Below are 57671 nucleotides of genomic sequence, written 5' to 3' on the forward strand. Positions count from 1 at the left end.
GATAATGTTGAGATTTAACCTGGGAAGAAGTTATCTTGAAAAGATAAAAAAAATCAAACAGGTAATGGAGGCTGAAGAATCTTTGATACTTGACCATAAACAACAAACCTCTAATGACGATGTCATGAAAACAATATATGGTGTTTTGATCAGTTTTATCGTCAGCTGCATAGTGGGCTTTTATTTACTGGTATTTATAATCAGGGATATTTCAAATGAGAAAAAAATCAAAGCCAACCTTATTGAAATAAACGAAAACAAGAATAAATTTTTCTCCATTATTAGTCACGATCTAAAAGGACCTGTAAGCAATATTTTGAAACTGTCAGAGCTCTCAAGAGAAGCCAAGGACTACGAAGAAATAAGAAAAATCAATGAAATGATTGAAGAGTCAAGCAGGAAGGTAAATTCATTACTAAGCGATCTTCTTAACTGGGCCAGTCTGCAAATGAATTCTATTAAAATATCGCCCCAAAGTATCCAGCTCAACAAACTGGTAGATGAAAACATTAATATACTCAATGGAATTGCCGTAGATAAAAATATAAAACTTATTAATGAAACTGACCATACCATTTTAGTATGGGCAGACTATGAAATGCTAAAGACCGTTATTCGTAACCTCATTTCCAATGGAATTAAGTTTACCAACTCAAACGGATATGTCAAAGTGATTTCCAAACAACAAAATGGAAAAGTTGAAATTTACGTGTCTGACAATGGAATTGGAATGTCTCCTGAAGTAAAAAATAAATTGTTTCGAAAAGACATCACCTATTCGAAAACTGGTACAGCCAACGAAAAGGGATCAGGCATGGGACTTAAAATTTCAAAAGATTTTATTGAGAGGAACGGAGGAACCATTTCAGTTGAAAGTGAAGAAGGAAAAGGAACATCCTTCAAAATAGTTCTTAACACGAGGAATCGGGAATAACCATAATTGCGCTTATACGCATATTGCCCTCCTATATGCTTCATTACTTGAAGTAAATGATAATAAAAATATTTCCCCAATCGTGTCCAAAACTGGTAAAGTCAATTGTCATAATGTTGAAATCAATATTCAACTTCATTAAAAAAATTACAAACATGGAACAATACGCATTGATTATGAGACATGAGGATGGCAAAAAAGTTGCTTCCCCGGAACAAATTCAAATATGGATGCAACAAACGATGGATTGGATCGGCAGCATTTCAGCTCAGAACAAATTTGTAAGCGGTACCGGTCTTCCATTTGACAATGCACGTGTGATAACTGCAAGTGATAAAGGAAAGATTGTCACCAATGGTCCGTTCGGAGATATCAAGGAAACAATCGGAGGTATCATAGTAATTAAAGCAGCCTCAGTAGAAGAAGCTGTTGAATTTGCAAAAGGTAGTCCAGTATTGCAGGGAGAAGGCAATAGTATTGAGGTCCGAAAAATTGCAAAAGATGATGGTACACATTAAGCAATCGTTAAACCTTCAAGGCATTATTAAAATACATTTAATGTAATGAAGCAAAATGAATTGATACCACATTTATTCAGAACGGAGTTTAGTAAAATATGCTCCGTTCTCACCAGACTTTTGGGTATTGAACATTGCAATACTGCGGAAGACATAGCCAGCGAAACTTTCTTATCAGCTTTAGAGACATGGACATACAAAGGAGTACCAGAAAATCCTGTAGCCTGGCTTTATACGGTAGCTAAAAACAAAGCCAGAAATCATTTTACCAGAACCCTAGTCTTTTCCGACAAAATCATTCCGCTGTTATCAGGTAATTCTTCAACAACATTTGAATTAGATCTCTCCGAAAAAAATATTACAGACAGTCAATTGCAAATGCTGTTTGCAATCTGCCATCCTTCAATCCCAAAAGAAGCGCAGATAGCGCTTGCATTGCGCATACTTTGTGGATTTGGAATAGAAGAAATTGCCAATGCATTTTTAACCAACAAAGAAACTATTAATAAAAGATTATACAGAGCAAAAGAAAAATTAAAAACAGAAAAAGTCAAAATTGAATTTCCTTCGGAATCTGAAATCAATACAAGTCTGGACACTGTCTTAACAACATTATATCTGCTGTTTAATGAAGGTTATTATTCCGAAAGCAATGACAGTATAATCCGTGAGGATCTTTGCCAGGAAGCAATGCGACTTACATTACTGCTGATTGAAAACCAAACAACAGATCTTCCTTCCGTTAATGCCCTTTATTCACTTATGTGTTTTCATACTTCCAGATTTCCTGCTAGGATAAATAATGCCGATGAAATTATTTTATATCATGAACAGAATGAATCTTTATGGAATTACGAACTTATATCACAAGGAGCGTATTACCTCAACAGAGCTTCTTATGGAGATCAAATTTCACGCTATCACCTTGAAGCTAGTATTGCTTATTGGCATACTCAAAAGAAGGATACAAATGAAAAATGGGAAAACATATTACAACTTTATAATAGATTACTACAAATAGAATACACTCCTATCATTGCTCTTAATAGAATCTATGCATTTTCCAAAGTAAAAAGCAATGCTAAGGCAATCGAAGAAGCTGAAAAGCTGCAACTAACCGAAAATCATTTTTATTATATTCTTCTTGGTGAACTTTATAAAAAAGAAAATAAAGAGAAAGCAAAGGCCTGTCTGGATAAGGCCCTTAAGCTTGCAAAAACCAAGTCAGACAAGTTGTCTATAAAGAGGCTGCTTGATAGTCTTAAATAAAAACTTCCCCAATACAGGATATTTTAAAGTTAAAATATCAACCTTCTACAAAATTTTAAGATTTGCAGCAATTTCTTTTTAATTCACTTTTAGTTATCCTCTAAACTTCTAACTTGAATCACAAGCAGTCAATTATACTAACCACCTAAACTAGTAAGATTATGAATGCAATTTTTCACACTGACCAAATCTGGTCCATCGAAAATTTCCTAACCAAATCCGAATGTAATGATCTGATAGCACTAAGTGAAAACATCGGATACAAAGAAGCAGAGGTTAGCCTTCCTTCGGGTGCCAAAATGATCAAAAGTTTAAGAAACAATGAAAGAGTAATTCATTCTGACATGGGCCTTGCCTCTACCCTTTGGGACAGACTCATAGACTTTTGTCCGAAAGAAATTGACAACTCATACTCTATGGGATTAAATGAGCAGTTCAGATTTTATAAGTATGAACTTGATCAGAGATTTAAAAGACATATAGATGGGAGATTCAGAAGAAGCGATACGGAAGAAAGTCGGATCACTTTTATGATCTATTTAAATGAAGAGTATGAAGGGGGAGAAACAGCATTTGATGAAGTCACCATTTTCCCTAGAACCGGTATGGCATTGTGCTTTATTCATGAATTAAAGCATGAAGGATGCCCAGTGAAAAACGGTGTAAAATATGCTCTACGATCAGATGTAATGTATAAACAAATGGCTGAATCTTAAAACCTTTAAATCGTTAATCATTCAAAAAAATAGCCCCTAAAATCGGGGCTATTTTCATTTTTTCTAACAGGAATACAATATCTACTTGAACTTATAAAAACTACATATAAATACCAAGTCCTTAAAAACCAACTAAGTAGTTATTTACCTCACTAACCTTTTCTATAATTAACATCTTTGTCAAAAAAATATTTTAATGCCTAAAATATTTTACCGAAATTTCGTTTTGAATTCGTTTTGAATTCGTTTTAAATATTTAATTAACTTTAACTAATGAAAAATTTTTTACTTGAATTTTTATTTTTAGGAATGCTTTCTTCATGTGCTTTTCACTCAGGTAATGTATCTTCAGGTTCCATAGTTGATTGCCCTATGAAGACTATTGTAACAGGGAAAGCCTCTACCCGAAAATTTCTTGGCTTAGGAGGGCTAAATAAAACTGCATTGATAGTAGAAGCCAAGCAGGATCTTTATAGAAAAATAACTGATAAAAAGGATTTAAAGCTCACCAATTTCACAGTTGATTTTAAGACCACTTATATACTTTTTTACTCTTCAACCATAGCAACGGTATCTGCAGACCTTTTTGATTGTGGAGACACAGTGAATGTTGTATCTTATAATCCACCAATGATTGGAGGCTTGCTTTTGGGAGACAGCATTATTTATGAGTACAATGGCTTCCACAAAGGATTAGTAACAAAACATTTGAGTAAAGAAAGATGTGCAATTACTTTCCTATACAACAATGCTCGTCTTAAAAAGCAAAAGGTTAGTCAAGATGTTATTTATAAGATTACAGAGCATTCCTCCAACAGAAATTACTTCGGCTATGACATAGGAGAGCAGGCTTCTGTAGAGGTATTAAACCTTAAAACAAACACTAAAACTATTAAACCTTGCAGGATTATAGGATTAAATGAAAACAGACTTTTGATATCCTATAGCAAAGAAGACGGACTGGAAAGAGTTTTAAGTGTGGATAAGAGTCAAATAAGACAGTAGCTTTATCCGTAGAGACGCCATGCATGGCGTCTCTTTTGCAATAACAGATATCAAATAAATTTCAGGCTAATTAATTGACAAATAATTTTTTTTATCCAATTGAAAAATTATAAAAAACGAAAGGGTTGCTGAGATTGAACATAATGAGACGCCATGCATGGCATCTCTACAAATCAAAAACCTTTTCAATTTTCATCTCCTGATTAAACTCATAAACCCTTGGTACACCAGTAGCTAAAGTAACATTTGGAATCTCTTCAGGACTAATATTTTCCAGAAACATCATTAAGGCTCTAAGGCTGTTACCATGAGCAGAGATAAGTATATTTTTACCTGCTTTTAGTTTAGGTTCTATTTCTTTCTGATAATAGGGAACCACACGATTCCTTGTATCCTTGAGACTTTCCCCGTTAGGCGGAGCAACCTCATAACTCCTTCTCCATAGCTGAAACTGTTGTTCACCATATTTTATCTCTGTTTGTTTTTTATTCAATCCCTGCAGATCTCCATAATGTCGCTCATTCAATGCGGGAGAACCAAAGACTGGTATTCTTGTCTTATCGCACTCTCTTAGGATGATATTTAAGGTTTCTATTGCCCTTCTAAGCACAGAAGTATAGGCTATTTCAAAATTGTAGGACTTTAGCAATATACCTGCTTGCTTTGCCTCTTCCCTGCCCAGCTGTGTGAGGTCTACATCTGTAATTCCTGTAAACCTGTTTTCAAGATTCCAAACAGATTGCCCGTGTCGAACAATAATAAGTTGCGCCATAAGAATAAATAGATATAAGCTATTAACCGTTTTGTCTGAGAAAATTCAGACTTTTATCCATATCATTGACATGGGTTAATACATGCTTAAATATATCTCCTTTTTCTTTAATCCGCTCAAATATCGTTTTAATATTAAACTTCATAGGATCCAAACCTTTTTTCACTTCGCTCCACTCCAATGGGGTACTGACAGTTGCTCCTGGCTTAGGCCTCAGACAATAAGGCGCCGCAAGGGTTTGTCCCATCCTGTTCTGAAGATAATCCAGATAGACTTTGTTCTGCCTGTTTTTGGGCATACGTTCAAGACTTGTAAGTTGAGGGACAAGATTATTCGTAAGGATTGCAATCAGATATGCAAAGTCTTTTCCCTGATCATAAGTATACTGAGCTCCTAAAGGAATAAAAATATGAATTCCTTTTGAACCCGATGTCTTGCAAAATCCTTCTATCTTTCCTCTGTCAAGTACGTGCTTCACTGCCTGAGCAACTTCCACCACAATATCAAATGTGACTTCCACAGGATCGAGGTCTATCACAATATAATCAGGTTTCTCCGGAGTCTGGATCCTGCTACTCCAGGGATTGATCTCAATACATCCCAGATTTGCCATGTAAAGTAAAGTTGCTTTATCCTGGCATAACATATAGTTCAGTTCCTTTTCATTTGAATCTGAATATATCTTTACAGTTTCAACCCATTGAGGAATAGAATCAGGCATATCCTTCTGGAAGAAGCTTGGCTTGTCATAACCATTGGGATTTCTCCTCAGGCTTTCTGGTCTGTCTTTCAGGTAAGGTAATATAATGGGAGCAATATGATCGTAATATTCAATCAAATCTTGTTTTACATAGCCCTCTTCAGGCCAGAAGACTTTTTTAAGATTTGTAAACTTTAATGCTTGTCCGTCGATTTCAACTAATGCCTCTTTCTTCTTCTTATCCAGTGTTTCTTCACTGATCACGCTTTCATATGTTTCTCCCAAAAGTGTAGTAACGGCTTTTGCCTTCTTCTTCCTTTTTCCTTCCAGGGCTTTTTTTCTTGGCACTGCTTCACGCTGCCTTTCCTTAATAGGCGTCTCTTTAGGTGCATTGATAATAACCTCCGCCTCTTGCTTATTGGTTTCTATCTCTTTCACAACTTCTTCCGGAGACTTATCTTCTCTAAGTCCCATGAAGATAGGTATTCTCATCAGCCCCTCTGATGTCCATTCCTGAAATTTTATTTCACATACTATTTCAGGTTTCACCCAATGAATGGTACCCGGAAGCTTTGGAACATTTTTAAAAGGAGCCTTTTTAATTTCAATATTGGCTAATCTGTCATATATTTCTTGTAAGGCATTATCATCAAAGCCTCCTCCTGAATGCCCTATATAGACAAACTGGCCGTCCTCATATGCACCAAGAATCAAAGATCCCAGATGCTTGCGTGACCTTCTTGGCTCTGTAAAACCAGCAATAATAGCTTCCTGTCTTTGCGCTGTTTTAATCTTTACCCAGTCCCGACTTCTTTTATTCCGAAGATAAACACTGTCAGACTTCTTTCCGATAATACCCTCAACGCCTTGCTGTACGGCCTTTTCAAAGAAGGCAATACCTGCCTCTTTTATATGATCATTATATCTAATCATATTATTTTTTGGCAGAATCTGTTTTAATAGTTCTTTCCTTTTTAATAATGGCAAAGAAGTAAGATCATATCCGTTGAGGTAAAGAAGATCGAACACATAGTAAACAAGATTACCTTCACCTGTTCTCTTGTAATTCTGTATTAAGCCAAAATCAGCAATATTATTATTGTTGAGGACTACAATTTCCCCATCAAAAACAGCCTGCAGACCTAGCTTCTTCAGCTCAACAAGAACAGGTTTGAATAGCTGGTTAAATGAATTATTATTTCTGGAATAAAGTTGAACATCTGTATGATTGATTTCAGCAACTGCCCGATAACCATCCCACTTTATTTCAAAGATCCAGTTTTTATTATTAAAGGGTTCCTCCAGGAGTGTGGCCATCATTGGTTGAATTTGATGTGGCATAGGCTGTTCAATGGCATCACTTAGATCAAGAGTATCCTTCGTTGATCCAGAGATCCATACATCTCCCTCCTTTTCAGATTGCCTGGCAATTTCTTCCATAGACCTTCCTGAAAGTATAGACCTATCTTGTTCTTTCACATCTGCATCTGATGCGTATGCATCATTCTTTTTAATAAGCAGCCATTCATTTCCTTTTCCTCCAGGTCTGTATGTCTTTACCAGAGCGAACTCCCCATTAAGTTTCTCTCCAATAAGAATAAATTTCAGATTTCCTGCATGAAGCCCGGCTCTTAAAGCCTTTTCATTTTCTTGTCTGTTATCAGGATCTATCTCGGGAGCATAAAATTCTCCCCTATCCCATAGCATCACCGTACCTCCTCCATAGTTTCCTTTTGGAATGATGCCTTCAAAACCACCATATTCAATGGGATGGTCCTCCACCATCATGGCAAGTCGTTTGTCTTTATTATTAAGTGACGGACCTTTTGGAACAGCCCAACTTTTTAACACTCCATCTATCTCAAGCCGGAAGTCATAATGTAAATGAGATGCATCATGCTTTTGCACAACAAAACTGAGCCTGCCTTCCCTCTCCTTTTCATCACCCTGTGGTTCGGGAGTTTCCTCAAAGGCTCTTTTCTTCCTGTATTCCTGAAGTCCCATAGCCTTACTCCTTTTTAGTTTTCTTCTTTACAGCAGGTTTCTTTTCCGCTACCTTTTTCTTCTCAGGCTCTCTGTTTTCTGGGACTCTTTCTTTAGAAGCTGACAGGCTGGCCTTCAATGTTTCCATCAAATCTCTCACCTGCGTAGGTTCAGGAGCTTTTTCAGTTACCTCTATTTTTAAACCTTTGGCTTTAGCCTCAATGATATTTTTCAGTTCATCGATATAAGTATCCTTAAATTGCTCTGGCTGAAACTTCTCGGTTAGCTGATCAATTAACTTAAGTGCCATGGACTTTTCACCTTTACCTATTACATCTGCTGGAGGAAGTTTTAATTCCCTGTAATCTCTCAAATCCGCATAATACCTCAGCTGATTCAAAATGATCACATCTCCTACAGCTTTTAATGCACAGATATGTTCCCTGTTCCTAAGAACAAAACTTCCTATGCCCACTTTCTTTGATTCTCTTAGAGCTTCCCTTAATAAGGCATATGGTTTCTCAGCAAATTTATCAGGCTCCAGAAAATAGGGTTTTTCGTAATAAAGGGGATCTATTTCCTCTTCGCTTACAAATTCCTTTATCTCTATAGCTTTTGTCTTGCGGGCATTAGCCTGTTCAAAATCCTTATCTTCCAGAACTACGTATTTGCCCTTATCGATTTCGTACCCTTTGACAATCTCTTTAAAATCAACTTCTTCACCCGTAATGGTATTAATTTTCGCATACCGGATAGGCGCCAGATTCTTCTTGGCCAGCATATCCAAGTCCAGACTGCTTTCCCCTGAGGCACTATACAATTTGATCGGAATGTTTACCAAACCAAAACTGATTGCCCCTGACCACATTGATCTCATTTTTCTTCCTCCATTTCCCTTAAGAAATTAACTTAACATGAAAATATTTTGTTGAAAAGGGAAGTTTCTTCGTTAATAGTCAGGCAAAATCGGGATGAAGTATTTAAAAAATTATAAAAATCAAACAATCCCTCAAGGTAAAAATTCAAGTAATGAATTATTACGATTAACATGATTTTTCAATTGCTAATACTTAATTGGGGTTTAAGAAAAACATTATTTTTGCCTAATATTGAAGCGCGTGAAAAAAGAATTTAAAAGAATATTGATTATTCAGACTGCCTTTCTGGGCGATGTAATCCTTGCAACTCCTCTTGTAGAAAAACTGCACAGACACTACCCTCATGCCCAAATTGATTTCCTTGTAAAAAAGGGTAATGAAAGTCTTCTGAATAACAATCCTATCCTGAATGAGGTATTGGTTTTTGAGAAAAAAGACAAGCTCAAAAAACTGGCTAAAATCATTTCAAAGATTCGGTCTAATAAATATGATCTGCTTATTAATCTTCATCGTTTCGGATCCTCTGGCATCATAAGTTTTTTATCAGGTGCAAAATATAAAATCGGTTTTGACAAAAACCCATTTGCTTTCTGCTATGACAAAAAGATCACACATCAGATCGGAGACAACACGCATGAAGTAAGGCGCAATCTGAGTCTTATTGAAGACATCACAGACAGCAAACCTGAAAAACCAAGACTCTATTACAGCAAAGAAGATGAGCAAAAGGTACAAACTCTCAAAGGTAATCCATACCTCTGCATGGCACCGGCATCTGTCTGGTTTACCAAGCAATTTCCGGAAGACCAATGGGTGGAGCTCATAAACAAGATAAATTCAAAATACAAAATTTATCTACTCGGAGGTCCTGGTGATTCAGACCTTTGTAATTCTATTATAAGTAAGACTGAAAATAAAAAAATTGAAAGCCTTGCTGGAAAGTTTTCTCTGCTTCAGTCATGCGCGCTGATGAAAGATGCAGTCCTTAATTATGTTAATGATTCAGGACCTCTGCACCTTGCCAGCAGTGTAAATGCCAATGTATGTGCGATATTCTGTTCTACCGTACCATCATTTGGCTTCGGACCGTTAAGTGATTTTTCCAGAATTGTTCAGATGGAAAGCGAATTGCAATGTCGTCCCTGTAACTTGCATGGATACAAGGCTTGTCCTCAAGGGCATTTTAAATGTGCGAAGGATATTAGAGTGGAACAACTTTTGAAAGTGCTTTATGAAGTTGAAAGTTGAAAGTAATAAAAGCTATACTCAACTTTTATGAATACTCTCTTTGTGCCTCTGTGGCTCTCTGTGTAATTTATTTCAGTGAGTTACACAGGGGAAATTGAATAAAAGTATCCGAAACTTTGCTTTGCTTAATAAGCACCTGACTTAATAACAACATCAATTATCTCAGGCAATCTTTGCGGCTTTGAAACAACTCCGGAAGTGTCAGTAAGTGATTTCAGAAAAGAAACAATAGCTTTCTTCTCATACGCATTGAGATCAAGAGAATCAAATGGCAATGTTTGATTTTCGATAGCAATTCCCAAACCAGCTCCTCCTCCTTTGTGATAGAAGTCTACTACTTCCTCCAATGTATTGTAAATTCCATTGTGCATATAAGGCGCTGTTATTGCACTATTTCTAACTGTCGGTGTTTTAAAGGCATACATAAATTCCTTTACACCGGTGACATTAAATCTTCCCTTATCAGGATCAACCACTTTAGCTCCTACATAGGCAGGTACTCCTAGCACTTCAAATTCGGAATCATTATAGAATGGAGGTACGGCACCATTGAATACCGGAAAAAAATGACAACTTCCACAAAGCGCTTTACCTGCAAATAAATTATACCCATCAACAGCTTCTTTACTAAGCCTGGTGAGATCACCTTGAACATATTTATCAAATGCACTATTAAAAGTAACAAGAGTTTTTTCGTATTCTGAAATGGCTTTCTGAATATTATACGCAGTGATACCAGACTTATCTTCGAATGCTTTATCAAATAGCATTCTATATTCAACACTTTTATTAAGTTTGCTTATTGCTTCATCCAAAGTGCTGTGCATCTCATTTTTATTATGAACTACATCAAACACCTGCTGTTCCAGCTGATAAGCTCTTCCATCATAGAAGAAAGCTTTCTGGAAAGCAACATCCAATAGAGACGGAGTATTTCTGGTATTATCCCTAATCAATCCTGTCGTTACTGTTAAATTCCTTCCGTCAGTAAATCCCTTTTCCGGATTGTGACAAGTAGCACAAGACATGTTATTTCCGCCTGAAAGCCTTGGATCAAAAAACAATAATTTACCTAATGCAGCCTGCTTTGCATTAAACAAAGTATCATCATAATAAATGGAGAAATGCTGCAAATTAAAATTTTTCCTACTGAACAAAGAAATATTATTCAAGTTCAAAGCCTGCTTTCTTCTTGACCAGGAAAGATGAGCTGCATTGTGAAACTTAACAATATTCTCATTAAGAGGATTAATATATTTTACTATAAAACCCAGCCTGTCAAATGAATTGAAATCCGTATTAGCAATCAGTTGCTTACTAGCAGATTTAAACAAAGCCATACATCGCTGATACATTGGCAGCGTTGAAGGATCTCTTTCTGCATAAATATTAAAAAAAGTAAATGCTTTATTCACCCCTTCCAGACTCCACTCTGATTCTTTAATTCCATCAAGAGAAATTGTAGCATCATAGCCATTGAAGCTCATTGTGGCTAATCTAAAAAGTTGCAGCTGCATCATCTCAAGCAGCTGACCATCATTTAATTCCACATCTTTATAATAATCCTGAAGTGTACTTAACTGATCTTTTAAACTGCTAACCTGATCTTTAAGCAATTGAAACTGATTAACCTCTCCATCATAAATAATCTCTTCAATCTTCTGAAACCCCTGAGGATAAAAAACTTCACTACCCATATCTGCATCATACTTTGGCACCAGCGGACCATTTATATAGTATTTTGCTTCTTTAGGTGAAACATATTCGAGGATAAATTCAATATGTTTATAATGCTTTCTAGCACTTATAAAGTGTTTCTTTAATTTGCTTTGGTTAAAAGATTTTTCTTTCAAAATACTGGAAAGTTGCTCGTTGCATTTTGATATCTCTTCCAGTAAATAAGGTCTGTATCGTTCGGAGACTTCATTTGGAGATGTCTTATAAAGGCTCACTCCTGTAGAAGCTATAAAACATACTATTGAGAGAATAAATATCCAGAATCTCATGCCAGGGATCTTATAATGGAAAAAGGAACTGCCCTAAAAAGGCAGTTCCTAAAAGTTTTTTATTACGTAACTACTCTGAAATATGGTTCATTCTTACCATACTTTTTTGTTTGGATGTCCCAACTTTCAAAAGGTAAATACCTGATTTCAAACCTAATGTTTTTCCATAAATAACAAATGAATATTGGCCTTCAGCTCTCCATTCATTATCAACTGGTTTTGCAACCACAGTACCATCAAGAGCTAAAATCTCTACATTAAGATTTTCGCTTTCCTTTAACGAATAGGATACAGTTACTTCGCTACTGAATGGATTCGGATAAACATTTACACTAAAAGCAGAAGAATTGCTTTCTGTAATATCTGTTACGGAACCAGGGGTAGTAACGCTTACCTCGTCAGATTCAATTGTACAACCGTTAGAACCGGTAACTTTAACTTTATATACACCACCTTCTATTATAGGTAAAATCTGAGCAGTTGCGCCAGGTATCTCAACTCCGTTTTTATACCACTGATTTCCTGTAGCAGCACTTGAAGATAAGATTTCTGTTCCTGTTATAACAGGCTTTTGAGGAAGTGCATTGGTTATATTTTTCAGATAAACAGTATTAGAACAACCTAACTCTGACGTTCCTTTTACTGAAATCAATTCTGAACCTACGGCGGTAAACTTCTTGCTGAATGTAGCTTTTTCAGATGACTCTCCTTGAGAAACTTCATTTACAAAAAATTCATATTTAACAGCACCGGAAGCAGTAAATGTCACTTCATCATCAGGACATACTTTTAAAGAGCTGCTTTCAAGGACTACCTGAGGCATATTTACAAGTGCAAAAGGAGCTGAAGCTTCGCCTTCAACAAAAGGCTCTGAACCAACAAGACGTATTCTGTAAGCATAACCCTCTTCAACCAGTTCAGGAATCCATTCGTTAATAAAGCCACTTTCTGTACCACTGAAAGATCCTAAATTAATAGCATTAGTAAAGTCTCCTTGAGCATCACTTAACTGCCATACGAATTTATTATTTGCTGAAAACTTGCCATCTACCACATAAGTAAGATTGATTTCAGATCCTGCACAGTAGGCGGCAGCCATATCAACAAACTTAACAGTAGGAAGAACAACATTGATTTTAAATGTATCTGATATACACTGGAACACGTCAGTTACAACAATAGTATCGCTCTTTGAAGGAGTATATATAACCTTACTTCCTTTTTCTGATGTGGAATGTGACCATACATAATCACCTTTCCATGAAGCTTCAAGTTGTACAGATTCGCCAAGGGCAACATCAAAAGATTTTACTTTGCTTGCATCTTTAATGATTGTAAATTGATCACGAATTTGTCCGTCCGCGTTAATCCATTTGGCATCCAGACGAGAACCGTCGAACTCCAGAACCATAGAACCACCATTTGTAGCATTTGAGTAACCTCTCATTGCTTCATGTGGGAAGCTTGACTGTTGTCCGCCTAATTGACCCGCAGAACCTGATACGACATAAACAGTTCCATCCAATGTATGGAGAGAATCTTTAAGATAAGTACATGAATTTTCAGTACCATCGTAACGACCATTAGATTGGCTAAGATTGTGTACGTTTTCATCAAAAGTAGCTTCTTTGCCATAATGACCTTTCATCAGCTTGCTGCGCTCATAGTCGTGGCTATGTCCGCAAAGAATCAAGTCCACACCATAACGCTCAAGAATTCTGATAAAGTTTGTACGAATGCTAGCAAGCTCCCCTTCAGAATCTGAATTATGAGATCCCATTGTATATGGAGGGTGATGCCAGTAAGCAACTATCCATTTGCTCTTGTTTGCTTCAAGATCTTTCTTGATCCATTGAACCTGTGCACCAGTAGTATCATATAATCTGGTTGCCTGATCTTCTTTTCCGTATGAATCAAGAGAAAGGAAGTGGATATTACCATAGTCATATGAATAAAATGCTTCTGTATTTGAAGGAACTCCACCGGCTTCTCCATTTGTAGGAGTTTCGAAAATTTTATAATAAGGTATAGCATGATCTAACTGGCGGGCAGAACTACCATTATCATAATCATGGTTACCCGGCGCAGGCCATAGAGGAATATTTTTTGACGCATTACCATCATATATGGCAAAGAACTCATCTCTGAATTGATCATCAGAGCCATTGCTGTAAGCATTGTCTCCTAGTAACAGCCATCCGTTTGTCACATTATCACCTCTGTAAGAATAAAATTTATCTCTTACATTTTTCTGATTTGTAGAGTTGTTACCACAATCTCCCACAACCCAGAAAGAATATTTCCCTTCTGAGCCTTTAACTGGAGCTGTAAGAAAATAATTTTGTGCATCACCCTGCAATAAAGAATCTCCAAAACCAATTGAATAGTAATATTTAGTATAAGGAGTAAGTCCTGTAACAGTTGCCAAATGTTCGGTAGTGTCTTTTGAATCAGTAACTGCTTCATCAAGATTTGCGGGATCAAGCCCATATCTTACCACACTATTCACCTTCTTGTCAGTTCTCCAGCGTAATACTATCGAAGTAGAAGTTGATTTTTGAAGATAAGGACCTCTTGTCAGCTTTGTTCTAGAGACTACAGGATCTGTAGGAGTTGTAGGATCGGTTGGAGTTGTAGTTCCTGATTTTGTTTTACCTAAAATCTCCATATCCAGCACTATATCACTGCTGCTTCCACCACTTTGGTGAACTTCAACAGCTATGGTATTTGCACCAGCAACTATTTTACTCTGTGCCTTGGTCAATTTTCCAGTATGCACATTCTTACCATCATCTCCGCTGTTTGCAGTAGTGGTATAATTGACAGCTCCTGAAGGGATATTATAACGGTACACTTCAGAACCATTAATATAAACTACAAGTCCATCATCAAATTTATTATTTAAAATAAGTGTATCAATGAAGCTGATATCTGCAATATTAAGTGTAGTCCTGAAATAAGATGTGATGTATTTGTTAGCTTCATCCGGACCATAGCTTAATTCTGTAACTATAGGAGTTTTGCCATTTGTGCTATATCCGAGAGTTGCAGCGCCACTTTTCCATTGAGAATCATCAAAAGTAGATGCTGTCCAGGCAGTTCCCTGATCTGAACCATTGTCTAGGTATTTCCATACGGAACCGTATGGAAAAAGTGTAAACGGCGCAGCAGTTACACTTCCTGTAATTTCAACATCCAGGGTAATGTCACTGCTTCCGGCAGAACGCTGATGCACTTCAATAGCAATTGAATTGGAGCCTGCAACTATTTTACTTTCAGCCACAGAAAGTGTTTTTGTAAAGACTGTATTTCCATCATCTGCGCATTCTATAATTGAATATGACTTATAATCAATTCCTGAAGCTGCAACATTATCTCTGAAAATCTCTGATCCGTTGATGTAAACAATGATACCATCATCTCGTTTATAATTAATGTCAAATCCTGTAAACATTGATGGATCTTTTACATCAAATGTTGTTCTAAAGTAAGTGGTTGGATATTTATCACTTGAATTAGGGCCAAAACCAACAACAGTTTTGGTATCAGTTTCTCCATAACCAATTTCGGCGGGACCGCTTTTCCATTGAGAATCATCAAAATCTTTTGCATACCAGGAAGCTCCCTGATCACTGCCGTCGTCCAGATATTTCCAGACGGCTCCGAAAGGCATAAGGGTAGCCTTTTGGGCATAAGAATGCATGGTGAGCACCAGCATTAATAATGTGAGTATTTTTTTCATGTACTTTAAATTTTGACATAAAAAAATACTTTCAATATTAGCTGTCGATTATAACAAAGTTAAGAGTCTGTTAAGGTCCGCTCATGACAAGAGTTCAGTCATTCATTTAAACAAATTTTAAACACAAAAAAATATATTAACTCACTATATTTTAAAGCAATGACTGAGTAAAAAATTAGTTACATGATTTTAATTTATTTTATTAATTTTTAGTTAATGCTCAACTAACCCTACTCTGAAATATAATTAAGACGGACGATTTTACTTCTGTGTTCATTTTCCATTTTAAGTATATAAATGCCGGTTGGAATTTCTGATGCCTTTGCATTTAAGGTAAAAGTTTTTTTCCCAGGCGTGGAAGATCTTGCAATGACAATATTCTTCACAACTGTTCCGTCAAGATTGAACAACTCTATTCTGGTTGGGTCGGGACCATTATAAGAGACTGTTATTTCCTCATTAAAAGGATTAGGAAAGACTTTAACCTCTTCTTCAAAAGTAGGGGCGTGTACATCAGTAATTAATTCTATAGTTGCCTCCACTTGTATTTTAAAGGTATCTGCTATACACTGAAATTGGTCAGACACTACAACTACCTGGTCTTCTTCAGGGTAGAAACTGACATTTTGTTCCTTACTGCTATCATGAGACCAGACATAATCACCTTTCCAGGATGCGCTTAAAGAAACAGAATCACCGAGGCTGACTTTAATATTATTGATTCTTCCAGCGTCTTTTATAATTGTAAACCTGTCCCTGATCGCACCATCTGCATTAAGCCATTGAGCATCTAGCCGAGATCCTTCTATTTCCAAGATTAAAGATCCTCCGTTGGTTATATCATTAAATGCTTCCATTGCATTATGAGGATAAGCTACATGTGGATTTCCACCAACACACCCTGATGCTCCAGAAACAACATAAACAGTTCCATCAACTTTATGGAGAGAGTCCTTCAGATAGGTACATGAATTTGGCGAGCCATCATACCTTCCGCTTGAATGGCTCAGGTTATGAACATCCGGATCAAAAGTCGATTCCGCACCATAATGACCTTTGATAAGTTTGCTGCGTTCATAAGAATGGCTATGACCGCAAATAATGAGATCCACACCATATCGTTCAAGTATCCTAATAAAGTTACTTCTGATCAAAGCCAGTTCTGTTTCGGTATCAGAATTGTGATGTCCCATGGTGTATGGAGCATGATGCCAAAAAGCAACAATCCATTTACTCTTATTAGCTTCAAGGTCCCTTTTCACCCATTCTACCTGAGCACCTAAGGTATCATACAGTCTGGTGGCATTGTCCTCTTTACCATAGGAATCAAGAGAAAGAAAATGGATATTTCCATAATCAAAAGAGTAAAAAGCTTCTGTCCCGGAAGGTACTCCACCAGCTTCACCATTTGAAGGTGTATCAAATATATCATAGTAAGCAATTTTATGATCCGCTTGCCGCTCACTGTTCATGGCATAATCATGATTTCCAGGAGCCGGATATAAAGGTATATTTTTCAGTGCATCTCTTTCATATATTGAAAAAAAACCAGTTTTGTATTCATCATCAGAACCACTCCAATAAGCATTGTCTCCAAGCAAAAGCATTCCATTGGTAAGATTACTTCCTCTATATCTAAAAAACTGATCCCTGACCTTTATTTGATTTATTGAATTATTACCACAATCTCCTATCACCCAAAAGGAATACTTCCCTTGAGAATCTTTAACAGGAGGTGTCAGAAAATAATTCTGATCATTTCCTTGTAAAATACTATCTCCAAACCCAATTGAATAATAGTATTTTGTATAAGGCTTAAGATCAGAAAGTAACACTGTATGTTCTGTAGTTTCAAAAAGATCAATAGTGCTTTGGGTCAAATCAGTGGGAGACAGTCCATACTTAACAATACTATTAACTTTATTATTAGTTCTCCAGCGAAGTATCATGGAAGTTGGAGTAGGCTTTTGAAGGTAAGGTCCCCTTACCAAAGATGTTTTATCCTCATTAGCAATATCTATCTCATTTTTATTCCTTTCAGTGACATTAGCATACCCAGCAATATTGACGGCACTAAACAGAACTATCAGCATCAAATTAAAAAAAGCAACAGTACTCCGCTTCTTCCTGAAGTTCATATTAAAAAAATCAAATAGATTTAACCGTAAATAAATCATGAAGCCGTTGTACTTTTTTTTTAGAAAACGTGAGTGAGCACGTTCTATAAAAGCAAACGGTAAAACTAACGATATAGTTACTAAAACCTCTAAAACCCTTATCAATTAAGGGCTACAAAAACTATCAAGTATTTCAAAAAAAATATTAAATCTAAAAAAATTAAAAAAAACTATTTATTCCAAAAGAACGTATAATCACCTCTCTCAATAAAAGAGCATTCACAAAACATCCTCATATCCCTTATATTTTTCAAATACTGACTTTGCAAAAGGACATAAGGGGATAATTTTAATATGCTTTTCTCTTGCAAATGCCACAGCATGGTCAACCAATTGTTTCCCTATACCTTTTCCCTTAAGCTTATCAGAAACTTCCGTATGCTCTATGATGATTCTATCCTCACCTCTCCATCTGTAATACATAGTTGCTAATCTTTCATTTCCTTCATCAATGAAAAATATTCCTTCCTGATATGTTTCTGCATTTTGAATATTCATAACCTATTTTTTTAAAACTTTACGCTTGTTCATTAAGCTTTTTCCTAAAGCAGTAAATTTTCTTTCGTTTTATCAATCTCAAATTTAACAGTCCTTTTAACCTTATCATTAATATTCAGATGAAACATATTCACCTGTTCTTTAAAACTCTCCATCATAATGAAGTTATATATTTGAATTGAAGTAATTTTAGACAGGTCCACTTTTTCTGTTTCATAATAAATTATAATACCCATCTGATTCTTCTGCTCCGTCCTTACATACTTCAGGTTTGCCTTTGATGCATTAAACATCATTGAAAAATTCTTTTGAAAGAATTCATTAACAAACTTCTGTGTAATCTGATTCTTCTGATTAATAAAAACATCACCCCCTGAATAATGATAATTGTCATGAAGTGTGTTTTCAAAATCATCCTGAAAGACTCTGTGAGTGATTTCAAATACTTTCTTTACTGCGTCATACTTTACAGAAGTATAAGCCATCTTCAAGGGATGCGCAGAGGACACACCTGGCAGGAGATAAAAAACAAGGAGGTATAAAAAAATCTTCTTCATTTAAACAGAACGTCTATTATCATCATCAGAGAAAGTCCTGCACCGGCACCTGAAAAGAAGACTGTCCACTCCCTGTGCAATACATTAAAAACCCTTGTTGAAGTATATAAGAGGGCAAGAAACAGTATTACAATTGTTACCTGTCCAAGTTCAAGACCTGAATTAAATGCGAAGAGTTGCTTAATAATACTGGAATCCTCTCCCATCATAAATTTAAAATTATTAGCGAAACCCAAACCATGTATGAGTCCGAAGGATAATGCGATAAAGTAATTTACCACAACCGCTTTATCAAACGTTTTTTCCCCTGCTTCTTTTTTCTTCCTTACGATATTTGTCATCGCTGTAAAAAAGATTGTCATAGGAATTAAAACTTCTATCCAATCCGGAGGTAGCAGTATGTAATCAAGGGTCGACAGTGCCAATGTCAAAGAATGGCCGATGGTAAAAGCCGTAATGATCACCAATATTTTCCTCCACTCATTGAAGGTAAACAAAGCGCATAAAGTCATAACAAACAACAGATGATCATAGGCTTTAACATCTATGATATGATCCCAACCAAGTTTTATGTAGTCACAAAACTCAGCATCAAATATATGAGTATAAACATGTAGGTACATTAGTCGATCATTGGAACGTCCATCAATAAAATCTGAAGATCTTCAGAAGCTTCTATAGAGATCTTATCTGTATTCCATATACCGAGTCCGTCTCTTAGAGTAAGATCTATTCCATTTATCCTTGCTTTGCCTTTAATTATAAAGGCATATACGCCATTCCCTTTAAAAGCTAATGGATAAGTAACTTTGTGGTTCTTTTTAAACTTTCCTACAGAGAATACAGCATTCTGATATAGAAAAAGAGCATTAGTATCATTAGGAGAAACTACTTTTACCAAAGTATTAACAGGTTGATCTTTTAATACGCCATTTTTCTGCTGATACCTTGGTTGAACATTTTGCTGATTAGGGAATACCCAGATCTGCAGAAGTCTTAATGTGTCTGTTTTAGAGTAGTTATATTCAGAGTGAGTAATACCAGTTCCCGCTGACATTATCTGAACATCTCCTGCATTAATCAGGCCTCTGTTTTTCATATTGTCTTTATGTTCAACGGTCCCCGCTAAAGGAATTGTAATGATCTCCATATTATTATGAGGGTGTGTACCAAAACCCTTTCCACCATCTATCCTGTCATCATTCAATACTCTGAGAGCGCCAAAATTCATTCTATCAGGGTCATAATAGTCACTGAACGAAAATGTATGGTAACTAAGTAACCAGGCTATTTCAGAAGTTCCTCTTGTATTTGCCTTATGAAGAACATATTTAAACTGACCTTCTGGTTTTGTCTGGGCATTAGCACTTAAAACAAGTGTAGATAGCAAGCATATAATCAGATATTTCATATCAGCGGTGGTTAATCTGTAAACGATATAAAATTAGGAATTTATATACGGAAACAGATTGACCTGTATCAAGAAAAGAGAAGGGAATTTTTAAAATAAAAAATATAAAACAGAGCATTGACTAATGTGCTTGAAGATAGCTAAATACTTATAGCTTATGGGCGAGAGAAGTCCTTCTCCTTCAGAAAAGGATTATAGATGATATCTAAAATGCATAAAAATTTTTATGGTAGCGTTATAAAAATTGATTTCCTCCTAATAGGAGTAAGATTCCTGGTTCTATGCCCTTTTCCCTCTATGTCTTCCATGAGAAGAATATCTCCTCCCTTAAAACTTCTTTTTATACCCAGAGATGTTTCTATTTCAATTTCCCCATCAAGTAAAATAATATATTGCTTTTGAGGAGCAGTATGAAAATCAAAATCATAAGAAGGTTCCACCTCTCTGAATATCACCCCCTTTGCGGGTTGAGTTTCAGAAAGTCTCCCAATAGTACCCGCTTCTTTCAAATCAATGGAGACATCTTCAAAATGACTGTCTCCATTGGCATCACTATATACTTTTGTTACACTAAACATTTTGATTATTATTTAAAACCCATTTATTCGCCCAATCTATCTCTTCCTGAATAATGGTGTGTCCCATATCCTTGTAGACAATTTCTTTTACATTCGCATTTATTTTTGTCAATAAAGATGTGCTATCCTTTACCCTTTGAACAGGAACGTGAAAATCAGGATCGCTCGTGCCGATAAAGATTGGAGTACCTGCAAAATCTCCCTTGTATTTTTCGGCATATAATTTATCGCCAATCAATCCTCCAGTGAATGCTATGGCTCCCCCCCATCTGGTTGCGTATCTTGCAACAAACTCTAGAGTAAGACACGCCCCTTGTGAAAAACCGAGAAAATATATCTTCTCTTTTGCTATTCCCTTTGAAACAACATCATTTACAATCCCATTCAATAATTCAATCGCTGAAGAAAGGAATGGTTCATTCTGCGAAGGTTCTGCCAGAAAAGAATAAGGATACCAAGTATGATTAGTTGCCTGAGGAGCGATAATTGCAAAATCATCGTTCAACTTGAAATAAGAAGACAGGGAAAGGATGTCTTCAGCCGATGCCCCTCTCCCGTGTAACATTATAAGCACCTTCCCTGCCTCTTCAAGTTTTTTACCTCTATATACTATATTATTATTCTGATGCATAATCTTAGGTATTAAGCTTCCACAAGTTTAGGCAAAACTTTTTCTATCTGACTTCTCTTTGATTCATATTGAGCAGGCAGTTTCAAGTTCTTACCTAATTCATTCACATCCTCATCCACTGCAAAACCAGGATTATCTGTTGCTATTTCAAAGAGCACTCCACCTGGCTCCCTGAAGTACAAGGAATAGAAATATTTTCTGTCAATCTTAGGAGTAATATTAAAACCTTTGCCTACTACGATATCCCTATATTTCATCAATGTCTCTTCATCTTTTACCCTGAATGCAACATGGTGAACAGTACCACCGGCAACATGGCCACGACCTTCTCCTGCTGCTTCTACAAGATCTACTATATTGGCATTTTCTACTGCATCAGTTTTAAATCTGAAACGATTTACATTTTCAGCATCCAATTTAAATCCGAAAATATCAGTTAATACTGCAGCAGTATCTTTAATAGAGCTTAAGGTAAGGGTAACATTATGAAACCCTCTTGTTGCAATATCTGCAGCTACATCTCCTGAAACATAAGGAGTGCGGCTATCAGTTGTTTCATACAATTCAAGCTTTAATCCATCCGGATCAAGAAATGTCAGATACTTTTCTCCAAATCTTTCTGAAGGCTTATTATAAGTAACATTAAGCTTATCAAACCTTTTAACCCAGAAATCCAGACTACCCTTCGGAACAGCATAACCTATCTCAGTAGCCATCCCTGTGCCTCTTCTTCCTGGAGTAATTCCTTCCCAGGGAAAGAATGTCAAGATAGAACCCGGAGTACCAACCTGATCACCAAAATAAAAATGATAAGTGCCAGGATCGTCAAAGTTCACTGTCTTTTTTATAAGTTTCAGACCTAATACTTTTGTATAGAAGTCAAGATTGCGTTGTGCAGAACCTGCAATAGCGGTTATATGATGTAAACCTGATATAACGTCTTTCATAACTTTAGTGTTAATAGTATAAGTATAACTTTCTTCAATTGTTCTCAGAAACAGAAACCTGATTCTGCCCTGAACTAATAACACAAAGATACACTGCCTCATTCCTAATCTTCCTTGATCCAGATTAAGAAAGGATCTTGACACAGATCAATAAAATTAGGGATGGCTTATTATACAATTATCATGAGGTGAGAATCAACCAAGGGGCCGAAAGCAGTAAAATGCTTATTTATTTTGATGAATTTAAGTCCTCTTCTTCAGGAAATGGTCAACTTAGCAACAAGACTAGTAAAAGCTAAATTTTCTTTATTTAAAATAAAAGTAATAAGAGAAAAGGAGAGCAACAGTTTGAGCAACAGCAAGAAATTGCTGAATTAATGCTGTTGCTGTTGCTGTTGCTCTTGCTGTTTTCTATAATCCGCCCTTATTGGCCGCTTGAACATCTCTGGTATTTTTTTGAACAGTTATAGCGCCGAAAATAGCTAACAGGAATGCGAAAGCGTAAAATCCTTTTTCACTGGGCAATAACACTGCATTCCAAAGTCCTATTGCAAGCAGTACTATCGACAATAGAGTGGCAAACCAACTTAAACCATAATACAGATCCGTCACAGGTACCCCTTCCAGTTTGTCTCTCACGCTTTTCTGTACTGATATTACCGAAAACAAACCAAACATGAGGACTGTAAAATAATATCCTTTTTCATTAAGAAGCATTTCTGCTCTCCATAGACCAATTAAATACCCACATATTCCCGCACCTAAAGCAATCCATGAAGCAGCGATAAATGCATTTGAAGGTTTTTGATTCATAATAATTCATTATTTAGGTAAATAAAAATTGAAGTGATTCATTAAAAGCTTAAAATTTAACCAACAATATTCCCCCATGTGGAAAATCCTGACAGTCAATAATTACATAGCGTCTATTCATTCTTTTAAAGTTTTAAATGACTGTCATTCAAAGATTGAACCACTTTTCAGACCTTCTTTAAATCTCTCTTTTATTCAGCCGACTTTGTATAGGAGCGAAAAGATTAGTGTTTTTTAATGACATTTTAATGTTCCTTTAACCACATTTTAACTCCTTTGCTAATGTATTAAGGGTTTTAAAATCAATACAATTGTCTTTTATTAAGACAAAAGAGTATCTAAGAGCAAGATATTTATTACAATTCCAAGATAAATAATCTAACAGCCCCCTATTGACATTTACAAAACATTGAAATATATTTATTCAACACCTATAAATTACCTCAGGGTTTAAAATACGAATTGTCTTATTCTAATAGAGGAGAATCAGACAATTTTGAACTATTCTAATATTTAATTTTAATTTTTAACAATGAGACTAAAAGTGAAAATACTCCTTTATGGAGGGTTATTCTTGCTTTACAGGCTGGGTTATAGCCAGAAAAGCATATCCCCTGATTCTGCTATCCAGATAGCATTAATTAATCATCCACAAATAAAAGTCTCAAACCTTCAGGTAGAACAACAACAACTTTTAAAAGGAAGTAGTCTTCAGATTTATAATACTGAATTGTTATTTGAAGCTCCTCAGGGCAATGAACTGAGACCAGGCATACTTCAATCTATTGATTTTCCGACTGTTTATATGCAACAGTACAAAACACAAAAGGCCAATATCAATCTGATGAAAGCAGACAGGGCTGTTAATACAAACCTCATAAAATACAATGTTCGAAACACTTATATCAGTTACCAATACTGGAGAGAGCGGTTTCAAATACTGAAAAATCAAGACTCTATATTGCGTGGGTTACTGAAGATCAATGAGGTGAGGTACAATGTGGGACAAATAAGCATTCTTGAGAAAATAAGTGGAGAAGCAAAGTATAAAGGTATTGAATTACAGCTATTGCAGGCTTCTGCAGAGTTCAGAAATTCAAGAAAACAATTCTTACTCGCCATTGGCACACCAGAGGATACAACTTATATACCCGATAGAAGTATAGAAAAATTTCCACCACTGATTATTAACAGCTCTACAGCTGAGCATATAACCAATAACCCTGTATATCATTACTATCAAAGACAACAGGATCTCAGCAAAAGACTTTTAAAACTTGAGAGGGCAAGGAGAATGCCTGGATTGCTTGTTGGTTATTTAAATCAGGGAGATGAACATACAGCATTTAAATACAGGCTGAGAATGGGAGTTACCTTACCTATCTTTTATTGGGGCTATCATTCAAGAATAAAGGCAGCAGACAAAGGTATTGAAATAGCAGAGAATCAGTTAGTGCTAGGCAAATACAAACTAAATGGAGAATACGTTCAAGCAGTAAGCAGATACAGGCAGTTTACACAAGAATTAAACTACTATGAATCTGCTGGCCTTCTGGAAGCTGCACAGACATTGAAATCTGCTTCTGAAAGCTACAGACTTGGAAGCATCACATATTATGTATACTTGTTAAATATCGAGCAGGCCTTTTCAATAGAGCTCAATTATCTTGAAGCGCTGAAAAACTACAACCAGTCCATTACTCACCTTAATTATCTTTTAGGAGACATTTAATCATGATTGAAAAGATTATAAGCTTCAGCGTCCGCAATTACATAGTTGTACTGGTTTTAACATTGATATTGATTTTATGGGGAAGTTACTCATTGTCTGAACTCCCAGTAGATGCAGTACCAGATGTAACAAGCAACCAGGTAGATGTGATTACCAATAGTCCGAGCCTTGCATCTCTTGAGATTGAGAAATTCATTACTGCGCCTATAGAGATGTCCATGTCCAACATTCCTGGCCTTATTGAAATGAGGTCAACTTCAAAATTCGGACTAAGCGTTGTGAAACTGGTCTTTACAGACAACACAGATGTATACTGGGCCAGGCAGCAGGTATTCGAAAGGATTCAGGCTGTTCAGGCTGAGATTCCGGAAGAACTTGGAAAACCTTATATGGGACCAGTTTCCACAGGACTTGGTGAAGTATTTCAATATGTAGTAAGACCTGAAAATCCAAAAGACAAAAGCTTTTCCTTAATGGAAATCAGAACCTTACAGGATTGGAATATAAGAAAACAATTGCTTGGAATACCTGGAATCGCTGAGGTGAGCGGCTTCGGGGGATATAAAAAAGAATACCAGGCTAAGATAAAACCAGACAGAATGAAAGCGCTAGGCGTTTCTATAGACGAGTTGTTTGATGCCCTTAGCCGGGGAAACAGCAATACAGGAGGAGCTTATATTGAAAAAAACAATAAAGCCTTTACCATCAGAGGAATCGGTCTTGCTACTACACTTGAAGAAATTGGTAAGTCTGTTGTTAAAAACAACGTGGGAGCTCCTGTATTAATAAGAGATGTAGCAGAAGTTGATTATGGTAATAGTATCCGCTATGGCGCAATGACCATGAACGGAAACGGTGAGGTGGTCGGAGGTATCATCATGATGATGAAAGGAGAAAACGGAAGTGATGTAATTGAAAGAATAAAAACAAGGATGAAACAAATAGAGGCCTCTCTTCCGGAAGGCTTGATTATTGAACCTTTCATCGACAGAGAGAAACTTGTTTCTAAGGCTATAAAAACAGTCTACACGAATTTAATTGAAGGTGCAGTAATAGTAGTTTTGGTAATTCTCTTCTTTCTTGGCAATTGGAGAGCCAGCTTGCTTGCAGCTTCTGTTATTCCACTATCTATGCTTTTTGCTTTTGGTCTAATGAAAGAATTTGGTGTGGTTGGAAACCTGATGAGTCTGGGAGCTATAGACTTCGGCTTACTTGTCGATCCGGCCATCATCGTTGTAGAAGCAGCCGTTTTACATCTTTCTCTGAAAATGATTGGGAAACAAAATGAAAAGATGCGTTATAAAGAACGACAAGAAATTGTAATCAATGCGGCATCAGACGTAAAAAAATCAGTAGTATTCGGAGGTTTAATTATCCTCATTGTTTATTTCCCTATACTTACACTTACTGGTATAGAAGGGAAGATGTTCACGCCTATGGCCAAAACAGTAAGCTTTGCGATCATTGGAGCATTGCTTCTATCCATCACTTATGTACCCATGATGTCTGCTCTGATTATAAAGCCTTCTTCTCACGAAGATCATGGAATCTCGCAAAAGCTGATTGATGCTGTATATAACTTTCTCAGAAAAATCCTTGTTTGGGGTATGGAAAAGAAAGCAGCTATCATAGGATTTGCTCTTACTGTACTTGGTGCAGGGATTTTCGGTTTTGCTATCATTGGAGGAGAGTTTATACCAAAACTGCAAGAAGGAGATCTTGTAATAGAAGTAAATCTTCCTGTTGGAACTTCACTTTCTGAATCTTTAAAACTTAGTGATAAGATTCAGGCAGAACTTCTCAGAGAGTTTCCAGAGGAGATTGAACGTATTGTTTCGAAAATAGGAACGTCTGAAGTGCCAGTAGATCCAATGCCTCTGGAAGCTCAGGAAATTGTAGTAGTGCTGAAAGATAAGGATCATTGGAAAAAAGCAAAGACCCAGGAAGGTCTGGCAGACCTAGTATCTGAGGTAATGCAAAAATTTCCTGGAATTGTAGTTTCAATTCAGCAGCCTATAGAAAACAGAGTAAATGAATTGATGAGTGGAGCAAGAACAGATGTTGTAGTTAAGGTATTCGGCCCTGACCTTGATACGCTGGTAAGCAAAAGCAACCAGATCATCGGAATTATAAAGGAGGTGGAAGGAGCTGCCGATGTTCAGGAAAACAAAATTTATGGATTACCTCAGATCAACATTAAGTATAACAGAGACCATATGGCTTATTACGGTGTAACTGTTTCCCAAATCAACAGAGCTATTCAGACGGCATTCGCTGGAGGTATCGCAGGGATTATCTACGAAAACAACAAACGTTTTGATCTTAGTGTCAGATTATCCAGTGATGAAAGAAGTAAAACTGAAAACATCAATAATCTTCTCATCAGTGATAAAGACGGAAATCCGCTTCCATTGCATCACCTTGCTGAAATCAGCGAAGATGTAGGGCCATCAGAAATAGGTCATGAAAATTTACAGAGGAAATCCAACATAGGTTTTAATGTAAGGGGCAGAGATCTTGCTTCTGTCGTAACTGACGTTCGTACAAGAATAAACAATGAGATATTTATACCTCAAGGTTATACTGTGGAATATGGTGGTGAATTCGAAAATTTTGAAAGAGCCAAAAGCAGGTTAGCTATAGTAGTACCTATTGCTCTATTGATCATCTTTATTCTGCTGTTTATTTCATTCGGCACCTTCAGAGACAGCTTCCTGATATTTTCTGTTGTTCCCCTTTCTGCAGTGGGAGGTGTGTTCTCATTATTGATTAGAGATATGAACTTCAGTATCTCTGCGGGTGTAGGATTTATTGCGCTATTCGGTGTAGCTGTGCTGAATGGAATTTTGCTTGTTAGTAAATTTAACGACTTACTTCAAGAAGGAATTATAGACCCTAAACAACGTGTGTTAATAGGACTTAAAGACAGATTAAGACCTGTTTTAATGACCAGCTTTGTGGCAGCCTTAGGTTTTCTTCCAATGGCCATGTCTTCCAGTGCAGGTGCAGAAGTACAAAAGCCGCTTGCAACAGTAGTGATCGGAGGTCTGTTTACTGCCACATTCCTCACACTAATTGTGCTGCCAGTATTTTATACAATATTTAAAAAAGATCAATCAGAAAGCTGGTATAAAAAATACCTGCCCGAAAACAATTAATATACTCCTAAACATACTTTATCATGACAAATTCGGTTCCACATAAATTAATATCAGGTTATCTATGTTGCATGCTCATTGTTGTATTTCAAGCGTGCCACAAAGATAATAAAAGTGCATCAGCACCGGTCATTGAAGAGAACTCCGTTGAACTAACCGAGGACCAAATGAGAAGGCTTGATATAAATCTGGTATCACCAGAGAAAAAGGCCTTGGAATCATATATACATTTTAATGGGAAGATTGTAGCATTGCCAAATTATCGCGCAGAAGTAAGCTCCAATGTACAGGGAAAAATAGAAAAAGTATTTGTCCATGAAGGTGATTACGTAGAGAAAGGAAAACCTCTTATTGAATTAAGTAGCATGAGGTTGGTAGAACTTCAAGAAGAATATTTTGCAGCAAAAAACGAAACTGATTTCCTAACTATAGAATTGAACAGACAGGAAGAGCTCAGAAAAAATAATGTCGGAGCTCTTGTGGATCTTCAAACTGTGCAGACCAAACACAGGTCTTCTATGAATAGACAAGCATCTCTGAAAGCTAAACTTGCTTTACTTGGCATTGATATGGAAGGTAATGGATCAGATGTGATAAGAACAAAATTATCCATAAAAGCTCCTATCTCTGGTTACATTCATGCTTTGCCAGTGAGCGTGGGTATGATTGCTTCGGCAGAAACAATCCTCGCTGAACTGATAGATGTGAGTCAGTTGCTTGCGGAAATTTATGTCTATGAAAAAGATATTGACCTTATTAAATCTGGCCAGTCTGTTACCCTTTACTTTATCAATCATTCATTTGGGGAAGTGCAGGGAACAGTATTTAATATAGACAAAGTAATTGATGAAAGTACAAAAGCCATCAATGTCTTTGTTAAATTCTCTGCTCCTGACAAAAGCATCATACTTCCAGATATGAACATCATGGCGACATTAGAGAACAAGAGTAATAATACTCCTGCTCCAACGGTACCACGTTCCAGCTTATTACAGGAAGATGATCTCTACTATATTTTCTTAACCGATAAGAAAGTAAAAGATGGTAAGATTAAACTAAGTAAACATAAAGTAGATCTGGGCGATAAAAATGAAAAAATGGCTGAGGTTATTTTCCCAAATCCTGTAGAGAATGAAATATTCGTAGCAGCTAACAATGTAATGGCAATAGAAATGGAAAGGAAGAAGAAAACAGGCGGCGTTTTTGCTGATTAAGTCAAACTTCCACTTAATATAAAAAGAAAGCCCTTTGATCCAAATGGATCAAAGGGCTTTCTTTCGAAATAAGGAAATTCACTAATAATGTAGTTTATAATTCTGCTCTTTTATAAAAAGCATAATTGATATATTTAGATCAATTTCATTTCTACCTATCTTCTCAATTATCTTAATAGGCAGAGTCAGCAATTATTTCAACATTGACTTCTTAAAATACCAATTACCCATAACATTAAAATCTTTATCGCCGAAACAGCAAGCAATTACGACGTATTTTAATTTCCTAAAACCCAAACATTTAAAGGCATCTACCCCTTTACTGCATTTTTAATTTCAAAAGCAAAAAAAGCATTTCAAAAATTTTTAGATATTTTTTTATTATATACTTTTGATCCGGGTTATGGTCATAAACATTAGCTACGTTTTTGACAAAGGTCCTTCTGTAACCCTTTTGTATCTAGGAATAACAAGCGCGCTTCATTCTTAAACCACCAACCTATTATGTCTTAAAGGACATAATAATTAGTAACACTTAGGCTTTATCAATTTCATCATCCAGATAAAATGAATCTGGGCCAGGCCGAACTATATCCTTTATAATATTCAAGTAAAACTTATTTAAAAAGATTTTTATGAAAACAGAAAAAATTGCTATCGGCTGTAATATATACGGCGTTGACGTAAAAAATATTTCAGATGCTGAAATCAGTGCATTACAAGATGAGCTATACAAAAACAGGATTATTATTCTGAAAAATCAGGATATATCAGATGAAGCTTATTGCAACTTTGCTACTAAATTCGGTACTCCTATACCTTACCTACAGGAAAACTACCATCACCCTAAGTTCCCATTGATCTTCGTATCATCTAATGTAAAAAAAGATGGAAAACAAATAGGCGTACCTCGCACAGGTGGCTATTGGCACTCCGATACTTCATTTGAAAAGGATCCTAAAGTATTAACAATGCTACTGCCTAAGGTGCTACCGTCCACTGTAAAAAGAACAACTAAGTTCATTGACATGAACGCTGTATATAAAGCGCTTCCAAAGGATCTTCTTGACGAAATAGAAGGTGAAGAATTTATCCATAGCGGAAGATGGAAATATAAAATCCGTCCGGAAGATGCAGGTATAGACATCTCTGAAATGCTGGAAATGATAGACTTCTATGCTCCTCCTGTTAATCATCCTGCCATACTTGAGCATCCATATACGAAAGAAAAAATTGTATATGGCACAAGAGGCTTTACAGTAGGAATTAAAAATAAATCTCTGGATGATTCTCAAAGGATACTAAATGAAATATTTGACTTTGCAGAAACTGATCAGTTTATAAGAGAAGTTACCTGGTCTCTTGGTGACCTTATTATATGGGATAATCGCTTTCTTGCTCATTGCTCTGGAAGGAAAAAAGCCATCACTGAAAACATCCATGAAGATGTAAAGAAAGAAGAAGAAACTATGATGTACAGAATTACTTTAAAGGATGCATTTCCTTTGTGTGCCTCTCAACTCCACGAAAATGTTAACATACTACAAAACTGAAACGAATATGACTACTGCAATAAACAACACTTATAAAACCGAGACTCCTACAATAGAAATTTCTCCGGACTTCCTTGATCTTATATTAAAGCCATATAGAAATCATGCGAAATATCTGCATGAAGCCAAGATCACTCATTTTCTGGAAAAGTTAGAGCCTAACTCTACCTCTAGCTTAATCACTGCCAGAGGAAAATTTTCAATCCCAGAAAGTTGTTATATTGATGATACCGGACATTTCAATGCAGTCGAGTTCAATATTTGCTTTAATCAACTGGCATATGTAATGTTTGGAAAATGCCTTCAGGAAGGGATCTTTCAAAGACTCATTCCAATATGGGAAAGTAAAATAAAACTTGACTATGACATCTTCCTTAAACAACAGCTTTCCTCAATGCTAATTGTAAAGATCGAAGGAAAATTCCTAAAACAACTTGACAGCGATGGTTTTTATGGAGAAATATCAATTGATAAAGTTATATCTTCTAATGATGCTCACTTCGCGTACACGACTGTCTCCTTCTCAGATGAGGATGGTATTAAATGCAAAGGTTCTGTTGTACTTGCCTTCAATCCGATTCATGAATAAACAAAAAAGCAATGCAATCCGCTCTGCGGAAACCGTGGCTGCACTCAGGGCAGCCACGGCTAAAGAGGAGGATGCCTTAATTCAGTGCGAAGATTACCTTGCAAAATTTTTCATTGGATATAAGTACCGTCTTATCACAAGCATAAGACCTCAATGGCTTCTCCAAAAAATCATTGAAGCCAGATCTCCCGGAAGTTACTGCTTCGCTATCATCAGAACTAAGTTCTTTGACGAGATTCTTCTCAAAGAAATTTCAGGAGATATAGATCAAGTAGTGATGCTTGGTGCAGGATACGATACAAGGGGAATAAGATTTAAAGTTCATCTAAAAAAAATAAAAGTATTTGAAATTGACTTTCCAGGAACCCAGAGAAATAAAAGAAAGAAGTTGGTTCACCTTCCTGAAGAAATTCCTTCTAATATTCATTTTATTCCGCTAGACTTTAATGAAAGGCCTTTTCACGAAGCTTTAATGGAAGCCGGATTCTCCAAAAATAAACGTACCCTGTTTTTGTGGGAAGGCGTCTCTTATTATCTGCCAGAGAAGGTCGTTGTACAAGTTCTTAGCTTTATCTCTCAATGTGCAGCCGGAAGCTCTATCGCATTTGACTATGCTACAAAAAAATTTGTAAAGGGTGACCATAGTTCGCATGGAGGAAAAGAAATTGCTAAATGGCTGGCAAAAATTAAAGAACCGTTTTTGTTTGGTCTAAATGCTGATGAAATAAGCCCATTTTTATCCAAAATAAACTTGTCTGTAGTAACTGATTGTGGACCAGAAGAACAAGAGAATTTGTATTTAAAAAACAGGAATGGAAAGATTATAGGCAAGACACTCGGACATGTAAGAATGGTCCATGCTAGAGTTTCAAATAAATAAAATTGACCTCATATGAAAAAACATAATTGCGAAGAGTCCGATATACTTAGATTTCCTCATCCAGTACTAGTGTCTTCTTCATTAAAGAAAAAAATAAAAGAGGTAACTATAAATGGGAAAAAATATGTACTCTATAGAGACAACAATGGTAAACCTGTTGCCTTTCCCATAGCCTGTCCTCATCGGGGAGCTCTTTTATCAAAGGGTAAAATAAACAAAGAAGGAGAACTGGTATGTGCCTATCATGCCTGGAAGATCAATGCATCAGGACAAGCTCAGAGTCCCTCTGTATCCAATAAAACCTGCGAAGTACATAGCTTAAAAACTTGGGACAAATATGGCTTTATCTGGATTGCGAATAAAAATACTCCCGACGAAGCCTTTCCTGATTTTATCAAGCCTGGATATGACCTTATAGATAATTTTTCCTCACATTTTGATGCTCCCGTAAAAGTTGCACTGGATAATTTTGGTGAAATTGAACATGCGTTCAAAGTACATACATTTATAGGTCCTGGTCTTAATGATCTTAATACAGTAGACTTTAAAGTTAAAATTGAAGAAGAACAGACTTATGGTTTTCTCGACTGCAAATACAGAAATTTGCCTTTGTTTCTAAGTTCATTTTTCGGAATAAAAAAAGGCGATCACTATCACAATGATTGGGTATTCAAGTTCAAACCATTGCATGGATCATACAAAAACTATTGGACTGATAAAGATAGTACGACAGAACGGGCTGTTTCCTTTATTATAACAAGCTTTCTTGTCCCTGTAAATTCTAATGAGACAAAAATTCAGGTGTTTGTTCAAATGGCTATTAAAAACAAATGGTTAAAACTTTTGACGCCTATTTTAAAATTATCTACAATACTAATAACAAGATATGAAATTTGGGCTGATGCAGGTATTGCCCAATATGCTGCTGAAGATCCTGAAGATGGATCCAACTGGAAACTTACCTATCTTGACAAACAAATTATGCCTAACAGGAAATTGATGGATAAATTATATTTCCAAATACAGGACAAAAAAGTATTAACAGAAGAAGAAATTGAACAATAAAAAAGTCAGGAGTATTACTATTAATACTCTTGACTTTACATCAGAAGCTTCTGTAGTATGGTCTTGATATAAAAGGTGAAAAAGGCCATGGTACAGCGAGAAAAATGATAAGTATCACGACTCCAAAATAGATCAAAACATATTTCCTTTTTAGTTCATACGTCTGAGCTCTTTTAATTATAGAAGATCCTATTGTTAATACAAACACAGCGATAGTCATCATTGACACATGATATAAACCAAAAAAAGCCATTTCAGGAATAGCCAGCCCCTCTTTTATATTAGCCCTGAAATATTTTACCATCGGGCTTTCAAAATAAAGATAGTAGCCTAGAATAAGCTGTATATGAGCAAAAGAGACTGTTGCTGATTTAAATATATCACCCAGCTTAAAAGCAGGCTTCCCACTTTTTCTATTGATTGCGAAAATTATGGTAGTTCCTATAAGTCCGAAAACCAATAACCACCTTATTATTGAATGAAATGAAAATATTATTGGGTACATAACTTAAACTACAATTCTTCAATATTATACTTTAACGAATTTTTATCGAGATACATCTTAAGCTCTTCAAGACCTTCCCAAACTTCGCGTTTAATACTTTTGCATACATAAATCCCTTCTTCTTCCACCTCGATTACATCTCCCCAGTTTTCATCATCAGATTCAAAGTCTACCAATTGTCTTAGCTTTTCCTTGTTGTCTTCCGAAAGTTCTACATGAATAAAATACTCAAATCCCATATATTTAATTTAATTACCAATTAACAACAAATTTTAAATGTTTTTAATAAGTGAAGATGTACTCGATTTATTTTTTTATCAGATGATAATCATTTATGATCGCATTAACTTCTGCTTATAAAGATTTATCCATGCTTCTGGAGTCATTTTAGATGCAAGCTCCCCTATAAGTTTAAAGGGAATCTGATCTATTTTCTTAAATCTAATACAGCTTTTACCCATATCCAACTTTGCTTTGCATACTTTTGCATATTCTTCAACAAACCAATTCAGTAGAACATCATCAGCATATATGCCCATATGATAAAGCGCTATAAAGTTTTTCTGGGAAGCTATACTGATAAAAGGAAGTGGTAATTTAGGATCACAATGATATCCTTGTGGGAATAAAGAATGTGGAACTACATAACCAGGTATCCCATAACTTATTACTTCTTCAAAACCTTTTGGTAGATTCTTAACTATAACATTCCTAAGTTCTGTCATTGCCACTTTTCTATCTTCTGGTAATGAATTTAAATAAATTTGTACTCCCTGATCTTTTATCATATGCTGAAAGACCGAAAAATCTATATTTCATGATAAATCCTGTAGATTATTTGCAAGATATAATTTTTTCATTTACTGATTAAACCACAATAATCTGTCAATCTAAAATTTGAATGTCGCAATGTCACTGTTTCATCAGAGCAGCTTATTCAAAACTTCTTCTAAATTTAAAGGCCTATTTAAAAGAACATCTATTTCTTATAAATATTAAACACCTGTTTTACCCTCCTTTGCAAATTCTCTGTTTATACCTGTCAGTAAATCTCCAGCCATTATTCTATTTGAGCTTCGTGAGACAGCCTTGAGACAGCAATGACGCAGTACATTCGTTACGGAACCGCCACAAATTTTATAACGTTCTGCAAGATTAGTCAGGTCTACATCTTCATCATAAACAAACCCTTCCGGTTTTGATTTCTCCCACAACAGCAGCCTTTCTGAATAGTCCGGTAGTGAAAAATTTACGATCGACTGAAGTCTTCTGTAAAAAGCCTGATCAATATTTTTTTTATAATTGCTGGCAAGTATTACAAGTCCATCATACTGTTCGACACGCTGCAGCAAGTACGCTACCTCTTGATTCGCATACCTGTCATGAGCATCTTTAGTTTCAGACCTTTTTCCAAATAATGCATCTGCTTCATCAAAAAACAGAATCCAGTTTTGACCTTGTGCTCTGCTAAATATTTTTGAAAGATTTTTTTCTGTTTCTCCTACATACTTGGATACTATCATAGACAGATCGATCTTATATGTTTCCCTTCCCGTAGCCTTTCCGATTAATGAAGCTGTTAAAGTTTTCCCCGTTCCGGGAGGCCCCGCAAATAATGCCCTATAGCCAGGCATTGTCTTTCGAGCATAGTCCTTATTACTTAGCAACTGCTTTTCGAAACGAACCCAGTCAAGAATATCTTCAACCTGATCCAATGTTTCCTTATTAAGCACCAGATCATTCCATTCCAGTGAAGTTGATATTTTTTCCGCGGGAAAATCAGACGAAAAATGAGGTTCCAGCGCCTTACCATTAATCAGACAATCTATGATTTCCTTTGAAGGATTAAGTAACTGGCTTGTGAAAGGCTCATCAGGCTGGGCTACATATAAAGATATAAGATGATATGCGTTTAGCTTCTCTTCAGGATTAAACAAATACAACCAGTCGAGTACGTTCCCCTGTCTTCCAGCAAGCAAATAAAGGGCAGTTTGTATTGTAGGTATAAAACCTCTGTAGGCCTTACCAAGAGCACCGCCTATTTCTGACGGTACCATTTCCAATTGATTTTTTACAGAGAGAAATCTATTACTTAACTCTGGTTTCAGAAATGGGCTAAGACTCAATACAAGTATCAGCCTTTCTGCCGGTGAAAGATTACATTTTTCAATAATAGAACTATAGATATCCCCTTTCACTAATTTAGGTGCGGGAACAAGAGAGAGCAAATCTCCTTCAAAAACCTGGAATGATACTCTCAGATCAAGAACAGATTCCAGCCAGGAGATATCCATATTTAAAGCAGCATAAGTCCGCTGGATAACCTCAGTTTGCATTGTCATTTTCCTGGTATTATTAAGTTCAAGGGAAAGAGCGGGAGACTCTTTTAATGGAATTGTATTGGGTAAAAATAAAACTTATTTAATTATTTCAAACTATCTTAAAAAAGATTCTGTTGAAAAAACATATTCCAAAGTCTTTTAAAATCTCTTAAAATCAAGGGCCTATACAATCACTAACGGTTTGAGAGTTTAAGTTTTTGCTCGAAATCATAAAAAGTTTCAAGGGAAATTTTCTTTATACTAAAAAATAAAAAAGAACGGTAAGTATATTTGAATTTAGATTTACAAAAAATGAAAATTCTAATCATTGAAGATGAAGTAAATGTCGCTTCTTTTATTATGAGAGGCTTTCAGGAAGAAGGACATTCCGCAAGCATAGCTATGGACGGAGCCACCGGTCTTCAGATGATGACTGATCACACATTTGATCTGGTAATACTTGATCTGATGCTTCCAGGTATTAATGGTATGGAGGTTTGCAGACGAATAAGAGAGGACAATTCCGATGTACCTATCATTATGCTAACAGCACTTGGAACTACAGAAAACGTAGTGTCTGGCCTTAATGCAGGCGCTGATGACTATATGATAAAACCATTTAAATTTTCCGAGCTGTTGGCACGTATAGAAGCGATTAAAAGGAGAACCCAGAAAAACAATCCCAAAAACTTTATTTTAAAATTTTCCAATTTGGAAATAAACACCTCCAATAAAACAGTCAAAAGAGGAGATGAAAAAATAACACTCACAGCTACAGAATTTAAGCTTCTGGAATATCTCATGATAAACCAGGGAAGAGTATTATCGAGGGTGAGCATACTTGAAAATGTATGGGATATTAATTTTGACATGAATACTAATGTGGTGGATGTATACATTAACTATTTAAGAAAAAAAATAGACAAAGGCTTTGAAGAAAAGTTAATACACACTGTAGTGGGTATGGGCTACGTTATGAGAAAAGACGACTGACATGACCATACGTAATAAAATTATTATTCTTTATATTTCTCTGACTGCAGCAACTTTGCTGTTGCTAAGTATATTTATATTTTTATTTACCTCTCATTTCGCTACCAGAAATTTTTATACAAGACTTAAAGCCAGAGCCTCCATTGCAGCGCATAAGCATATGGAGGAAGATCTAAGCGCAAAACCTGTATATGAAGAAGTCCGAAAAAAGCATCTTGTACCTTTGACCGGTGAAAGAGAATATTTAATTAAAACAGATACCATTTATTCCAAATCAAAAGGAAGTTTTTTAAGTGCTTTGCCTTCAACCTTCCTTGACGAAATCATAAAGACAGGATATGCTGAATATAAAGATGGAGATGACTTTTTTGTTGGAGTTTATTATAAAGATCAGTACCCAGATCATATAGTAATCCTTACTGCTATTGACCAGGAAGGAAATGAGCTTCTTTCATCTCTAAGAAATTTACTTATAGTAGGTTTCATAGCATGTTGTGTAATTATACTCGTAGCAGCAATATTATTTTCAAATCAAATCTTAAACCCAATAGCCCGAATTGTAAAAGAGGTTGATCAAATTCGTGCATCTAATCTCCACCTTCGCCTTGATCCAGGAAATGGAAAGGATGAATTGTCTCACCTTGCAAATATCTTTAACAACATGCTTGACAGATTGGAAGCGTCTTTTGAAATGCAGAGCCATTTTGTAAGCAACGCTTCTCATGAATTAAGAACTCCTCTTACCACGATACTAGGTGAGTCTGAGATAATCCTCAAAAGACCCAGAAGTACAGATGAATATATCCAGTCTTTAAATACAATTGCTTTGGAAGCAAGTAAACTGGACCAACTCATAACCAGTTTACTAAAAATGTCTCAACTGGGCTTTGATGGTAAAAAGCTGATCACAGAAAAAGTTCAGATGGATGAGCTCTTACTTGCAGTGAAAGCAGATCTCACCAGAAGGATACCTGACAATCAGGTAAGTCTTGAATTTTCTGAGATGCCTGAAAACATTGAATGGATATCCCTTTCAGTAAACAGAATGTGGATGAAACTCGCTATCATCAATATTATTCATAATGCCATTAAATACTCTGAAAATCAAAAAGTAATTGTAAAACTTTTTGCTAATGAAAAGCTTCTTGAAATAAGCGTAACAGACTCTGGTATCGGAATACCCGCTGAGGATATCACTCACGTATTTGAGCCGTTTTATAGAGGTAGTAATACAACAAACTTTGTAGGGCATGGCATTGGCCTTCCCCTTTCACTCAAGATTATCCGTCTGCATCACGGAAAAATTTCTATTAACTCAGAAAAGGATAAAGGAACAACTATTAGTATATACTTTAACCGTGAAGAGCTAAGTGAATAATAATTCAACATTAATACTCTCTAATATCTTTCTAATTTCGTTCTAATCTTAACGTCTGTCATTAATAAAACATACAGTATATATGGGGAATTGATAGATGATGTGTTAACTTTTCCCCAGAAATTATAATCATTTTTTTATAACCGTCTCAGCTCATTTTAATTTCCGTATTTTACTTTTGTAAGGAAACAGAGCAGATATGCTAACATTTCTGATTCCAACTGATTTTTCGGAAGAAACATTTATTACAATTAAGAACCTTAAAGCATTGGTTAATTCCAGTTCTTTGAAGATTATTCTATTGTATTCTGTACCTCTTCCGAATTCCATCATTGAAACATTATTTCTCCCTAAATACAAAGACTACCCAAGGAGTGACTTTCAAGAGGAATTAGATAAAATTAAGGCTGAAGCAATTGATACCGATATGCATATTCACATACACTGTCAATATGGGATATCTGAACCTATACTTGATCATATCATCTGTGAATATGGAATACATTTTTCTGTAATATCAGACATACAACCCAAGAAAGAACAGGAGGAATTGTTTGACATAATAAAAAAAAGCTATGCTCCGGTACTTCATATTCCACAAGGCTGCAGAATCGATGCTAATCCTTCTGTCGGAATTATTATGCCAAAAGGTTACAAAACAATACCATCAGACCTTCAGAACTTATTGCCATTACAGCGGCTTTGCATATATAACGAGTCAGATAGTTTGGTAAACATTAATGATAAATCAGTTTCAATTTCCAAAGCTGCTTCACTGTTAAAAGAACTGCAGATTAATTTATTGATAGAGATGAATGCAAAAAGAAAAAAATCATTGCTCAAAAAAAGAACGTCTGCTCATTCCAAATTCGAAATAGGTATTCCTCTATTAAGAGTTAATTATAATTAAAACGAATGCTTAATATAAACCTATGCTTCTAAAGAAAAATATCCCTATAAAATATGTACTGGGCAAGATCAAATATGAACTTGTCTTTATTGTTATCTATGCATCGATAATTGGTTACCTTGATTCATCATTGCACCTGGAGAACATTTCTGTATCTACTGGTGTACCTACAATCTTAGGTACCATAATTTCTTTACTCCTCGCCTTCAGATCAAACCAGGCTTATGACAGATGGTGGGAAGCCAGAGTCATTTGGGGCGCGATTGTAAATGATTCAAGAACACTTTCCAGACTAGTGTATTCTTTCATAAACGATCCAGAATTTTCAGTTGAAAAACATTCATTCAAAGAAAAGTTTATCAAACGTCAGATCGCTTGGTGTTACTGCCTTGGAGACTCGCTGCGTAATCAGGTAAACCTTAGTAGAATAAAACCTTTTCTTTCTGATAAAGAAGTAGACTATGTTTCTAAACATGATAATAAACCTAACGCACTATTGTACCTACATAGCCAGGATATAAATCAGGCATTGGAAAAGGGTTGGATCAATGCCTATCAACAGGTAAAAATCGAACATATTATTACCAATTTATGTGACTCTATGGGTAAATGTGAAAGAATAAAAAACACTATCTTTCCTACTACTTATAGCATGTACATTAACTTTACCCTTTGGATATTTATTCTTCTGTTTCCTTTTGCGCTTACAAGCTACTTCGGCTTGTTCGAGATTCCTCTGATGATCGCTATTACTGCGGCATTACTTCTTGTTGAAAAAATGGCAATCCATTTACAGGATCCTTTTGAAAACAGGCCAACAGATATTCCGGTAACAGCTTTGGCTAATACTATTGAAAAAAATCTTATGCAAATACTAAGTGAAGATTCAACAACAGCAAAAGCTCAAGTAGAGTCCTACTATGTATTATAATCTTGTAAGTGTGGTTATTTCTACTCCGGGCTTCATAGTATCCGAAGCTCCGGAGTAAAATAGCTTTATTGGTGGGGTGTTTAAAATAAAAAGGGGAAGTATATTCCCCTTTTTTATTTTAATGATATTTTATCTTTTAAATGGTTTCCCAAACCTTCCGAAAGTCTTTTTTGTCACCCCCCAAAAGAATGGAAACTGACGAAAAATAAATCCATAGGTTAACAGAAACACATAATAAAATGGGAAAATCACAAAAAGCCAAAGAAGGAATTTTATATAAAATGGAGTTTCTGCAACCACTCCCATCAATGGAAATAAAATCTTTCTAATTTGAACTGCAGATATTCCAGTTAATCCAAAAACGATAAAAATAATCGTCATCTGCCAATTGCTTGTTATCCCCCACTTGTCTTTCAATTTGAACCAAAAGCTCATACTTTATAAAATTTTATTAAACCGAAAATTAAATATGAATTATGAACACATTCTGAAGTTATTCAAACATTTTGAACTTCCCCCAAGCTCCCGAACCCGGCAAATCTGCAATTAGTTCAATTGGCTCTTTTTTTACTGGGTGAATAAATTTTAATTTCCTTGCATGAAGACAAATACTATGATCTCCATTCTTTTCAGAAAATCCATATTTCACGTCTCCTTTAATCGGACATCCCATAGATGACAATTGAGATCTTATCTGATGATGTCTCCCAGTATGAGGATTCACTTCAAGCAGATACAGCTCACCTGACTTACCGACCATTTGATAATCCAACTCAGCTCGTAAACTATCCTTTATTTGGTTATCATAAGTCTTGGAGACGTTAATTTTTCCGTCTTTTTTCATCCAATGCACCAGCTTGCCGCTAAGTTCCGGAGGCTTATTTCCAACAATAGCCCAGTATACTTTCTCTACCTTTCTTTCTCTGAAGACCTCATTCATTCTTTCCAGAGCTTTGGAAGTTTTGGCAATCACTACAAGCCCGCTTACAGGTCTGTCAAGCCGATGAACAACACCGGCAAAAATATTCCCCGGCTTATTGTATTTAGCCCTTAAATAATCTTTGATATAATCCGGTAATGCTTTATCTCCTGTCTCATCTCCCTGCACGAGTATGCCGCTTCTTTTATTTACTATGATGAGATGGTTGTCTTCGAAAACAACTTGAAATTTATCTGAGAAATCCACTTTGGTAAGCACTTAAAGTCAGGCCTTGAATTTGGCCCGACTGATGGTAAATTTTAATAATATTCTTCTTGTCCGGGAAAGTCTACAGACTTTACATCTTTAATATACTCTTCGACAGCATTGGTAATGATATTATCCAGCTCCGCATATCTTCTCAAAAATCTTGGTTTAAACTCTTTCGTAATTCCAAGCATATCATGAGTAACAAGTACCTGCCCGTCAACAAATGGTCCTGCACCAATACCGATTACCGGAATAGTAAGCTCTTCAGCAACTGTCTTAGCTAATTCAGCAGGAATCTTTTCTAAAACGATAGCAAAGCACCCACAGTCTTCTAAAAGTCTGGCATCTTCTATAAGTTTCTTAGCTTCTGCCTCTTCTCTTGCTCTTACGGTATATGTTCCGAATTTATAAATACTTTGAGGAGTAAGTCCGAGGTGTCCCATAACCGGTACACCAGCACTTAATATTCTCAGAATACTTTCTCTTATTTCTATCCCTCCTTCTATCTTCACAGAATGCGCTCCGGATTCTTTCATGATCCTGATGGCTGATCTTAAAGCTTCAGAAGAGTTTCCCTGATAAGATCCAAAAGGAAGATCTACAACGACTAATGCCCTGCTTACCGCTCTTATTACAGAACTCGCATGATATATCATCTGATCAAGGGTGATTGGCAAGGTAGTTTCGTGTCCTGCTATCACATTCGAGGCAGAATCTCCTACCAGCAGAACATCAACACCTGCTGTGTCCAGAATTTTTGCCATTGAATAATCGTAAGCCGTAAGCATGGAAATCTTCTCTTTACGATTCTTCATTTCTTGTAACTGGTGCGTAGTTACTTTTCTAATTTCTGATTTGTGAACAGACATCTTACTTTATAATGCTCTGTAAAAACGGTTATTTAAAATGATAATTTTCTTAAAGGTATGTAATTAATCCAAATAGGCCAATTTTATTCCCTTTCCTATTATTGAAATCTGTGAGTTACAGGGAGTATTACAACCTAAATAACTATTCATTTTTCACCCCTGTTGTATTGATATATGTAAAAAACATGCTAAAAACTATATCAATATTATTAATTCTTTTTTCAATCAATATATTAGATGAGGAAGTGGACATTGAAAAAAGAGGCGCTACAAAACGTAAGGAGATCACAGGTGCATTAGCCAGCGCCTTAAAGATGAACAATTTTGATATGCTCACTTCTTACATTCCGGATGAAAATGAAATTTTATACTTAAAAAATCATGCTTCCCAGAAAGATAAATACATTTATGACCAAATAGATGTGGAAACTTTTAAAAATCAAACGAAAGAAAACTTTGCAACTGTTGAAGAAGCGGGCATAAGTCATCAGCTAAACTGGTCTGAAACTGAGCTTGTAGACCAACAGGAGTTGAAAAAAAATGAGAATAACTTTACAGTGTTTATGGCTGTACAGGACATGAATGGGAAAACAATGAAACTATCCTATGATGCTATCAAAATAAAGGAAAAATGGTTTCTGTTTCAAGGCATTAGAGTGGAACAATGCCTTACAGTAAGGAAAGACTGCCCCAAACAATAATTTGGGACAGTCTTTAAATTAAATAATTAATATGCTCTGGCAAATACTACCCTCTTCGTACTAGGTTTGCCTGTGTAAATACATTTACCAGCTTCATCTTTGGCATCAAGAGGAATGCACCTGATAGTCGCTTTTGTTTCTTCTTTTATTTTCTCCTCAGTTTCAGAAGAACCATCCCAGTGAGCTAAAATGAAACCACCTTTTGTATCCAGTACTTTTACAAATTCATCAAAAGAATCAACCTTAGTTGTGTTTTCTTCTCTGAATTTTAAAGCTTTATTAAAAATATTCTGCTGAATATCTGCCAATAAGGATTCTACCTGAGTAACGGCTTCCTCTATTTTAAAAGACTTTTTCTCTTTAGTATCTCTACGAGCAATTTCAATTGTTCCATTTTCAAGGTCTCTTGCTCCAAGTGCCAGACGAACAGGGACCCCTTTAAGTTCGTATTCTGCAAATTTAAAGCCCGGAGTCTGAGTATCTCTGTCATCAAACTTCACTGAAATCCCTTTTGCAAGAAGCTGTTTTCTTATCACTTCAGCTTTTTCCCTTATAAGTTCAAGTTGTTCTTTTCCTTTGAAAATAGGTACAATTACCACCTGAATCGGTGCCAAAGCTGGAGGTAAAACCAAGCCTTCATCATCCGAGTGAGCCATAATAAGCGCTCCCATCAATCGGGTACTTACCCCCCACGAGGTTCCCCAGACAAAATCCAACTGACCTGCCTGATTTGCAAATTTTACATCAAATGCTTTTGCAAAATTTTGTCCTAAAAAATGCGAAGTTCCTGCCTGCAAAGCTTTTCCATCTTGCATTAAAGCTTCAATACAATAAGTATCCTCTGCGCCAGCAAAACGCTCATTTGCAGTCTTTTTACCTTTCACAACAGGCATCGCCATAAATTGCTCAGCAAAATTTGCATATACCTCAAGCATTTGTTCTGTCTCTCTGATCGCTTCCTGAGAAGTAGAATGCGCTGTGTGCCCCTCTTGCCATAAAAATTCCGCTGTACGCAGGAATAAACGAGTTCTCATTTCCCAACGAACTACGTTAGCCCACTGATTTACAAGCAATGGCAGATCTCTATATGACTGAACCCAGTTTTTATATGTGCTCCAGATGACAGTTTCAGAAGTAGGTCTTACAATAAGTTCTTCTTCTAGTTTTGCTTCCGGATCTACAATAACACCTTTTCCATCCGGAGAATTTTTTAATCTGTAATGCGTTACTACCGCGCATTCTTTTGCAAACCCTTCAACGTGGCTTGCTTCTTTGCTTAAATAAGATTTTGGGATAAAAAGAGGGAAATAGGCATTAGAGTGTCCTGTATCTTTAAACATTTTATCTAAAACCGACTGCATTTTTTCCCAAATGGAAAAACCATAGGGTTTAATAACCATACAACCTCTAACCGCCGAATTTTCAGCCAGATCTGCTCTTTTGACCAGTTCATTATACCATGCTGAATAATCTTCACTTCTTTTTGGCAATCCTTTGCTCATTATTTTTATTTATTTTGGTATACCTTTTGATCTTTAATTTTTGAAGTGGCAAATATACTATAAGACTAGAAAATTGTTTTTAAAAGTTGAATAAAACGGTTTTTCATAGTCCTTTAGCTAAAAATAAATTAATTTGCTTAAAGATAATGGACTAAAGGTCCGTTTCGTTAGTTATTAATACAGATAAATAGTATTACTATGAAATCATTTGGACTCAAAAATTTACTGGTATTGACTGTGTTAGGAATGATGGGAGCTTGCACCAGTAATCAGTTCACGTCATCTTCTCCTGAAAATGATGACCTTTATTTTTCTTCTAAGGATAAAAGGAAAGTACAACCTGTTGCTACCAATAACCAAACTTACTCAGGAAATGATATGCCTCAGAATTACAATTCTGACAATAATCAAAACTATTCAAATAATAATAATCAATCTTCCACCAACGAATACAGTTATTCTTCAAGTGATAAACCTGTAGACTATTCGAGATATACTTATAAAAGTAACACCTCTTCTTCTACAAGTTCTGGAGGTGATACCTATATCACGAATAATAATTATTACGACAATGACGATTATATCTACAATAGTAATTCCTCTAGGAGATATAATTGGGGAATGGGTTATACAACAGGCTGGAACCCATATGCCTCCTTTGGACCTACTTCAAGAATTACTGTTAGTTTCGGCTACAATACAGGTTGGGGGTGGAATAGCTATTATGGCTACAATTCCTTTTATCCTGGATATGGTTTTGGATATGGAAGTCCATATTATTCTTGCATGAGCTGGGGCTCCCCTTATTACTATTATGATTATTATTCGCCTTGGTATAGTTATAATAGCTGGTACTCTCCATACTGGGCTACTACTTGGGGAGGATATCCTTATTGGGGAGGATATGGTGGATACTATGGCTATCCATATAGCAGCTTTGACAGAGGATATAGCTATGGATACATGCAGGGATATAACAATGCAAATGTAAAATCCAGACCTGTTAATAATGGTCCAAGACAAGACAGAACGGCAGGAAGAGTTAATACTCCTCAAAACAGTAATGACCCAAGAACACAGAGGTATTCCAACGGAAATACTCAGGATTCTTATAACAATGGTCAGGGTAGAGTAATCAAAGAAGACGCAAATGGTAGAAAACAAATCTATTATCCGGGAAATAATTCCGGCAGCAATAGCCAACAATCTACATCATCTACGCCTACTACGACTCCTGACAACCGTTCGACCTATCAATCTAACGATCAATATTCTTCACCTTCAAATAATTCCGGAAACTCAGGAGGTGGAAACAATAGCAATAGAAGACAAATTTATAATAATCAGAGGAGCTCTTCCTATGATAATAACAATAGCAACAATAGTTATAATAACCATAATTATAACAATAGCAATAACTACAATAATCATAACAACTACAGTTCGCCCTCTCCAAGAGGTGGTGGCGGTGGTGGTGGCGGAGGTTCTGCTCCATCCCATAACAGCTCTCCTGCTGGCAGAAGAAGGTTTTAGTACAATACTATGAAAATATCAAAATACATTTTTACAACAGGCTTTTTAAGCCTGTTTTCTATTTCTGCTTTTTCTCAAGGTCCATTTGGTTACTACAATGATGCCGTGAGATTTTCTCAAACCACATTTGGGGGTACTGCACGCTTCCAGGGTATTGCAGGAGCTACAACAGCTCTTGGTGCCGATATGGGAACACTTAATAGTAACCCTGCAGGTCTGGGATTTTATAGAAAGTCTGATGTTAGCATTACGCCCGGTCTAAATTTCGCAGGAACCCGAACCAATATGCTTGGTACAGAGACTAGAGACAATAAAGTTAGCTTTAATATCGCCAATATCGGAATTGTCTTTTCTGGCGCAAAAGATGATATAGTGCCGGGGAAATACAGAGGAGGTTCATTTGGTATCAGCATGACTAGAACCAATAACTTTCAAAACCAATTTAGCTATAGTGGTTTTAATAAATCAAACACATTCGGCCAATATGTAGCTGAATCAGCAAGAGGCTATACTTATGACGAAGTTGCCAACCAAGACCTTAATGCTCTTACTGATATCGTAGGTCTAGCCTACAATGCCTACCTTATTGACCCAATATATTGTGGTGAAGATGCAAATGGACCAATCCAATGTCCTGGAAATCCATGGCACTCATTGATGAGTGATAACATCGTAAAGCAAAAGGAAATAGTTGCTACCAAAGGAAACCAAAGTCAATGGGACATTGCATACGGTGGAAATATTGATGATAAAATTTATCTCGGCGCCTCGCTTGGAATTGCTACTATCAAATATGAGTCTAGTAAAGTATTTACAGAAACCAATACCCAGACTAGTGATACTATTGATAGCTATTCTTTATATGATAATTTAACATTAAGGGGTACCGGTATTAACTTTAAAGTAGGAGCAATTATTAAACCTGCTGATTGGATAAGAATAGGACTTACCGGTCAGACTCCAACATATTATTCAATCAGGACTACTTATGAGTACAAAATCAAGATGAATCTAAATTCAGATTTTGTAAACGCATTTGGTATTGATGACTCATTCCAATCCTTCTCTACGCTCCCTGGGACATATAATTATAATCTGACAACACCTGCAAGAGCAAAAGCAGGAATTGCCTTATTTGCAGGGAAAGCTGGATTTATTTCCGGAGATGTCGAAGTTGTAGGCTATAGTGGAGCGAGATTAAAAGGGGCCGATCCTCAGGAATTGGACGCAGATAATGATGTTATAAAAAATCTTTATAAGACTACATATAATTTTAACCTTGGAGCAGAAGCCAGACTTGGTGACTATAGGTTAAGAGCCGGATATGCAAGATTAGGCGATCCATATAGACATGGGATTGTCGATGATCTCGATAGGACCATTAATACCTTTACCTTCGGTGCTGGTTTGAAATCTGAAGGCTTTTATGCTGATGTTGCTTTTGTAAATACATTCTACAAAAGTAATTACTACTCTTATCACTTAAACAGCGGCAAAGAACCAATGGCAATTGTCAATAACAGAAATACAAGCTTTGTAATTACAATAGGCACAAGCTTTTAATTTTATAATATAAATTAATATCAAGATGAAGAGCAAATGGCTTAAAACAATCATTTTATTAGCAATTTTATCTTCATCTTTCTTTTTCTCTTTTGCCCAACCCAAAGTAGGACAAAAAGCGCCAGATTTTGAAATTGAAGATCCTAACGGGAAAACAATTCATCTGTCAGATCTTACTGGCAAAGTCGTATTGCTTGATTTTTGGGCTTCCTGGTGCATGCCATGCCGCGAAGCCAATCCAGAAGTAGTTGCTATCTATCAGAAATACCACGATAAAGGATTTGAAATTTTCAGCGTTTCGTTGGATACCAAAAGAGAAGCCTGGCTTAATGCTATAAAAAAAGATCAACTCTCATGGCCCAACCATGGGAGTGATTTAAAGGGTTGGGAAAATGCAGTAGCTGAACTCTACGAAGTGTCAGGAATTCCCGCTACTTTTTTAATAGACGAAAAAGGATTTATCATCGGAACTGATCTTGACGAATACGATCTTGACAAAAAACTGAATTTCCTGTTTAACGAGCAAGTTCAGTTTTATCCTCAAACCGCTGCTGGCAAACTTTTTTTCACTACAAAAGCCAAGTATCAGATAGAAGACTTAAAAGGGAATATTTTACTGAAAGGTAAAAGTGAAGAAGTTGACATTACTGGATTAGCAGCTTCGGAATACGTTGTCAGATATGAAGATAAAACATCGCACTTCCTCAAAAAAGTGAGCGATCAGTCCCTTGTTACTTTTTATCCGCAACGAGTAGATGACAAACTTACTTTATCTAAAAACGCTAATTTCGAAATATATAATCAAAGAGGCAAACTGATCAAGAAAGGGGCAGGCGCATTTATTATGGTACAGGATCTTGCATCCGGCAATTACTACCTCAGTCTGGAAGGCACAGTTAGTACTTTTTTCAAAAAATAACTTCCTTTTCTTTTAGCAATTTTATTACTTCTTCAGCTGAAGTTACCCCGTTTATTTCAAGGTTTGCTTTATTGTAAAAACCAGTTCTCTCTTTGCACTTTTGAATCAGAAAAGCTAACATATCCTCTTTGGTTTTCCCCTTCACCATTGGTCTGCTCTGATCATTTACTGCATATAATCTTTCAGTAATTATTTCCGGAGAGACATTAAGATATATACTAAATCCCATGGATAATATTAAATTCATATTATCATAAAAACATGGCAAGCCTCCTCCTGTCGAAATGACAGTATTATCGAGATTATTAAGCTGCTTAAGGGTTGCTTCTTCGAGTCTTCTAAAATGGTCCTCTCCGAACTGATGAAATATTTCATTGATCGTCATTCCTTCTGTTTTGACAATTAATTCATCCGTATCTAAAAATTCAAAATTAAGTAGTTCCGCAAGTTTAACGCCAAGGGTAGATTTCCCCGAACCGGGGAGTCCGATTAAAAAAAGCTTCATGCAGCAAAATTAACAGGGATTAAGCATTAAAAAAAATATCAGTGTTAATCAATCCATTAGAACTTATAATCAAATGGTGGATTTTAATAATTAACAGGATTTTTTCAAAGGCGAATGCTTATTTAGGAGTTAATGCAATCTTACCCTTGGGTCAATGGCTGCATATAAAATATCTACACAAATATTGATAACTATGAAAACAAGGGCTACAAACAATGTTGTACCCATTACTACAGGAAAATCAAGCTTATAAACCGCATCAATAGTAACAGATCCTATCCCCTTCCAATTAAATATGTATTCTATAAAGAATGCACCAGCCATTAAAGAAGCTAGCCATCCGGAAACTGCAGTAATAACTGGATTCAAAGCATTTTTCAAAGCATGCTTAAGTATTATTTTATAATATCGTAGACCTTTTGCTCTGGCTGTTCTTATATAATCCTGAGATAATACATCCAGCATACTGCTTCTTGTAAGCTGAATAATAATAGCTAAAGGTCTAAGTCCTAAGGTAAATGCAGGTAAAATAAGGTTTTTCAATACCAACTTTCTCCCAGTTAGATCATCCTCCCATAACTGGCCAGATGTATTCAAGCCCGTATAATCAGAAAGGTAATATCCAAAAACCATGGCAATTAACGCTCCCATCACAAACGGTGGTGCTGAAATGCCCAAAACTGAAAGAGAAATTGTCGAATGATCTAGAAGGCTGTTGGGTTTAACGGAAGCCATCATTCCAAAGAGTATTCCAAAAACAGTGGCAAATAACATAGCTGCAAATGCAAGCCAGAAGGTGCCTTCAAGATTCTCGAAAATGATTTCACTAACTTTTTTATTGGTTTGAAATGATCTTCGCAGATATGGATATTTAACCACTACTACTTTATCATTTACTGTGAAAAGTTTTTTATACTCATAATTCTTTTCATTTGCTTCAGTATTCTTATGAATAGAAACAGGAGAAAGATCATTCAAATAATAGCCCAACTGCACAGGAAGTGGCTGGTCGAGGCCCAGCTCCCGGGTAATAGCTTCTCGGGTAGAAACGTCTGTTCTCTGCCCTGCCATCATGGCTACAGGATCGCCAGGCAATACATTAAAAAGAAAAAATACAACTATCAAAGCACCGAACAGTACCAGAAAGCCATATAAAAACCTCGTCGATATAAATTTTATCATTTATCTACTTCTGCAGCATTTTTAAATTATCACTATCTGGAATGTCATTATAGTGCCACTTCCCTATCACAGTCCCATCTTTTAATACCATTATTCCAGGATTTGACCTAACCATCATTTTCAAAATGACATCATCCATGTAATAATATGGTACCGGAAGCTGTAATTCATGCCTAAATGCTTCCATAACGTCTGAAGAACCAGGTACAGTCAAAATGACTGGTGAAAAACCCATTTTTTCAGATTGGGCTATCAAAGTCTTTAATTTTTCAACACAACTTCCTTCACAATTCTTAAAAGCTTTCTCCACATCAGGTATTGTAATTAGCAATCTTTTTCCTGTCAGAATTTCCTTTGTTTTATCCCCTTCATCACTATCAACATTAAATCCAATAATTTTAGGAACTAGTTTGGTTGTGTCTTTATTTAAAAGCTCATACCTGACAAACTTATACGAGGTATCAGTAGGATAGTTTTCTTGCAAAAACTCGAATTCCTTACCTCCTTTAGACAGAATAAATTTATATCTAGGAGCTTCTTCTGCCTTCATTAGTTGAGGTATATTATTTCCTATCTTAAAATTAAGCAGATCAAAGAATGGCAAATGATTGGCTGCATGATATCCAGTATAAAAAGTCACAAACGAAACTATAAGCATTAATAAATCTCCTTTGAAAGAATTTAAAACTGAAACTTGATTTCTTCCTAAGAAAAATATTATCAGTACAAAAATTAGAAGAATAAGATCTTTTATAAACGACTGTTTAGGAGTTAAAACTATCAAAGTTCCGAAGCAGCCACACTCTTTAACCTTATCAAAATAAAAGGAATAAAATGTTAAAAATGTAAAAAACAGTATTAGAAGCAAAAGGACCCAGGTAGTCTGCTTCATTCTGTAATTCAGTAATACAGCTATGCCCAGAATTACTTCCAACCCTACTATTGCGATAGATAGGAATAGAGAATATGGGATAAAAACTTCAAAAAAAGATCCAAAATCTGCACTAAATACATGAAAGTACTCCTCAAGCTTAAAAGCAGTTCCGTAAGGATCATTCAGTTTTACCAAACCAGAAAAAATAAACAAGCAGCCAACAAGAATTCTGCTTATTGTATTAATGATTTTACCCATCTATAAAGTTGGATTTGATTAAAGAAAACACACTGTAATTTAGCATATCCTGATAATTCGCATTAACCCCTTCAGAAACCAAGGTCTTACCGCTATTATCCTCTATCTGCTTAACCCTCAACAACTTCATAAGAATAATATCTGTTATCGAACTCACTCGCATATCTCTCCAAGCTTCCCCATAATCATGATTTTTATTGGTCAGAAGCTCAAGGGTTTCTTCTGAATATTTATCATATAGTTCAGCTACCTTTTCTGCAGGTAATTCCATAGGATCCGTATCTTTAAGTCCTAGCTGCATCATTGCGATAAGACAATAATTTATGATTCCGATAAATTCCGAATTGATATCTTCAGCAACTTTCTGAGTTCCTTTGTCTTGAATTGATCTGATTCTTTGGGCTTTTATAAATATCTGATCAGTTATTGAAGGCAAACGCAAAATTCTCCATGCTGTTCCATAATCCTGCGTCTTTTTGATAAATAAGTCCTTACACTTCTTTATAACCTGCCTATACTCATTTTCTGTCCTGTTTGCCAATTTTAATTTCTATTTAGTAGTTTTGTTTAGGTCAAATTTACAATACTAGAATTTGAAACATAGAATTTTTGAGACAAAAAAAACACTGCTGGTCCGAGGGAAATTAATTGATTTATCTATCAGTCCACTGGTTATGGGTATCTTAAATGTAACCCCTGATTCATTTTATGATGGAGGAAAATATCTTACTCCTGATGATATTGTCAGAAGAGCTGCATCAATGCTAGAAAATGGAGCTGATATTATAGACATTGGGGGGTACTCATCCAGACCTGGAGCAGAAAATATACCAATCGAAGAAGAAATAGCCCGAGTAGCAAGTGCCTTAAAAATCATAAAAAAAGAGTTTTCTGAATGCATTGTTTCTGTGGATACATTCAGATCCGAAGTTGCCAAGATCGCAGCGGCAGAAGGAGCAGAAATTATTAATGACATTTCTGGAGGCGAATTAGATAAAAAAATGTTTGAAACTGTGGCAGAGTTGAAACTCCCTTATGTATTAATGCACATGAAAGGTTCTCCCGCAACTATGGCAAAACTTAACCAATACGATAACTTGATTGGAGATATGCTTCAATATTTCCAACAGAAAATTCATCGTTTGAATGAACTGGGAGTCTGGGATATAATTATAGATCCAGGGATAGGCTTTTCTAAAAATAGTTTACAAAACTTTCATTTGATTACACAGTTAGATATCTTCAGTGCCTTAAATCTACCTGTCCTTTTAGGAGTTTCCAGGAAATCCTTCATATACAAAACTTTAAATGTTTCTCAGGAAGAAGCTTTAAACGGCACTACTATTGTTAATACTATAAGCCTCTTAAAAAATCTTAGTATTATCAGAGTCCATGATGTCCGAGAGGCTAAGCAAATTATATCTTTATTAGAAAAATTAAAGAATTGACGTTATTATATAAAATAGGATTTTTAGAAATTAGCTGGATTGATATCCTTGATATCCTGCTCGTTAGTTTTTTGCTTTATCAATTATACAAATTATTAAAGGGAAGTATTGCAGTAAAAATCTTTCTTGGTTTTCTCTCTATATATCTTATTTATCTTGTTGTAAAAGCTGCCAAAATGGAATTGCTGACTGCCATATTGGGTCAGTTTATTGGAGTTGGTGTCATTGCAGCATTAATCTTATTTCAGCAGGAAATCCGAAAGTTTTTAATCATTATCGGCAAAACGACAGCATTTAATAAATCCTTTTTGAAAGGACTTCTCTGGAAAAAGAGTTCTCAACCCAATTCTGATGGTCTCAATCTGAATCCAGTAATTGAAAGCGCTAAAATATTAGGAGGAACTAATACAGGAGCTTTGATTGTATTTGCCAAAAGTTCAGAATTGAAATTTTATGCAGAATCTGGAGATATGATGGATGCCCTAATCTCCAAGAGATTACTGATTGCTATATTTCAAAAAAACAGTCCACTTCATGATGGTGCAGTTATTATCGCCAATAATCGAATAAAGGCTGCCAGATGTATTCTTCCTGTGAGCGAAAATACAGATTTACCTGCTCATTTAGGTCTTAGACACAGAGCTGCAATTGGCCTTACGGAAGTTACAGATAGTATTGTTTTAATTGTTTCGGAAGAAACCGGTCAAATATCGTTGGCCATAAATGGTAAAATACATACCAATCTTTCCAAATCTGAATTGAAGCAAAAACTTCACTTTTACCTGTTTGAGGATGAAGAAAAAATAAAGGAGGGAGAAAAAGAGGAAATAGAAAATTAGAGTCTATTCCTTCTTTTTCATAAAAGGTAGTGATACCTTTTTGGCAACGGTTTCTTCAGTTTTCTTTTCCTGTACTTCGTGAAGTAAAAAACGTCTCCGAATATCATTAATTAAAAACTTCTTTTGTTCTGTAAAGCTATTCGGATGAACTTGCTCAAAGATATCTTTCAATTCTTGCCATTTCGAAGGTTCTTTTTCCTTAAATACCTTTGAATCAATCTTTTTACTAATACAGTATTCTTCCCAAGTCATTTGACAAAAATACAAGAAAGAAATGATAGATTTCTGATATAAATTAAAAACCCTCAAACACATTCACGTTTTGCTGGGCTTCGATATATTTCTTCAAATACCTTAAGGGATAACTGAATTTATACCTTCCAAAAGAAAGTACTCGAAGCAAAATCGAAAGGCCCACAATAAATACAAAAAGAGCAACGAACGAAATTAGCGAGAAAAAAAATGAGGAGGTAATTTTAGTTTCTTTCATTTTTATCCTTGGTTAGTTTACAAGTATTTACAAGTTTAATTCGTTTTTGTTTAAAATATATAACTATTTCAATAAAAAACAAAACAAAAGCAATAAGAATTAAATTATTAACCTAACCAAACCAGCTCTTTCTTTTTATTTAAATTATTAAAATTTATCTTTGTTAAATCCACAAACAGGTATTAAAATGAAAAAAGTCGTATTCTCATTTGTTATTTTATTGCTGATGACCAGCAATTTGATAGCTCAGAATCAGCTTCCTATAGATGCTGAAACTAAAAAAATAACTTATACAGAGGTAGTCCAGGTAGATGGCGCCAAAAAAGATGATCTATATCTTAAAGCTAAAAATTGGGCACTTGCAAACGGCTTCAAACAAGTAACAGACTCTAAGGCAGAAGGCAAATTTGTCGCAAAAGGACATTTTGGAGTTCAATATCCTAGTCCAATGAGAGGTATGAATCATTCAGGGACCGTCAACTATTTATTTTCTATCTCAGTGAAAGACGGGAAATATAAATATGAGCTGGTAGACTTTGTACACGAATCTCCGAAAGGGAATGGTGGTAAACTTGAAAATGAGACTCCACAATGTGGAAAATACACTTTAGTTCCTGCTGGCTGGAGTACAATAAAAACTAAATCGGCAGAATCCGCTCAGGCTACAGTCAATAGCCTTAAACAAGAACTTGCTGGAGCTCCTGCTGCGGTAGAAAAGAAATCAGAAGATTGGTAATAAGCTCTCAAGAGCAAATGGGAATTACCCCATTTGCTCCTATCTAAAATTATTTGAGTAGTTTCTTCTGCCTTTATTAGGACCTTTTCCACTCCTTTTAATTTTTACAACTGTGTTATTTTTATATCTTTTCTTTCTTTTAAAAAGATTCTTTTTCATTTTTTTGGGACCTTTTAATGGGTAAACTTCACTCGCTTTTTCTTTTGAAAATGCAAACGATTGAGTTGCTCCCGCCAAGCCTAATGAAAGAGCAATCAGTAATCCAATAACTATATTATTTTTCATAATTCTCATCCCTTCATTTCTCCTTCCAAAAAGAACTTTAGAAAATCACGAATGTTTTTTTATAACAATTTGCCATCAATAATTATTTCCCCCAATTCTCCCTTTAATAGAAATCAATCTGGCTTATAATAAAATAATTCGGGATAAAAATAAAAAGGAAACAATTCTCTCAAACGCCATCAGCTAAAGAACAACTATACAGGCCTTTATAACTTTCTTACAGAATATTGAGTTATTTTTTTAAAAGGAAACGGAGGAGGGCATTATGCACCACTATTATGATAGAGATTATTTGTCTGAAAGATTGTTCTCAAAACTATGCATAAATAATAAAGGAGAATTATGTGAAATGATCGCCTTTGAAGGGGAAACAGTAGAAATAAAATTTAATTGTCTTCGTGAACATCTGATTTACGGGATTTGCTTTGCCTTTAATCCTAAGTTTGAGACAAAACGGAAAAAATGACACCTTCTTTTCTATGACAATGTTTATAGAGAAAAGGGTGACTATGGAGAAAGATAAGAAGAGAGAATTGTCTGATATCGTTGTTAATTATAAAGGACAATTGTGCGAAATCCTTGAATTAGGAGAAACAATCTTCGTACATCTGTTTAATTCTCTGAGGGAAGATTATTATGCAGGTGTTTGCTTTAGCTTTAATCCTTCGTACGTTACGAAAGATAAAAATTGGTAAAAAAAAGAGGCTGATGAAATTTCAAATCAGCCTCTTTCTTTTTAGAAAATCAAAATCTATTCGCCTATTACAATAAACTCAACCCTTCTGTTTACTAGGTTCTCTTTTTTATCATTACTTTGAACAACACCCTTTTTCTCTCCAAGACTTTCAATTGTAAGTCTATCCTTTTCAATACCCTCTTTAACCATAAAATTCATGATCGTTTGGGCCCTTTTTTCAGATAGTTGCTGATTGTAGGTAGCACTTCCAATAGGATCAGCATAAGCACGAATCTTAATCTTCATTTTAGGATATTCCTTCATCAACTTCACTACTTCCATTACTTTTTGGGTAGAATATTCAGTAAGTGCCTGATAGGAGTTGTATGTAAAATGAACTTTAGGCTTCAAAACACTACCTACTGCTGGAGAATTTTTAGCTTGAACTTCAGCAGGCTTCACTTCTGTTGCAGATGGATTATTTTCTGGTGCCTGGTTCTGAACAGCATAACTTATTTGGATATCTTGATATCTATTTAAAACCACCATATTATTATCAAGAATCTTCATTTCAGTTCTTCTGTTCAACTGACGTCCCCTTTCATTTTCATTGGTGCTTACAGGCATATTAGAACCATAACCTTTGGCAACCATTCTTTTTTTACCGATTCCTTTTGCAGCAAGATACTTTAACACTGCAGTAGCTCTTTTGTCAGACAGCTTTTTATTATACTTCGCTTTACCAACATTATCGGTATGTCCTGATAATTCAATTTTCAATTCAGGATGTTCTTTTAAAAAAGTGACTAATCTTTCCAATTCTGACTTAGACTCCTTTTTCAGATCTGATTTATTAAAGTCAAAGAACATGTTGTTCAGCACTATAGAATTTCCAGCTTTGAGTGATTCCAATCTTACATTTTTGGTAGCCTCAAAAAATGGGTTTTTAGTATCTATATTGATATTTTCAGAATGGAACATATATCCATTTGCTTCTACTGCAATGCCATAATTTGTCCCGTGCGGCAATGCTAGAGTATATTGTCCAGTAAGTGAGTTAGAATTATAAAAACCTATTTTTTCCTGAGTTATGTTATTAACAACAGATATTGTTGCTGAAACTGGCTTTCCTGTTTCATTATCTAAAACAGTTCCTTTTACCAAAGCAAGGTTAGAGGTTGGATGAGGTCTATTGATAACATAAATATCAGATTCGCCATAACTATCAGGTCTTGATGAAGAAAAATAACCTTTGGTTCCATCTGCAGACCAGATAAAATTTTCTTCATCGTCTGCGGTATTAATAGGGTATCCTGCATTTTCAGGAGTTGACCACTCTTTATTTACATCATCATAAACAGATGTGAGTATGTCAAACCCACCCATTGATTTATGCCCATTTGAGGAGAAAAAAAGTGTTTTATTATCTATGCTTAAGTAAGTAGGTTTTTCGTCGTATTCGGAATTAATCTTTCTTCCAAGGTTATACG

General features: G+C 35.7%; 54 protein-coding genes (1 of these 54 running past the window's edge). 25 read left to right on the forward strand and 29 right to left on the reverse strand.

From position 1 onward, the window contains the following. The 5 genes from J7604_RS05070 to J7604_RS05090 form a co-directional block, all read left to right on the forward strand. Positions 1-934: HAMP domain-containing sensor histidine kinase (locus J7604_RS05070; protein ID WP_293892059.1), on the forward strand; the 934-nt coding region annotated here is incomplete at its 5' end. Positions 935-1089: 155 nt separating this feature from the next. Further along, a complete protein-coding gene (locus J7604_RS05075) occupies positions 1090-1452 on the forward strand; it encodes a YciI family protein (protein WP_293892062.1) in 363 nt (120 codons plus the stop codon). 45 nt (positions 1453-1497) lie between these two features. Continuing rightward, positions 1498-2721 carry a DUF6596 domain-containing protein gene (locus tag J7604_RS05080; protein ID WP_293892065.1) on the forward strand — a complete coding sequence of 408 codons (1224 nt, stop codon included), beginning with the start codon at positions 1498-1500 and terminating at the stop codon, positions 2719-2721. Between the two features lie 161 nt (positions 2722-2882). Continuing rightward, positions 2883-3437, forward strand: coding sequence for a 2OG-Fe(II) oxygenase (locus tag J7604_RS05085; RefSeq protein ID WP_293892068.1), 555 nt, complete (start codon positions 2883-2885; stop codon positions 3435-3437). Between the two features lie 273 nt (positions 3438-3710). Continuing rightward, positions 3711-4442 carry a DUF6567 family protein gene (locus J7604_RS05090; RefSeq protein ID WP_293892071.1) on the forward strand — a complete coding sequence of 244 codons (732 nt, stop codon included), beginning with the start codon at positions 3711-3713 and terminating at the stop codon, positions 4440-4442. 166 nt (positions 4443-4608) lie between these two features. Here the strand turns inward: J7604_RS05090 and J7604_RS05095 are convergent, their stop codons facing one another. Genes J7604_RS05095 through J7604_RS05105 form a run of 3 tightly spaced genes read right to left on the reverse strand, consistent with a single transcriptional unit; the run spans position 4609 to position 8774 of the window. Beyond that, the gene (locus J7604_RS05095; RefSeq protein WP_293892074.1) at positions 4609-5214 is read right to left on the reverse strand and encodes a 2,3-bisphosphoglycerate-dependent phosphoglycerate mutase; all 606 of its coding nucleotides are present in this window, start codon (positions 5212-5214) and stop codon (positions 4609-4611) included. Between the two features lie 22 nt (positions 5215-5236). Further along, entirely contained in the window at positions 5237-7918 is a 2682-nt protein-coding gene (gene ligD, locus J7604_RS05100) for a DNA ligase D (RefSeq protein WP_293892077.1), read from the reverse strand. Between the two features lie 4 nt (positions 7919-7922). Next, a complete protein-coding gene (locus J7604_RS05105; protein WP_293892080.1) occupies positions 7923-8774 on the reverse strand; it encodes a Ku protein in 852 nt (283 codons plus the stop codon). 241 nt (positions 8775-9015) lie between these two features. Here J7604_RS05105 and J7604_RS05110 point away from each other — a divergent pair, with 241 nt between their 5' ends. After that, positions 9016-10023, forward strand: a complete 1008-nt coding sequence (locus J7604_RS05110) for a glycosyltransferase family 9 protein (protein ID WP_293892083.1) — start codon at positions 9016-9018, stop codon at positions 10021-10023. Positions 10024-10148: 125 nt separating this feature from the next. Here the strand turns inward: J7604_RS05110 and J7604_RS05115 are convergent, their stop codons facing one another. The 11 genes from J7604_RS05115 to yiaA form a co-directional block, all read right to left on the reverse strand. Then, positions 10149-12029 (reverse strand): cytochrome c peroxidase, encoded by a 1881-nt coding sequence (locus J7604_RS05115; RefSeq protein ID WP_293892086.1) that lies wholly within the window; start codon positions 12027-12029, stop codon positions 10149-10151. A gap of 70 nt (positions 12030-12099) precedes the next feature. After that, positions 12100-15771: a metallophosphoesterase gene (locus tag J7604_RS05120; RefSeq protein WP_293892089.1), complete on the reverse strand. Its 3672-nt coding sequence runs from the start codon at positions 15769-15771 to the stop codon at positions 12100-12102. Between the two features lie 230 nt (positions 15772-16001). After that, entirely contained in the window at positions 16002-17909 is a 1908-nt protein-coding gene (locus J7604_RS05125; protein ID WP_293892092.1) for a metallophosphoesterase, read from the reverse strand. Between the two features lie 258 nt (positions 17910-18167). Further along, positions 18168-18446 carry a GNAT family N-acetyltransferase gene (locus tag J7604_RS05130; RefSeq protein WP_293892095.1) on the reverse strand — a complete coding sequence of 93 codons (279 nt, stop codon included), beginning with the start codon at positions 18444-18446 and terminating at the stop codon, positions 18168-18170. 44 nt (positions 18447-18490) lie between these two features. Then, positions 18491-19003, reverse strand: a complete 513-nt coding sequence (locus tag J7604_RS05135) for a DUF6702 family protein (RefSeq protein ID WP_293892098.1) — start codon at positions 19001-19003, stop codon at positions 18491-18493. Beyond that, positions 19000-19626, reverse strand: a complete 627-nt coding sequence (locus tag J7604_RS05140) for a HupE/UreJ family protein (RefSeq protein WP_293892101.1) — start codon at positions 19624-19626, stop codon at positions 19000-19002. The genes J7604_RS05135 and J7604_RS05140 overlap by 4 nt, the downstream gene beginning before the upstream one ends. Continuing rightward, entirely contained in the window at positions 19626-20414 is a 789-nt protein-coding gene (locus J7604_RS05145; RefSeq protein ID WP_293892104.1) for a pirin family protein, read from the reverse strand. The genes J7604_RS05140 and J7604_RS05145 overlap by 1 nt, the downstream gene beginning before the upstream one ends. Positions 20415-20638: 224 nt before the next feature. After that, the gene (locus tag J7604_RS05150) at positions 20639-20992 is read right to left on the reverse strand and encodes a hypothetical protein (RefSeq protein ID WP_293892107.1); all 354 of its coding nucleotides are present in this window, start codon (positions 20990-20992) and stop codon (positions 20639-20641) included. Continuing rightward, entirely contained in the window at positions 20985-21623 is a 639-nt protein-coding gene (locus J7604_RS05155; protein ID WP_293892110.1) for a dienelactone hydrolase family protein, read from the reverse strand. The genes J7604_RS05150 and J7604_RS05155 overlap by 8 nt, the downstream gene beginning before the upstream one ends. Positions 21624-21634: 11 nt before the next feature. Next, positions 21635-22570 carry a ring-cleaving dioxygenase gene (locus J7604_RS05160; RefSeq protein WP_293893150.1) on the reverse strand — a complete coding sequence of 312 codons (936 nt, stop codon included), beginning with the start codon at positions 22568-22570 and terminating at the stop codon, positions 21635-21637. 411 nt (positions 22571-22981) lie between these two features. Next, positions 22982-23383 carry an inner membrane protein YiaA gene (gene yiaA, locus J7604_RS05165; protein WP_293892113.1) on the reverse strand — a complete coding sequence of 134 codons (402 nt, stop codon included), beginning with the start codon at positions 23381-23383 and terminating at the stop codon, positions 22982-22984. 532 nt (positions 23384-23915) lie between these two features. Here yiaA and J7604_RS05170 point away from each other — a divergent pair. The 7 genes from J7604_RS05170 to J7604_RS05200 all read left to right on the forward strand — a co-directional run bounded on the left by J7604_RS05170 (position 23916) and on the right by J7604_RS05200 (position 33574). Next, a complete protein-coding gene (locus J7604_RS05170; protein ID WP_293892116.1) occupies positions 23916-25115 on the forward strand; it encodes a TolC family protein in 1200 nt (399 codons plus the stop codon). A gap of 2 nt (positions 25116-25117) precedes the next feature. After that, the gene (locus tag J7604_RS05175) at positions 25118-28273 is read left to right on the forward strand and encodes a CusA/CzcA family heavy metal efflux RND transporter (RefSeq protein WP_293892119.1); all 3156 of its coding nucleotides are present in this window, start codon (positions 25118-25120) and stop codon (positions 28271-28273) included. Between the two features lie 23 nt (positions 28274-28296). Further along, positions 28297-29487, forward strand: coding sequence for an efflux RND transporter periplasmic adaptor subunit (locus J7604_RS05180; RefSeq protein WP_293892122.1), 1191 nt, complete (start codon positions 28297-28299; stop codon positions 29485-29487). 635 nt (positions 29488-30122) lie between these two features. Continuing rightward, the gene (locus J7604_RS05185) at positions 30123-31040 is read left to right on the forward strand and encodes a TauD/TfdA family dioxygenase (protein WP_293892125.1); all 918 of its coding nucleotides are present in this window, start codon (positions 30123-30125) and stop codon (positions 31038-31040) included. Then, positions 31018-31629: an FcoT family thioesterase gene (locus J7604_RS05190; protein WP_293892128.1), complete on the forward strand. Its 612-nt coding sequence runs from the start codon at positions 31018-31020 to the stop codon at positions 31627-31629. Before J7604_RS05185 ends, J7604_RS05190 begins: the two co-directional genes overlap by 23 nt. After that, positions 31622-32509, forward strand: coding sequence for a class I SAM-dependent methyltransferase (locus J7604_RS05195; protein ID WP_293892131.1), 888 nt, complete (start codon positions 31622-31624; stop codon positions 32507-32509). Before J7604_RS05190 ends, J7604_RS05195 begins: the two co-directional genes overlap by 8 nt. A 12-nt stretch (positions 32510-32521) precedes the next feature. After that, a complete protein-coding gene (locus tag J7604_RS05200; protein ID WP_293892134.1) occupies positions 32522-33574 on the forward strand; it encodes a Rieske 2Fe-2S domain-containing protein in 1053 nt (350 codons plus the stop codon). Between the two features lie 40 nt (positions 33575-33614). Here the strand turns inward: J7604_RS05200 and J7604_RS05205 are convergent, their stop codons facing one another. The 4 genes from J7604_RS05205 to J7604_RS05220 all read right to left on the reverse strand — a co-directional run bounded on the left by J7604_RS05205 (position 33615) and on the right by J7604_RS05220 (position 36421). Next, positions 33615-34079, reverse strand: a complete 465-nt coding sequence (locus J7604_RS05205) for a hypothetical protein (RefSeq protein WP_293892137.1) — start codon at positions 34077-34079, stop codon at positions 33615-33617. Positions 34080-34087: 8 nt separating this feature from the next. Then, positions 34088-34318 carry a hypothetical protein gene (locus J7604_RS05210; protein WP_293892140.1) on the reverse strand — a complete coding sequence of 77 codons (231 nt, stop codon included), beginning with the start codon at positions 34316-34318 and terminating at the stop codon, positions 34088-34090. A gap of 93 nt (positions 34319-34411) precedes the next feature. After that, a complete protein-coding gene (locus J7604_RS05215) occupies positions 34412-34867 on the reverse strand; it encodes a DUF1801 domain-containing protein (RefSeq protein WP_293892143.1) in 456 nt (151 codons plus the stop codon). A gap of 207 nt (positions 34868-35074) precedes the next feature. Then, the gene (locus J7604_RS05220; RefSeq protein ID WP_293892146.1) at positions 35075-36421 is read right to left on the reverse strand and encodes an ATP-binding protein; all 1347 of its coding nucleotides are present in this window, start codon (positions 36419-36421) and stop codon (positions 35075-35077) included. A 291-nt stretch (positions 36422-36712) separates the two neighbouring features. Between J7604_RS05220 and J7604_RS05225 the strand changes: the two genes are divergently transcribed. The 4 genes from J7604_RS05225 to J7604_RS05240 all read left to right on the forward strand — a co-directional run bounded on the left by J7604_RS05225 (position 36713) and on the right by J7604_RS05240 (position 40612). Beyond that, the gene (locus J7604_RS05225) at positions 36713-37393 is read left to right on the forward strand and encodes a response regulator transcription factor (protein WP_293892149.1); all 681 of its coding nucleotides are present in this window, start codon (positions 36713-36715) and stop codon (positions 37391-37393) included. A 1-nt stretch (position 37394) separates the two neighbouring features. Continuing rightward, positions 37395-38771, forward strand: coding sequence for a sensor histidine kinase (locus J7604_RS05230; RefSeq protein WP_293892152.1), 1377 nt, complete (start codon positions 37395-37397; stop codon positions 38769-38771). A gap of 199 nt (positions 38772-38970) precedes the next feature. Continuing rightward, positions 38971-39681 (forward strand): hypothetical protein, encoded by a 711-nt coding sequence (locus J7604_RS05235; protein WP_293892155.1) that lies wholly within the window; start codon positions 38971-38973, stop codon positions 39679-39681. A gap of 22 nt (positions 39682-39703) precedes the next feature. Further along, positions 39704-40612 (forward strand): bestrophin family protein, encoded by a 909-nt coding sequence (locus J7604_RS05240; RefSeq protein ID WP_293892158.1) that lies wholly within the window; start codon positions 39704-39706, stop codon positions 40610-40612. A gap of 129 nt (positions 40613-40741) precedes the next feature. On the opposite strand, the gene J7604_RS05245 is transcribed toward J7604_RS05240, so the two are convergent. The 3 genes from J7604_RS05245 to panB are packed head-to-tail and all read right to left on the reverse strand — an operon-like array spanning position 40742 to position 42670. Beyond that, a complete protein-coding gene (locus J7604_RS05245) occupies positions 40742-41047 on the reverse strand; it encodes a DUF6787 family protein (RefSeq protein WP_293892161.1) in 306 nt (101 codons plus the stop codon). A gap of 58 nt (positions 41048-41105) precedes the next feature. Further along, complete coding sequence (locus tag J7604_RS05250) at positions 41106-41798, reverse strand: RluA family pseudouridine synthase (RefSeq protein ID WP_293892164.1); 693 nt, start codon at positions 41796-41798, stop codon at positions 41106-41108. A 53-nt stretch (positions 41799-41851) separates the two neighbouring features. Beyond that, complete coding sequence (panB, locus tag J7604_RS05255) at positions 41852-42670, reverse strand: 3-methyl-2-oxobutanoate hydroxymethyltransferase (protein ID WP_293892167.1); 819 nt, start codon at positions 42668-42670, stop codon at positions 41852-41854. 185 nt (positions 42671-42855) lie between these two features. On the opposite strand from panB, the gene J7604_RS05260 reads away from it, so the two are divergent. Further along, positions 42856-43371: a hypothetical protein gene (locus J7604_RS05260; RefSeq protein WP_293892170.1), complete on the forward strand. Its 516-nt coding sequence runs from the start codon at positions 42856-42858 to the stop codon at positions 43369-43371. A gap of 26 nt (positions 43372-43397) precedes the next feature. Here the strand turns inward: J7604_RS05260 and proS are convergent, their stop codons facing one another. Continuing rightward, positions 43398-44873 (reverse strand): proline--tRNA ligase, encoded by a 1476-nt coding sequence (gene proS, locus J7604_RS05265; RefSeq protein WP_293892173.1) that lies wholly within the window; start codon positions 44871-44873, stop codon positions 43398-43400. Between the two features lie 198 nt (positions 44874-45071). Between proS and J7604_RS05270 the strand changes: the two genes are divergently transcribed. The 3 genes from J7604_RS05270 to J7604_RS05280 are packed head-to-tail and all read left to right on the forward strand — an operon-like array spanning position 45072 to position 48888. Continuing rightward, complete coding sequence (locus J7604_RS05270) at positions 45072-46406, forward strand: hypothetical protein (protein WP_293892176.1); 1335 nt, start codon at positions 45072-45074, stop codon at positions 46404-46406. A 9-nt stretch (positions 46407-46415) separates the two neighbouring features. Further along, positions 46416-47969, forward strand: coding sequence for a hypothetical protein (locus J7604_RS05275; RefSeq protein ID WP_293892179.1), 1554 nt, complete (start codon positions 46416-46418; stop codon positions 47967-47969). Between the two features lie 25 nt (positions 47970-47994). Next, positions 47995-48888, forward strand: a complete 894-nt coding sequence (locus J7604_RS05280; RefSeq protein WP_293892182.1) for a redoxin domain-containing protein — start codon at positions 47995-47997, stop codon at positions 48886-48888. Here the strand turns inward: J7604_RS05280 and J7604_RS05285 are convergent. The 4 genes from J7604_RS05285 to J7604_RS05300 all read right to left on the reverse strand — a co-directional run bounded on the left by J7604_RS05285 (position 48878) and on the right by J7604_RS05300 (position 52248). After that, entirely contained in the window at positions 48878-49393 is a 516-nt protein-coding gene (locus J7604_RS05285; protein ID WP_293892185.1) for a shikimate kinase, read from the reverse strand. The two genes, J7604_RS05280 and J7604_RS05285, sit on opposite strands and share 11 nt — an antisense overlap. A gap of 129 nt (positions 49394-49522) precedes the next feature. Continuing rightward, positions 49523-50575 carry an ABC transporter permease gene (locus J7604_RS05290; protein WP_293892188.1) on the reverse strand — a complete coding sequence of 351 codons (1053 nt, stop codon included), beginning with the start codon at positions 50573-50575 and terminating at the stop codon, positions 49523-49525. Between the two features lie 4 nt (positions 50576-50579). Beyond that, on the reverse strand, positions 50580-51707 hold the full coding sequence (locus tag J7604_RS05295; RefSeq protein WP_293892191.1) for a BT_3928 family protein: 1128 nt from the start codon (positions 51705-51707) through the stop codon (positions 50580-50582). Further along, complete coding sequence (locus tag J7604_RS05300) at positions 51700-52248, reverse strand: DUF1599 domain-containing protein (protein WP_293892193.1); 549 nt, start codon at positions 52246-52248, stop codon at positions 51700-51702. The genes J7604_RS05295 and J7604_RS05300 overlap by 8 nt, the downstream gene beginning before the upstream one ends. 133 nt (positions 52249-52381) lie before the next feature. On the opposite strand from J7604_RS05300, the gene folP reads away from it, so the two are divergent. Further along, complete coding sequence (gene folP / locus J7604_RS05305; protein WP_293892195.1) at positions 52382-53155, forward strand: dihydropteroate synthase; 774 nt, start codon at positions 52382-52384, stop codon at positions 53153-53155. Beyond that, on the forward strand, positions 53152-53994 hold the full coding sequence (gene cdaA / locus J7604_RS05310) for a diadenylate cyclase CdaA (RefSeq protein WP_293892197.1): 843 nt from the start codon (positions 53152-53154) through the stop codon (positions 53992-53994). Before folP ends, cdaA begins: the two co-directional genes overlap by 4 nt. A gap of 3 nt (positions 53995-53997) precedes the next feature. Here the strand turns inward: cdaA and J7604_RS05315 are convergent, their stop codons facing one another. Next, positions 53998-54246 (reverse strand): hypothetical protein, encoded by a 249-nt coding sequence (locus J7604_RS05315; protein WP_293893170.1) that lies wholly within the window; start codon positions 54244-54246, stop codon positions 53998-54000. A 425-nt stretch (positions 54247-54671) separates the two neighbouring features. Here J7604_RS05315 and J7604_RS05320 point away from each other — a divergent pair, with 425 nt between their 5' ends. Then, positions 54672-55220 (forward strand): DUF4468 domain-containing protein, encoded by a 549-nt coding sequence (locus tag J7604_RS05320; RefSeq protein ID WP_293892200.1) that lies wholly within the window; start codon positions 54672-54674, stop codon positions 55218-55220. A 39-nt stretch (positions 55221-55259) separates the two neighbouring features. Here the strand turns inward: J7604_RS05320 and J7604_RS05325 are convergent, their stop codons facing one another. Then, the gene (locus tag J7604_RS05325; protein WP_293892203.1) at positions 55260-55505 is read right to left on the reverse strand and encodes a hypothetical protein; all 246 of its coding nucleotides are present in this window, start codon (positions 55503-55505) and stop codon (positions 55260-55262) included. A 509-nt stretch (positions 55506-56014) separates the two neighbouring features. On the opposite strand from J7604_RS05325, the gene J7604_RS05330 reads away from it, so the two are divergent. Beyond that, positions 56015-56200 carry a hypothetical protein gene (locus J7604_RS05330; RefSeq protein ID WP_156140367.1) on the forward strand — a complete coding sequence of 62 codons (186 nt, stop codon included), beginning with the start codon at positions 56015-56017 and terminating at the stop codon, positions 56198-56200. 56 nt (positions 56201-56256) lie between these two features. On the opposite strand, the gene J7604_RS05335 is transcribed toward J7604_RS05330, so the two are convergent. Continuing rightward, positions 56257-57671, reverse strand: partial view of an OmpA family protein gene (locus tag J7604_RS05335; protein WP_293892211.1) — the 3' portion only. Its footprint extends 1006 nt past the window's final position; only the last 1415 of its 2421 coding nucleotides appear in the window; its start codon lies beyond the right edge, outside the window; its stop codon occupies positions 56257-56259.

It is taken from the genome of Sporocytophaga sp., from assembly GCF_017745095.1.
Classification (GTDB): domain Bacteria; phylum Bacteroidota; class Bacteroidia; order Cytophagales; family Cytophagaceae; genus Sporocytophaga.

Excerpts from the sequence above, each read along its gene's own strand:
- J7604_RS05075 (WP_293892062.1), top strand. The coding sequence starts at position 1,090 with ATGGAACAATACGCATTGATTATGAGACATGAGGATGGCAAAAAAGTT.
- J7604_RS05080 (WP_293892065.1), top strand. The coding sequence starts at position 1,498 with ATGAAGCAAAATGAATTGATACCACATTTATTCAGAACGGAGTTTAGT.
- J7604_RS05085 (WP_293892068.1), top strand. The coding sequence starts at position 2,883 with ATGAATGCAATTTTTCACACTGACCAAATCTGGTCCATCGAAAATTTC.
- J7604_RS05090 (WP_293892071.1), top strand. The coding sequence starts at position 3,711 with ATGAAAAATTTTTTACTTGAATTTTTATTTTTAGGAATGCTTTCTTCA.
- J7604_RS05095 (WP_293892074.1), bottom strand. The coding sequence starts at position 5,214 with ATGGCGCAACTTATTATTGTTCGACACGGGCAATCTGTTTGGAATCTT.
- ligD (WP_293892077.1), bottom strand. The coding sequence starts at position 7,918 with ATGGGACTTCAGGAATACAGGAAGAAAAGAGCCTTTGAGGAAACTCCC.
- J7604_RS05105 (WP_293892080.1), bottom strand. The coding sequence starts at position 8,774 with ATGAGATCAATGTGGTCAGGGGCAATCAGTTTTGGTTTGGTAAACATT.
- J7604_RS05115 (WP_293892086.1), bottom strand. The coding sequence starts at position 12,029 with ATGAGATTCTGGATATTTATTCTCTCAATAGTATGTTTTATAGCTTCT.
- J7604_RS05120 (WP_293892089.1), bottom strand. The coding sequence starts at position 15,771 with ATGAAAAAAATACTCACATTATTAATGCTGGTGCTCACCATGCATTCT.
- J7604_RS05125 (WP_293892092.1), bottom strand. The coding sequence starts at position 17,909 with ATGAACTTCAGGAAGAAGCGGAGTACTGTTGCTTTTTTTAATTTGATG.
- J7604_RS05130 (WP_293892095.1), bottom strand. The coding sequence starts at position 18,446 with ATGAATATTCAAAATGCAGAAACATATCAGGAAGGAATATTTTTCATT.
- J7604_RS05135 (WP_293892098.1), bottom strand. The coding sequence starts at position 19,003 with ATGAAGAAGATTTTTTTATACCTCCTTGTTTTTTATCTCCTGCCAGGT.
- J7604_RS05140 (WP_293892101.1), bottom strand. The coding sequence starts at position 19,626 with ATGTACCTACATGTTTATACTCATATATTTGATGCTGAGTTTTGTGAC.
- J7604_RS05145 (WP_293892104.1), bottom strand. The coding sequence starts at position 20,414 with ATGAAATATCTGATTATATGCTTGCTATCTACACTTGTTTTAAGTGCT.
- J7604_RS05150 (WP_293892107.1), bottom strand. The coding sequence starts at position 20,992 with ATGTTTAGTGTAACAAAAGTATATAGTGATGCCAATGGAGACAGTCAT.
- J7604_RS05155 (WP_293892110.1), bottom strand. The coding sequence starts at position 21,623 with ATGCATCAGAATAATAATATAGTATATAGAGGTAAAAAACTTGAAGAG.
- J7604_RS05160 (WP_293893150.1), bottom strand. The coding sequence starts at position 22,570 with ATGAAAGACGTTATATCAGGTTTACATCATATAACCGCTATTGCAGGT.
- yiaA (WP_293892113.1), bottom strand. The coding sequence starts at position 23,383 with ATGAATCAAAAACCTTCAAATGCATTTATCGCTGCTTCATGGATTGCT.
- J7604_RS05170 (WP_293892116.1), top strand. The coding sequence starts at position 23,916 with ATGAGACTAAAAGTGAAAATACTCCTTTATGGAGGGTTATTCTTGCTT.
- J7604_RS05175 (WP_293892119.1), top strand. The coding sequence starts at position 25,118 with ATGATTGAAAAGATTATAAGCTTCAGCGTCCGCAATTACATAGTTGTA.
- J7604_RS05180 (WP_293892122.1), top strand. The coding sequence starts at position 28,297 with ATGACAAATTCGGTTCCACATAAATTAATATCAGGTTATCTATGTTGC.
- J7604_RS05185 (WP_293892125.1), top strand. The coding sequence starts at position 30,123 with ATGAAAACAGAAAAAATTGCTATCGGCTGTAATATATACGGCGTTGAC.
- J7604_RS05190 (WP_293892128.1), top strand. The coding sequence starts at position 31,018 with ATGTTAACATACTACAAAACTGAAACGAATATGACTACTGCAATAAAC.
- J7604_RS05195 (WP_293892131.1), top strand. The coding sequence starts at position 31,622 with ATGAATAAACAAAAAAGCAATGCAATCCGCTCTGCGGAAACCGTGGCT.
- J7604_RS05200 (WP_293892134.1), top strand. The coding sequence starts at position 32,522 with ATGAAAAAACATAATTGCGAAGAGTCCGATATACTTAGATTTCCTCAT.
- J7604_RS05205 (WP_293892137.1), bottom strand. The coding sequence starts at position 34,079 with ATGTACCCAATAATATTTTCATTTCATTCAATAATAAGGTGGTTATTG.
- J7604_RS05210 (WP_293892140.1), bottom strand. The coding sequence starts at position 34,318 with ATGGGATTTGAGTATTTTATTCATGTAGAACTTTCGGAAGACAACAAG.
- J7604_RS05215 (WP_293892143.1), bottom strand. The coding sequence starts at position 34,867 with ATGATAAAAGATCAGGGAGTACAAATTTATTTAAATTCATTACCAGAA.
- J7604_RS05220 (WP_293892146.1), bottom strand. The coding sequence starts at position 36,421 with ATGACAATGCAAACTGAGGTTATCCAGCGGACTTATGCTGCTTTAAAT.
- J7604_RS05225 (WP_293892149.1), top strand. The coding sequence starts at position 36,713 with ATGAAAATTCTAATCATTGAAGATGAAGTAAATGTCGCTTCTTTTATT.
- J7604_RS05230 (WP_293892152.1), top strand. The coding sequence starts at position 37,395 with ATGACCATACGTAATAAAATTATTATTCTTTATATTTCTCTGACTGCA.
- J7604_RS05235 (WP_293892155.1), top strand. The coding sequence starts at position 38,971 with ATGCTAACATTTCTGATTCCAACTGATTTTTCGGAAGAAACATTTATT.
- J7604_RS05240 (WP_293892158.1), top strand. The coding sequence starts at position 39,704 with ATGCTTCTAAAGAAAAATATCCCTATAAAATATGTACTGGGCAAGATC.
- J7604_RS05245 (WP_293892161.1), bottom strand. The coding sequence starts at position 41,047 with ATGAGCTTTTGGTTCAAATTGAAAGACAAGTGGGGGATAACAAGCAAT.
- panB (WP_293892167.1), bottom strand. The coding sequence starts at position 42,670 with ATGTCTGTTCACAAATCAGAAATTAGAAAAGTAACTACGCACCAGTTA.
- J7604_RS05260 (WP_293892170.1), top strand. The coding sequence starts at position 42,856 with ATGCTAAAAACTATATCAATATTATTAATTCTTTTTTCAATCAATATA.
- proS (WP_293892173.1), bottom strand. The coding sequence starts at position 44,873 with ATGAGCAAAGGATTGCCAAAAAGAAGTGAAGATTATTCAGCATGGTAT.
- J7604_RS05270 (WP_293892176.1), top strand. The coding sequence starts at position 45,072 with ATGAAATCATTTGGACTCAAAAATTTACTGGTATTGACTGTGTTAGGA.
- J7604_RS05275 (WP_293892179.1), top strand. The coding sequence starts at position 46,416 with ATGAAAATATCAAAATACATTTTTACAACAGGCTTTTTAAGCCTGTTT.
- J7604_RS05280 (WP_293892182.1), top strand. The coding sequence starts at position 47,995 with ATGAAGAGCAAATGGCTTAAAACAATCATTTTATTAGCAATTTTATCT.
- J7604_RS05285 (WP_293892185.1), bottom strand. The coding sequence starts at position 49,393 with ATGAAGCTTTTTTTAATCGGACTCCCCGGTTCGGGGAAATCTACCCTT.
- J7604_RS05290 (WP_293892188.1), bottom strand. The coding sequence starts at position 50,575 with ATGATAAAATTTATATCGACGAGGTTTTTATATGGCTTTCTGGTACTG.
- J7604_RS05295 (WP_293892191.1), bottom strand. The coding sequence starts at position 51,707 with ATGGGTAAAATCATTAATACAATAAGCAGAATTCTTGTTGGCTGCTTG.
- folP (WP_293892195.1), top strand. The coding sequence starts at position 52,382 with ATGGGTATCTTAAATGTAACCCCTGATTCATTTTATGATGGAGGAAAA.
- J7604_RS05315 (WP_293893170.1), bottom strand. The coding sequence starts at position 54,246 with ATGACTTGGGAAGAATACTGTATTAGTAAAAAGATTGATTCAAAGGTA.
- J7604_RS05320 (WP_293892200.1), top strand. The coding sequence starts at position 54,672 with ATGAAAAAAGTCGTATTCTCATTTGTTATTTTATTGCTGATGACCAGC.
- J7604_RS05325 (WP_293892203.1), bottom strand. The coding sequence starts at position 55,505 with ATGAAAAATAATATAGTTATTGGATTACTGATTGCTCTTTCATTAGGC.
- J7604_RS05330 (WP_156140367.1), top strand. The coding sequence starts at position 56,015 with ATGGAGAAAGATAAGAAGAGAGAATTGTCTGATATCGTTGTTAATTAT.